Origin of the sequence: Mucilaginibacter flavidus (assembly GCF_024055575.1) — a bacterium.
GTDB classification, from domain to species: Bacteria; Bacteroidota; Bacteroidia; order Sphingobacteriales; family Sphingobacteriaceae; genus Mucilaginibacter; species Mucilaginibacter flavidus.
Window position 1 is genome coordinate 57,672 of sequence record NZ_JAMXOE010000012.1, and the last position, 57,671, is coordinate 115,342.

Annotated in this window: 49 protein-coding genes (2 of these 49 cut by a window edge); 19 read left to right on the plus strand and 30 right to left on the minus strand. The window is 42.9% G+C overall.

Translation table 11 applies throughout. The features are described from left to right. From NAF19_RS17520 to NAF19_RS17570, 11 genes are all read right to left on the minus strand, one after another. A protein-coding gene (locus NAF19_RS17520) for a TonB-dependent receptor (protein ID WP_252791545.1) crosses the window boundary here: on the minus strand, nt 1-1,789 show its 5' portion. Its footprint begins 572 nt before the window's first position; only the first 1,789 of its 2,361 coding nucleotides appear in the window; the start codon lies at nt 1,787-1,789; its stop codon lies off the left edge, out of view. A 114-nt stretch (nt 1,790-1,903) separates the two neighbouring features. After that, entirely contained in the window at nt 1,904-4,564 is a 2,661-nt protein-coding gene (locus NAF19_RS17525; protein WP_252791547.1) for a ThuA domain-containing protein, read from the minus strand. 275 nt (nt 4,565-4,839) lie between these two features. Next, nucleotides 4,840-5,289, minus strand: coding sequence for a MarR family winged helix-turn-helix transcriptional regulator (locus tag NAF19_RS17530; protein WP_252791548.1), 450 nt, complete (start codon nt 5,287-5,289; stop codon nt 4,840-4,842). Nucleotides 5,290-5,444: 155 nt separating this feature from the next. After that, nucleotides 5,445-5,603 carry a C1orf53 family protein gene (locus NAF19_RS17535; protein ID WP_252791550.1) on the minus strand — a complete coding sequence of 53 codons (159 nt, stop codon included), beginning with the start codon at nt 5,601-5,603 and terminating at the stop codon, nt 5,445-5,447. Nucleotide 5,604: 1 nt separating this feature from the next. Continuing rightward, nucleotides 5,605-6,543 (minus strand): MBL fold metallo-hydrolase, encoded by a 939-nt coding sequence (locus tag NAF19_RS17540; RefSeq protein WP_252791552.1) that lies wholly within the window; start codon nt 6,541-6,543, stop codon nt 5,605-5,607. Nucleotides 6,544-6,605: 62 nt separating this feature from the next. Continuing rightward, complete coding sequence (gene coaE, locus NAF19_RS17545; RefSeq protein WP_252791554.1) at nt 6,606-7,202, minus strand: dephospho-CoA kinase; 597 nt, start codon at nt 7,200-7,202, stop codon at nt 6,606-6,608. Further along, complete coding sequence (locus NAF19_RS17550) at nt 7,202-8,149, minus strand: CdaR family protein (protein ID WP_252791556.1); 948 nt, start codon at nt 8,147-8,149, stop codon at nt 7,202-7,204. The genes coaE and NAF19_RS17550 overlap by 1 nt, the downstream gene beginning before the upstream one ends. A 133-nt stretch (nt 8,150-8,282) precedes the next feature. After that, nucleotides 8,283-8,609 (minus strand): preprotein translocase subunit YajC, encoded by a 327-nt coding sequence (gene yajC, locus NAF19_RS17555; protein ID WP_252791558.1) that lies wholly within the window; start codon nt 8,607-8,609, stop codon nt 8,283-8,285. A 17-nt stretch (nt 8,610-8,626) separates the two neighbouring features. Further along, nucleotides 8,627-9,049 (minus strand): DUF1573 domain-containing protein, encoded by a 423-nt coding sequence (locus tag NAF19_RS17560; RefSeq protein ID WP_252791560.1) that lies wholly within the window; start codon nt 9,047-9,049, stop codon nt 8,627-8,629. A 13-nt stretch (nt 9,050-9,062) separates the two neighbouring features. Further along, nucleotides 9,063-10,013: a transcription antitermination factor NusB gene (gene nusB, locus NAF19_RS17565; protein ID WP_252791561.1), complete on the minus strand. Its 951-nt coding sequence runs from the start codon at nt 10,011-10,013 to the stop codon at nt 9,063-9,065. A 51-nt stretch (nt 10,014-10,064) separates the two neighbouring features. After that, nucleotides 10,065-11,150, minus strand: a complete 1,086-nt coding sequence (locus NAF19_RS17570; RefSeq protein WP_252791563.1) for a Glu/Leu/Phe/Val family dehydrogenase — start codon at nt 11,148-11,150, stop codon at nt 10,065-10,067. A 361-nt stretch (nt 11,151-11,511) separates the two neighbouring features. On the opposite strand from NAF19_RS17570, the gene NAF19_RS17575 reads away from it, so the two are divergent. After that, nucleotides 11,512-13,299: an ABC transporter ATP-binding protein gene (locus NAF19_RS17575; protein ID WP_252791565.1), complete on the plus strand. Its 1,788-nt coding sequence runs from the start codon at nt 11,512-11,514 to the stop codon at nt 13,297-13,299. 118 nt (nt 13,300-13,417) lie between these two features. After that, nucleotides 13,418-13,747 carry a DUF3276 family protein gene (locus NAF19_RS17580; protein WP_252791567.1) on the plus strand — a complete coding sequence of 110 codons (330 nt, stop codon included), beginning with the start codon at nt 13,418-13,420 and terminating at the stop codon, nt 13,745-13,747. Nucleotides 13,748-13,834: 87 nt separating this feature from the next. Here NAF19_RS17580 and NAF19_RS17585 read toward each other — a convergent pair whose 3' ends face one another. Further along, the gene (locus NAF19_RS17585) at nt 13,835-14,305 is read right to left on the minus strand and encodes a DUF5362 family protein (RefSeq protein WP_252791569.1); all 471 of its coding nucleotides are present in this window, start codon (nt 14,303-14,305) and stop codon (nt 13,835-13,837) included. A gap of 75 nt (nt 14,306-14,380) precedes the next feature. Then, a complete protein-coding gene (gene mgtE, locus NAF19_RS17590; RefSeq protein ID WP_252791571.1) occupies nt 14,381-15,772 on the minus strand; it encodes a magnesium transporter in 1,392 nt (463 codons plus the stop codon). A 212-nt stretch (nt 15,773-15,984) separates the two neighbouring features. On the opposite strand from mgtE, the gene ychF reads away from it, so the two are divergent. The 4 genes from ychF to NAF19_RS17610 all read left to right on the plus strand — a co-directional run bounded on the left by ychF (nt 15,985) and on the right by NAF19_RS17610 (nt 25,691). Beyond that, on the plus strand, nt 15,985-17,088 hold the full coding sequence (gene ychF, locus NAF19_RS17595) for a redox-regulated ATPase YchF (protein WP_252791573.1): 1,104 nt from the start codon (nt 15,985-15,987) through the stop codon (nt 17,086-17,088). 244 nt (nt 17,089-17,332) lie between these two features. Beyond that, nucleotides 17,333-19,990, plus strand: coding sequence for a glycoside hydrolase family 2 protein (locus NAF19_RS17600; protein WP_252791574.1), 2,658 nt, complete (start codon nt 17,333-17,335; stop codon nt 19,988-19,990). Between the two features lie 95 nt (nt 19,991-20,085). Further along, on the plus strand, nt 20,086-24,993 hold the full coding sequence (locus tag NAF19_RS17605; RefSeq protein WP_252791576.1) for a YCF48-related protein: 4,908 nt from the start codon (nt 20,086-20,088) through the stop codon (nt 24,991-24,993). Then, complete coding sequence (locus tag NAF19_RS17610) at nt 24,990-25,691, plus strand: fibronectin type III domain-containing protein (RefSeq protein ID WP_252791578.1); 702 nt, start codon at nt 24,990-24,992, stop codon at nt 25,689-25,691. The genes NAF19_RS17605 and NAF19_RS17610 overlap by 4 nt, the downstream gene beginning before the upstream one ends. Before the next feature lie 2 nt (nt 25,692-25,693). Here NAF19_RS17610 and NAF19_RS17615 read toward each other — a convergent pair whose 3' ends face one another. Both NAF19_RS17615 and NAF19_RS17620 read right to left on the minus strand, forming a co-directional pair. Then, nucleotides 25,694-26,080 (minus strand): RidA family protein, encoded by a 387-nt coding sequence (locus NAF19_RS17615; RefSeq protein ID WP_252791580.1) that lies wholly within the window; start codon nt 26,078-26,080, stop codon nt 25,694-25,696. A gap of 6 nt (nt 26,081-26,086) precedes the next feature. Further along, a complete protein-coding gene (locus tag NAF19_RS17620) occupies nt 26,087-26,659 on the minus strand; it encodes a phosphatase PAP2 family protein (protein ID WP_252791583.1) in 573 nt (190 codons plus the stop codon). A 125-nt stretch (nt 26,660-26,784) separates the two neighbouring features. Here NAF19_RS17620 and glmM point away from each other — a divergent pair, with 125 nt between their 5' ends. From glmM to NAF19_RS17645, 5 genes are all read left to right on the plus strand, one after another. Beyond that, nucleotides 26,785-28,173 (plus strand): phosphoglucosamine mutase, encoded by a 1,389-nt coding sequence (gene glmM / locus NAF19_RS17625; protein ID WP_252791585.1) that lies wholly within the window; start codon nt 26,785-26,787, stop codon nt 28,171-28,173. Nucleotides 28,174-28,289: 116 nt separating this feature from the next. Next, nucleotides 28,290-29,426 carry a cysteine desulfurase family protein gene (locus tag NAF19_RS17630; RefSeq protein WP_252791587.1) on the plus strand — a complete coding sequence of 379 codons (1,137 nt, stop codon included), beginning with the start codon at nt 28,290-28,292 and terminating at the stop codon, nt 29,424-29,426. Nucleotides 29,427-29,523: 97 nt separating this feature from the next. Then, nucleotides 29,524-29,823 carry a hypothetical protein gene (locus NAF19_RS17635; protein ID WP_252791589.1) on the plus strand — a complete coding sequence of 100 codons (300 nt, stop codon included), beginning with the start codon at nt 29,524-29,526 and terminating at the stop codon, nt 29,821-29,823. A gap of 95 nt (nt 29,824-29,918) precedes the next feature. Beyond that, nucleotides 29,919-30,155, plus strand: a complete 237-nt coding sequence (locus tag NAF19_RS17640) for a hypothetical protein (protein WP_252791591.1) — start codon at nt 29,919-29,921, stop codon at nt 30,153-30,155. Nucleotides 30,156-30,365: 210 nt separating this feature from the next. Then, on the plus strand, nt 30,366-33,629 hold the full coding sequence (locus NAF19_RS17645; protein WP_252791592.1) for a S41 family peptidase: 3,264 nt from the start codon (nt 30,366-30,368) through the stop codon (nt 33,627-33,629). 77 nt (nt 33,630-33,706) lie between these two features. On the opposite strand, the gene accD is transcribed toward NAF19_RS17645, so the two are convergent. Then, nucleotides 33,707-34,552 carry an acetyl-CoA carboxylase, carboxyltransferase subunit beta gene (gene accD / locus NAF19_RS17650; RefSeq protein ID WP_252791728.1) on the minus strand — a complete coding sequence of 282 codons (846 nt, stop codon included), beginning with the start codon at nt 34,550-34,552 and terminating at the stop codon, nt 33,707-33,709. Nucleotides 34,553-34,933: 381 nt separating this feature from the next. On the opposite strand from accD, the gene fbaA reads away from it, so the two are divergent. From fbaA to NAF19_RS17665, 3 genes are all read left to right on the plus strand, one after another. Then, nucleotides 34,934-36,013 carry a class II fructose-bisphosphate aldolase gene (fbaA, locus tag NAF19_RS17655; protein WP_252791594.1) on the plus strand — a complete coding sequence of 360 codons (1,080 nt, stop codon included), beginning with the start codon at nt 34,934-34,936 and terminating at the stop codon, nt 36,011-36,013. A gap of 141 nt (nt 36,014-36,154) precedes the next feature. Further along, complete coding sequence (locus NAF19_RS17660) at nt 36,155-36,652, plus strand: low affinity iron permease family protein (protein WP_252791596.1); 498 nt, start codon at nt 36,155-36,157, stop codon at nt 36,650-36,652. Further along, a complete protein-coding gene (locus NAF19_RS17665) occupies nt 36,618-37,046 on the plus strand; it encodes a GNAT family N-acetyltransferase (protein WP_252791601.1) in 429 nt (142 codons plus the stop codon). Before NAF19_RS17660 ends, NAF19_RS17665 begins: the two co-directional genes overlap by 35 nt. A gap of 10 nt (nt 37,047-37,056) precedes the next feature. On the opposite strand, the gene NAF19_RS17670 is transcribed toward NAF19_RS17665, so the two are convergent. The 6 genes from NAF19_RS17670 to NAF19_RS17695 all read right to left on the minus strand — a co-directional run bounded on the left by NAF19_RS17670 (nt 37,057) and on the right by NAF19_RS17695 (nt 44,410). Next, on the minus strand, nt 37,057-37,917 hold the full coding sequence (locus NAF19_RS17670) for a hydroxymethylglutaryl-CoA lyase (RefSeq protein ID WP_252791603.1): 861 nt from the start codon (nt 37,915-37,917) through the stop codon (nt 37,057-37,059). A gap of 2 nt (nt 37,918-37,919) precedes the next feature. Then, nucleotides 37,920-39,233, minus strand: a complete 1,314-nt coding sequence (locus tag NAF19_RS17675) for an NAD(P)/FAD-dependent oxidoreductase (RefSeq protein WP_252791605.1) — start codon at nt 39,231-39,233, stop codon at nt 37,920-37,922. 82 nt (nt 39,234-39,315) lie between these two features. Then, nucleotides 39,316-42,339 carry a protein translocase subunit SecDF gene (gene secDF / locus NAF19_RS17680; RefSeq protein ID WP_252791607.1) on the minus strand — a complete coding sequence of 1,008 codons (3,024 nt, stop codon included), beginning with the start codon at nt 42,337-42,339 and terminating at the stop codon, nt 39,316-39,318. Between the two features lie 274 nt (nt 42,340-42,613). Further along, nucleotides 42,614-43,096 (minus strand): dihydrofolate reductase, encoded by a 483-nt coding sequence (locus tag NAF19_RS17685; protein ID WP_252791608.1) that lies wholly within the window; start codon nt 43,094-43,096, stop codon nt 42,614-42,616. A gap of 61 nt (nt 43,097-43,157) precedes the next feature. Then, on the minus strand, nt 43,158-43,526 hold the full coding sequence (locus NAF19_RS17690; RefSeq protein ID WP_252791610.1) for a four helix bundle protein: 369 nt from the start codon (nt 43,524-43,526) through the stop codon (nt 43,158-43,160). Between the two features lie 62 nt (nt 43,527-43,588). Next, nucleotides 43,589-44,410: a thymidylate synthase gene (locus tag NAF19_RS17695; RefSeq protein ID WP_252791612.1), complete on the minus strand. Its 822-nt coding sequence runs from the start codon at nt 44,408-44,410 to the stop codon at nt 43,589-43,591. Nucleotides 44,411-44,939: 529 nt separating this feature from the next. On the opposite strand from NAF19_RS17695, the gene ispE reads away from it, so the two are divergent. Then, nucleotides 44,940-45,740 (plus strand): 4-(cytidine 5'-diphospho)-2-C-methyl-D-erythritol kinase, encoded by an 801-nt coding sequence (gene ispE, locus NAF19_RS17700; RefSeq protein ID WP_252791614.1) that lies wholly within the window; start codon nt 44,940-44,942, stop codon nt 45,738-45,740. 93 nt (nt 45,741-45,833) lie between these two features. Here ispE and NAF19_RS17705 read toward each other — a convergent pair whose 3' ends face one another. From NAF19_RS17705 to tgt, 5 genes are all read right to left on the minus strand, one after another. After that, nucleotides 45,834-46,721 carry an NAD(P)-dependent oxidoreductase gene (locus NAF19_RS17705; RefSeq protein ID WP_252791615.1) on the minus strand — a complete coding sequence of 296 codons (888 nt, stop codon included), beginning with the start codon at nt 46,719-46,721 and terminating at the stop codon, nt 45,834-45,836. Between the two features lie 3 nt (nt 46,722-46,724). After that, entirely contained in the window at nt 46,725-47,003 is a 279-nt protein-coding gene (locus NAF19_RS17710; RefSeq protein ID WP_252791617.1) for a hypothetical protein, read from the minus strand. 963 nt (nt 47,004-47,966) lie between these two features. Beyond that, the gene (locus NAF19_RS17715; protein WP_252791619.1) at nt 47,967-48,872 is read right to left on the minus strand and encodes a DMT family transporter; all 906 of its coding nucleotides are present in this window, start codon (nt 48,870-48,872) and stop codon (nt 47,967-47,969) included. Beyond that, nucleotides 48,872-49,978: an LptF/LptG family permease gene (locus NAF19_RS17720; RefSeq protein WP_252791622.1), complete on the minus strand. Its 1,107-nt coding sequence runs from the start codon at nt 49,976-49,978 to the stop codon at nt 48,872-48,874. The genes NAF19_RS17715 and NAF19_RS17720 overlap by 1 nt, the downstream gene beginning before the upstream one ends. Then, nucleotides 49,979-51,109 carry a tRNA guanosine(34) transglycosylase Tgt gene (tgt, locus tag NAF19_RS17725; RefSeq protein WP_252791624.1) on the minus strand — a complete coding sequence of 377 codons (1,131 nt, stop codon included), beginning with the start codon at nt 51,107-51,109 and terminating at the stop codon, nt 49,979-49,981. Between the two features lie 239 nt (nt 51,110-51,348). Here tgt and NAF19_RS17730 point away from each other — a divergent pair, with 239 nt between their 5' ends. From NAF19_RS17730 to rsmG, 3 genes are read left to right on the plus strand one after another with little or no spacing between them, the layout of a single operon-like run. Next, nucleotides 51,349-52,467 (plus strand): glycosyltransferase, encoded by a 1,119-nt coding sequence (locus NAF19_RS17730; protein WP_252791625.1) that lies wholly within the window; start codon nt 51,349-51,351, stop codon nt 52,465-52,467. Next, nucleotides 52,458-53,063 carry an RNA polymerase sigma factor gene (locus tag NAF19_RS17735; RefSeq protein WP_252791627.1) on the plus strand — a complete coding sequence of 202 codons (606 nt, stop codon included), beginning with the start codon at nt 52,458-52,460 and terminating at the stop codon, nt 53,061-53,063. Before NAF19_RS17730 ends, NAF19_RS17735 begins: the two co-directional genes overlap by 10 nt. Further along, nucleotides 53,053-53,679: a 16S rRNA (guanine(527)-N(7))-methyltransferase RsmG gene (gene rsmG, locus NAF19_RS17740; protein WP_252791629.1), complete on the plus strand. Its 627-nt coding sequence runs from the start codon at nt 53,053-53,055 to the stop codon at nt 53,677-53,679. The genes NAF19_RS17735 and rsmG overlap by 11 nt, the downstream gene beginning before the upstream one ends. 185 nt (nt 53,680-53,864) lie before the next feature. Here rsmG and NAF19_RS17745 read toward each other — a convergent pair whose 3' ends face one another. After that, complete coding sequence (locus tag NAF19_RS17745; RefSeq protein ID WP_252791631.1) at nt 53,865-55,424, minus strand: M56 family metallopeptidase; 1,560 nt, start codon at nt 55,422-55,424, stop codon at nt 53,865-53,867. Nucleotides 55,425-55,429: 5 nt separating this feature from the next. After that, the gene (locus tag NAF19_RS17750; RefSeq protein WP_252791633.1) at nt 55,430-55,798 is read right to left on the minus strand and encodes a BlaI/MecI/CopY family transcriptional regulator; all 369 of its coding nucleotides are present in this window, start codon (nt 55,796-55,798) and stop codon (nt 55,430-55,432) included. A gap of 156 nt (nt 55,799-55,954) precedes the next feature. On the opposite strand from NAF19_RS17750, the gene dprA reads away from it, so the two are divergent. Next, nucleotides 55,955-57,055, plus strand: coding sequence for a DNA-processing protein DprA (gene dprA / locus NAF19_RS17755; RefSeq protein ID WP_252791634.1), 1,101 nt, complete (start codon nt 55,955-55,957; stop codon nt 57,053-57,055). 173 nt (nt 57,056-57,228) lie between these two features. Here dprA and NAF19_RS17760 read toward each other — a convergent pair whose 3' ends face one another. Then, nucleotides 57,229-57,671, minus strand: partial view of a SixA phosphatase family protein gene (locus tag NAF19_RS17760; RefSeq protein ID WP_252791637.1) — the 3' portion only. 34 nt of this gene lie beyond the right edge of the window; 443 of the gene's 477 nt are visible here — the last part of the coding sequence; the start codon falls outside the window, past its right edge; the stop codon is at nt 57,229-57,231.

Below are 57,671 nucleotides of genomic sequence, written 5' to 3' on the forward strand. Positions count from 1 at the left end.
TTTTATTAAATAGCGTGTTTTTTGAACCGATTTCGTAATTATCACTGTATTCAGGTTTGTAGGCATAAAGCGGGGGCTGCGATGGATCGGAGCCTAATTGACTGATTCCACCTGCGCGAAAACCACGACTATAACTTGCAAACAGGTTGTTATTTTCAGATACATGGTAAGCCACGGTTAACTTCGGCGTAAATGCTTTGAAGTTTGCTTTTGATGAGGTATCCGCCTGGGTTACCATTACGTCGCCGCCATCAGGTTGGAATTCGCCTTTAACTTCTTCTTTTTTGTGCTCTAAATCATAACGCAAACCGGCTGTTATGTCCCATTGCGGATTGATAGTATAAACAACCTGTCCGAACGCAGCAAAGCCATAATTGTGTTCAATGTTGGTATTGATGCTGGTAAAATTAGGAAATGGGGCGCCTACAGCAGCAGCGTCTGCACCGAAATGGGTGCCTGTTTTGGTAGGGGCGCTTCGGTAAAATCCATAAAGGCCTGCGGTCCATTTTAAAGGCGACTGTGAAGATGCCGGCGAACTGAACCTGAATTCCTGCGTACCAACTTTTACAGTGTTCCATTCGCTGCCATAGTTGTTTATTAACGATACAGCATCAATAGGAGAGAAGTCGCCGTCGATAGGTGTGGTGTAGTACCGGTAGTTTTTCTGGTACGATGTTACCGATGTGAAATTAAAGCCGCTTCCTGCATAGTTTGCCGATAATGAAGCATTGAAAATGTTATCGATAATTTTTGTTGTGGCATTTTGGTCAACCTTAAACGGATTACTTATCGCATCGGCCGGGCTGCCAGCTAACGTGAACGGGCCGTTATTCCGGTTCTCGTAGTTCTTTACATTCAGCGTAAATGTCAGCTTTTCGTTAGCCAGGAACTTGAGGTAATAATTACCTAAAAAATAGTGTTGTTTATCAAATTTGGTGTTATTAAACTCGTTGGTGTAAAAACCGTTAAAGCCAGAATAAACACCGGCAACACCCAAAAATAACTTATCCTTTATCAGCGGCGTGCGTAAGCCCAGGCTGTAACGTTGTTCGCCGTAGTTGCCAAACTCTGCTTCGGCAAAGCCGCTGGTTTGGTTCGATGGCTTTTTTGTAATTACGTTAATAACGCCACCCAAAGCATTACGGCCATATAAAGTTCCCTGTGGGCCACGTAAAACCTCGATGCGTTCTACATCAAAAAGCTGCGGGATATAGGTATCCAGGCTAAACTGGTTTATGCCGTCGATATAAGTTACTACTGCAGGGTCGTATGAAGTGGTTGCGATACCGCGTAAACCGGTAACGTTGCGGTTGTCACCCGGACCGGCCGAGTACAGGTTAGGCACAATGCCGGTTATATCTTTCAGATTTTGCAGGTGATACGCCTGCACATCATTTGCCGAGAGGGTTGACACGCTTACCGGCACCTGCTGCAATTGTTCTTCACGCTTTTGGGCGGTGATAACTACTTCATCCAGCTGTTTACCGGCATCCTGTAGGTTTATGTTGAACAACTGGCCTTTACCGCTTACGCTAATAACCTGGCTGCGTTCGGCATAGGCTGTGCTAGTAATATGCAGTGTGTAAGTGCCCTGCGGAATGTTGTTAATAGTGAACTCGCCTTTAGCATTGCTAACCGTGCTGTAATTGGTGTTAAGTAATGCTACAGATGCACCGGCAACCGGCTGCGAATTGGCGTTGTTGATAACACCCGAAATAGAAGAAAGATTTTGTGCGATTGCCTGGCAATAAATAGCCAGCATAAAAAATAGGGGGAATAGTTTTTTCATCAGAAAATTAGTACAAATAGTGTAATGTGCGGCAAATTTAGCGACACTACGGTGGATAAATAAAAAAGCAGGATAATTATTACTAACTATCCTGCTTACGGTTTTTTGCTGGTTTTATTGCTTAAGCGATAAAATCCAGCTGATTATTTTTTGTGCGTCAGCTTGTTTAAGGGCAGGGTGGGCTGGCATCGATACGTCACCCCAAACTCCCGTACCACCTTCTCTTACTTTTTGGGTAAGGTGGGCCATTGAAGCTTTGTTATTTGGATATTTTTTTGCCACATCTGTAAATGCAGGGCCGATAGATTTTTCACTAACCTTATGGCAGGTTTTACAGTCAAGCGTAAGCATTAAAGCTTTGCCCGGGCTGTTTGCATTCAGATTGCCCAGGTTTGATACCATGCTGCCGGGCATAATGTTAACCTGTTTACTTTTTACAGTTGCGGCCTGGTCGTCGGCAACGTCAACAGTGGCATTGAAATTTCCCTTTTTTGTATATGTGTAAGTAAGTCTTGGTACGGCTGTCTTTTTAGTTACGCCATTACCCAAATCCCAGCTATAGCTCATTTTGTCGCCTTCCGGGTCTTTGGCTTTAACAGTAAACGTTACGGTTAACGGTAAAGCGCCAAAGGTTTTGCTGGCTGTAACACCGGCAATATCTGGCGCACGGTTACCACGCAGGTAATCAATCCTTGATAAACCGGCGTCGGCGTTTTTGGTGAACCAGCCGCTACCATATTCCAGCATATAAAACCTGCCATCCGGACCGGTTTCCATATCAATGGCCGAAGCGAATTTCAAGGTTGGCACAAATGGTTCCATTTTGTCGAAATCGCCGTTCGGCTGCAGAGTGATGGCTTTTATCCAGCCGCGTATCCAATCGTACATAATAACTTTGTTATTATAATAGTCGGGGAAGCGGGTTGCTTTTGGGTAAAATTCGTTATGATAAACAGGCCCCGCCATTGTGGTACGGCCGCCGGATCCTACTTCAGGGAAATCAGTTGAAGCTGCGTAAGGGTACCAGATCATTGCAGGTTGCGCAGGCGGCAGTTCGCGCAGGCCTGTGTTGTTTTTTGAGTCGTTTATCGGGTGTGCCGGGTCAAATGCCGCGCCTGATTTACCGGTAGCATAATCGTAAGCACGGTAAGGAATATTCGGACCTATGAAAAACGGCCAGCCGAAAAAGCCTGCCTGGCGTGCCTGGTTAAACTCATCGTAACCGCGGGGCCCTCTTGTATCAAGGCTGTCCTTGTTGGCATCCGGGCCAACTTCACCCCAGTATAACCAGTTTGTTTTTTTGTCAACCGCAATACGGTAAGGGTTCCTGTCGCCCATTACAAAAATTTCAGGGCGGGTATCCGGCGTTCCTGGTTTAAATAAATTTCCTTCGGGGATATCGTAAGTGCCATCAGGCTTCATTTTTATCCGCAGGATTTTACCGCGCAAATCGTTGGTATTGCCAGCCGAACGGCGCGAATCGTGGTTTTGTAATCCCGGACGGTCATCAAGCGGGGCAAAAGCATGCGTGTTATAAGGCGGCCTGCCGGGCTCATCAAACGGAGTTGAATTATCACCGGTAGAAAGAAACAGCATGTTATCCTGGCCAAAGGCAATTGAACCACCGGTGTGGCAGCAAATTTCGCGCTGCGAATAAAGCTGCAGTACTATTTTTTCTGTTTTATTGTCGATGGTGTCGTTTACAAAAGTAAATCGTGATAAACGGTTTACACTGGTATCAGTTGGGCTGTAGTAAATATAAACGTAATGATTATCCTTAAAATTGGGGTCGGCCTGTATACCTAAAACACCTTCTTCGGCATTAACGCCTTTGGTATGCGTTTTAAAGTATGCATTTAAAAAACCGGCCTGTTTAATTGTTTTCGTATCGTTTTTGTAAAGCATTATTTCGCCGCGGCGCTGCGTAATCAGCACATCAAGGTTCGGTAATACGGTAAGCTCGGTTGGCTCATAAAAGGTGCCGGTAATCAGCTGGGTCTTTACAAAGCGGTTATCCTCGGGTACACGCTCGGTAGTTACCTTACCATAGTTCAATTTCACATGGTCACCAATAGCATATTTTATACCGCCTAAAATATGTTTTAAGTAAAGCGGGTCGCCGTACGATTCGTCGGTATGGCCCAGTTCGGTGTACCAGGCACGGCCCCCTTCAAAACTATGGTACCATGCCATCGGATGGTTTGCGCCATTGATGCCGCCTTTGTAGCTGGTTTCATCAATGGTGATAAGCACATGCATATCTTTAATTAAATCCTTGTAGTTATACCATTCGTCTTTGCGTTTCCACTCGGCAGGTAAATGTTTGGTTGAGATGTGGGTACGGTCTAGAACGTGCAAAACGGCTTCCTGTTGCGCGGGGTGGCTTACAAAGTAACCACCTACCAAACGACCGTACCAGTGCCAATCGTACTCGGCATCAGCGGCAGCGTGGATACCTACATAACCACCGCCGGCTTGAATGTAACGTTCAAAATCATTACGCTCATTAGCAGTAAGCAGGGGTCCGGTTGTGCTTAAAAACACCACCGCGCTGTATTTTTTCAGGTTGCTTTCAACAAACTTTTTATCGTCGGACGTGGTGTCAACATCAAAGCCGTTTTCTTTACCCAGTTGCGTAATAGCGGCCACACCCAACGGGATTGACGCATGATGGAACCCGGCAGTTTTGGTGAATACCAGCACCCGGGGCTTTATGGGAGCAAAACCCAAAAACAAAAGTGGAACAAATAGAAGTAACGTAAATTTAAGGCGCATTGACTTTATTGTTTAATGATGAAAATATCCGGTAATTATTATTGGTTTTACGGCGCGTAATTTAGGCAAAAAACCATTTAAAAATGCGTAAAAAGCATAATTGATACTTAATTGTTACTTATACAGTTACTAGGGAGATTTTTTGAAAAAAATACAAAGAAACGACGTGTCTTGTTGACACATTGATACCACAGGTGCAGTAAATGGAGTGAAAAATACGATTATGTTAACGGTGAGGTTTTTTTACGCGATGTTGGCTACGCATATCAGGGAAATCATCCCCTCAGCTTATCCAGCAAATCGCTCAATTGGCCGGCTTCTTCTTCGGTAAGGTTATCTTTAAGGAAATCTTTTATTTTAAATTCTTCGTCCATTATGGCGAGCGTTTTAAGGCCTTGTTCACTTATGCGGATGTCGACTGCACGGCGGTCTTTGGTGTTGGTGCAGCGGGAAACAAGGCCTTTTTGCACTAGCCTGTCAACAATGCGCGATGCATCCGACATTTTATCAATCATCCTTTCCTTTAGCAGGTTTACCGTAGCTGGGTTTGGATATTGGCCCCGTAAAATGCGCAGGATATTGAATTGTTGAATGGTTATATTATTTTTTTCGAACAATGAACGGGTTTCGTTATTTACCCAATTATAAGTATATGAAAGATTAATAACCGCCTTGTGATAGTTATTTTCAAATTTGCTGCTTTGTATTTCGTCGTCTATGCGCATGGGGTTAATATTAATCAGAACCGAGGACCAAGAGCCAAGAATCAAGAGCCAAGAAAAATTAAGTGACGAAATTTTTCTGTTGTAACCCAATCTTAACTGAAGCCGGTCTTGATTCTTGGCTCTTGACTCTTTTTTCTCAACACAAATATCTTTAATTATTTCTTAACATTATTATCGTGCTTTGGTTTTCCGAAATCCCAGGGGCAGTTAAGGCACTTGTTTTTGCAGCAATAGCCGCGTTTAAGATGGTATTCTTTGGTGAAAACAAAATTGCCATCTTCATTTATATAATAATCAACGCCTTCTATCAGCATATCAATTTAAAATTTTTACAACGATATCATCGCCAAAATATTTTTCAAGGTGTTTGCCATTGCCGTGCAGTGTCCATATTTGTTTGGGGTCAACATTTTTAACCGCCTGCAAAATGTCGTTCCAATCCACATGATCCGATATAAACAATGTGTCCTGTTTATTTACCTGCAGATTTTTCCAGCCCGATGCAAACAAACGCTTCACGCCGGTAGCTCTTATATAACTGTCAAAGGTAAAGGGCGGAACGATGTAAACAAATTCTTCCTGGTTTTTCATCAGTTTGCGGCCGTAAATTTCGTGCTTCCCTAGAGTTATCCCCATTTTTTGATAGATGGCATTAATGGGCATGATCCGGTGGTGAACCAAAATCTTTTTTTGCGGTGCATGCTCACTTATCATGTTTATTAAACGCTGGCTTTTGCCGAGGCCGTAGGCGCCAAGTAAAATATTAAGTTGAATATCGTTCAGTTTTTTTATCTCCTCAACAGGGTCCGGATGCAAAATGGCAGGGTCGGCAAAGGTGCTCTCGGTAATCAGTACGTCGGCGTTAACCCATTCAATAGGTTCGCAGGTCGTGTCAGGTTGTACTTTGTAATCGCCGGTGTATAAATATTTAACGCCATGGTATTCCATTAAAACCTGCGCCGAGCCCAGCATGTGCCCCGCCGAAACGAAGGTTATCTGAACCTTGCCAACATTAAATGGGGCATGGTAATCTGCTATATTAAAAATCTTACCTGCATTTTTACCATAGCGCAGCTTCATAAACGCATGAGTCGCTTCGGTACAAAATATGTTGGTATTGCCGGGCAATGCGTGGTCGGCATGGGCGTGAGATATTACTGCATTTGTAACCGGTAATTGCGGGTCCAAATAAAAGTCACCGTATTTGCAATAGAGGCCGTTGGGATTGAAAATAAGAAAATCGTCTAATATCATTAGGTCATTGAGTCATTAGGTCATTGAGTCATTTTTTTGTATGTGGGTCTTAAGAGGTAAATTCAATGACCCAATGACAAAAATTTATGGTGCAATTCCAAAACCTGCGGTATTACCAGTTGTACATCGTCATTAACAATTATAAAATCGGCCAGGGTTGACTTTTTTTCTTCTGAAAACTGCTTTGATTCACGGCTTTCAATCTCTTCCCGGGTTAAGTGGTCGCGTTGCATTACCCTTTTTATACGGGTTTCAAAGGGAGCCCGGATGGTGATTGAATAATCGCACATTTTGTACGAGTCGCTTTCAAACAGTAATGCGGCCTCTTTTAAAACATAAGGTGCATCGGCTTTAACGTTTTTTACCCATTCGTCAAACGCCCTGAAAGTTGCCGGGTGCACCAGTGCATTTAGCTTGGCCAATTGCTCTGCATCGTTAAAAACAATACCTGCAATATGCTTGCGGTTCAAAGTGCCATCATCAAAATACGATGAATTGCCAAATGTTGATTTAATCCCGGCAATCAGTACCGGGTCGGAAACCATTACCGATTTTGCCGCGTCATCAGCATAAAAAACAGGAACGCCCAATACTTCAAACACCTTGCTTACAGTGGTTTTGCCGCTGCCTATATTACCGGTTAAGCCTACTTTAAGCATTATTTTTTAATAATAAAGTCGATGTTTTGGGGTTCAATCTTCACTATTTTGGTGAACGCAGGTGATTTGAAAATTACCACCGGCAAAGTCTTATAACCACGTTTGCGCCAAAGATCCAGGTCGGCTGTAGCCTCAAAAAAATCTTCGTCGGTTTGGGCGTATTTTGCCAATGAGGTGGTAAATGTAACCTTTACCTTTTGCGGAAAGACTTTTACATCGTCATAGTTACGGTTGTTAACCAGCTTAACGGGTATCTCCAGGGTTTTTTCGGTAAATTCATCAACAGGGATGTTTACCTGTGTGCTTTTGGGCACAACGCTTAAATTGCCCTCTTTTACCGGCTGTAGCGTTACACGTTTGCTCACCGTTTCGCTAACGCTGTCCATTTGCAGCGTATCTGTTTTCCAGGATGTAATGTTGTCAATAACATTGGCCGGGCCGTTAACAATAACATAGGCCGGGTTAAGGATAATATTGCCCGATTGAGCGAACTGGCGTTTATATTTTACCGCGCTCACCAATTCAATCGGTATCCTTTTTACTTTCCGGTTCGAAAAATCAAAGTAAAGCGTGTCGGGGCTAAAGCCGGTAATTTGCTGGCTAATTTCTTTTTTATCATTAATCAGGCCGAGCTGTGAGCTTAGTACCACGTAGCTTTTAGTTTCGAGGGTCCTCAGGTCAATGGTAATTGTGTTTGCTTCTTTATGCATTTTAGCAAACAGCATTTGCCAGCCACTCCCGTTAAGGGTGGCATTCACCGTGTCGGACTGCAGTGAATGGAAAGCCCGCCTTTGCGGCGTATTTTTAAAGTTTAAGATCTCTTTAACGGTATAACTATAGCTGTTTGACAATACAGTAAATACCCACGCCAAAATGGCCAGTACCAGGCATGTAAAAAATGCTGATGCCCGCCTTCGTTCTGTTGCAGATAATTTGATTATTGCCATTTTTAAAGAGAGGTTAAAGGTTAAAGGCGAAAGGTAAAAGGTGAGAACCATGCCTCGCCTTTTACCTTCCGCCCTTTATCTTTTTTAAATACGGGCTACTTTAACCTTTCGCCCTTTACCTTTTGCCTTTTATCTAAGCTTTCGTTACCACCGGCGGCGTATTCAATGCTTTAGACGCTTCTAAAGATATCGCCGACTTATCAAAACGGATTTTACCATTATCAACCTCTACTAAAAAGGTGGTTTCGTTAAGGTCAATAATTCTTCCGTGGATGCCGGCAGTAGTTACAACCTTGTCTCCTTTTTTCAGTTCGTTAACGTATTTTTTTTGGTCTTTTTGCTTTTTAACCTGTGGCCTGATCATAAAGAAATAAAACACTATGGCAATTAGTCCAAATACTACTAATTGCTGCACACCAAGGCCACCGCCTGCGGCTTGTAATAAAACAGTTGCTATCATTTTAAATTATATATTTATTAGTTAAGTGTTACCTCGCCAATTAAATGCACCCGCGTTTGGGCCGGGTTGGTATTGGCAGTAACTGTAATTTGCTTATCCTGCAAACCAAGTTTGCCGGCGCTGTCAAAAGTGACGTGTACATTGCCGCTTTCGCCCGGTTTAATAGGGGCTTTTGGCACTTCGGGTTTGGTACAGCCGCAAGTTGCAACCGCATCGGTAATAATCAATGGCGACTTACCTGTATTAGTGAATTTAAAATCGTAGGTAACTTTGTCGCCGCGTTTAATTTTGCCAAAATCCCGGGTGTCTTTTTCAAATTTCAATACCGGCGCGTCTGCAGCATTTGCAGTGGTGGTGTTTGCACTTGCCCCGGTTTGGTTCGAGTTGCAGGCAGTTAACAACATTCCTGCCGCTATTAAGCTTAAAAACAGTTTTTTCATTATTTTAATGATATTATTCCTCAATTAAACCCCTGCCGATTTTCTTCACTTTGTTTTGTGCTTTAAGGTCGGCTAAAATTTTGTCTAATATACCGTTAATAAACGAATTACTCTTTGGCGTACTAAACTCTTTCGAAATCTCCAGGTACTCGTTTATAGTAACTTTTACAGGTATTGACGAGAAGTTGGCAAACTCGGCAATTGCCATTTTCATCAACAATGTATCCATCATGGCAATACGGTCGGGCTCCCAGTTCTGGGTTTTGCCGGTTATCAGCGCCTGGTATTCATCGTTATGGCGTATGCTTTCTTCAAACAGGTTTACAATAAATTCGCGGTCTTCATCCCAGTTTCCTGTTACTTCGGCCAGCTTGTTTTCCTGTGGATTGTCAAATGAGAAGTTTTTAAATGTTTTTGCAATCAGCGCCTGCAGTACATCCTTATCAACCGGCCAGTATAAAAACTTATCTTCAAAAACCTGCTCGGCTAATGGCGATTTTAAAATCACTTTTTTGAAAATGAATTTAATAATGTCTTTATCAGTTTGTATGGTATCGCCGGTTTTTTTCAGGTATTCCTGGTAGTCTTCCGATTTTTTAAGAAGGATAAATAGCGACTTTACCAGCTCGGGCTCAAAATCCCATGCCACTTTATATTTTTTCAGGCCGGCTAAATATTCTTTGTTTTGATGTAACGAGAGAATAAACCTGTTGCTTAATATTTTAAGATTAGCATTCAGGTCGTCGGCTGTGGGTAAGTGCTTGGTTGCCCTTTCTTCGGCATCATTTTCAGCATAGCTCGTCACTTCTGATATTAATGACAACATCCAGATATACATTTCATATACCTTGTCAATTGTTATCAATAAATTTTTTTCATGCTGCTTGATGTCGCCGCTGTTTGATTGGTGATAAGCGTATAACGACTGAAGAACTTTTACCCTGAGGTGTCTGCGGTTTAACATTTTTATAAGAACGAATTTGTTTCGGCAAAAATAAAGGAATTCTGTTGAATTTTAATAGGTTGATTTCACTTTTTTTATATCTGCAATGCGTTTTTCAGCAATTTTGTTTGCCGCCTCTATGGTAGAAATACTTTCGGCTTTCGAAAGTTTTAAAACATTGCGCGTAGCTTCATAAATATTTTCGGTAAGCTGCATGGTCCTTTTCTTGCTAAAGCCCATCAGTTCCGAGTAACAGTTGATAATTCCGCCTGCATTTATCACATAGTCAGGCGCAAATAAAATGCCTTTGTCAAGCAGCATTTGCCCATGGATGCTTTCATCTTGCAGCTGGTTATTGGCCGAGCCGGCGACAATGGCGCATTTTAGTTTTTCGATGGTTTCGGTATTAATGGTTGCCCCCAGTGCACACGGTGCGTAAATATCGGCGTCGATATCGAAAATCTTATGATTTGAAACAGCCTCGGCATTATATTTTTTTGACACCTGGCCCAGGCGCTCCTCGTTAATATCGCTGATGAAAACCTTGGCGTTTTCGTCGCGCAGCAGCTTTACCAGGTTTTCGCCTACCTGACCAATTCCCTGCACAATTACCGATTTACCGGTTAATGTATCAACCCCATAAAGTTCCTTTACGCATGCCTTTATTCCCATAAAAACGCCAAGCGCAGTAATAGGGGATGGGTCGCCGCTGCCGCCAATGGTTTCTGGTACACCCATAACGTGTTGCGTTTCCATACGGATGTACTCCATATCGCGCGGGTTGGTGCCCACATCTTCAGCTGTAATAAATTCGCCGTTGAGGTTTTTTATAAAACGGCCAAATTTGCGCAACAGGGCCTCAGATTTATCTTTTCTTGAATCACCTATAATAACGGCTTTACCACCACCCAGGTTAAGACCAGCAATAGCAGATTTGTAGGTCATACTTTTTGACAGGCGCAACACATCATACAAAGCATCAGCTTCGGTTTTGTAGGCCCACATGCGCGTTCCGCCCAGGGCAGGACCCAGCGTGGTATCATGAATGGCGATGATTGCTTTTAAGCCGGTATCCGGGTCGCTGCAAAAAACAACTTTCTTGTGCCCGTAAGCCTCGAGCTGGCTAAAAATTGATTCACTGGGGTTTGAATTTGGCATCAGTAGCGACAAAGTAAATTATTTTTGTTAGGGCTCCGGACAAAAGTAGAGGTTTTTTTTATAGACGCAAATTTTTTGTTGGGGAGGAGACGGGAAAGTCTGAAGTCGGAAGTCTGAAGTCTGAAGTCGGAAGTCCGGAAGTCTGAAGTCTGAAGTCGGAAGTCGGAAGTCTGAAAGTCCGGAAAGTCTGAAAAGTCGGGAAAGGCGGAAAGTTGCTTAATTCTGAGTTTGATGCATATAGTTTGGACAGATTGTAATCTTTCCGGCTTTACCTGCCAGCGTATTGAATATTTAAATCCAATATCCTACTTTTGGTCTTTTCCGACTTTTCGGACTTTCCGGACTTTCGGACTTTCTTCTTATGAAAGACCTCGCATACCTCAATAAATTCTTCGTTAAATACCGCTGGCACCTTATCCCGGGCGTGCTGTTTGTTATCATTTCAAACATTTTTGGCATCCTACCGGCAAAAGTTATTGCCCAGGCTCTTGATTTGGTTACAGAGAATATTGCCATGTACCGCCTGTTTTCCGGTTTTAACCGGCAGGGGCTTATTTACCAGATTTTTGGCTCCAGCTTATTGCTGTTTGGCGCGCTGGTACTGGTTTTAGCACTATTACGGGGGCTGTTCCTGTTTTTTATGCGGCAAACCATTATCCTGATGTCGCGGCATATCGAGTTTGATCTTAAAAACGAGATCTATCACCACTACCAAAAACTATCACTTGCCTTTTACCGCCGCCATAACACAGGCGACCTGATGAACCGTGTAACTGAAGATGTAAGCCGTGTACGCATGTACCTTGGGCCGGGCATTATGTACACTATCAATACAGTGGTGCTGTTTATTATGGCTATATATGTAATGCTCACGGTGAATGTATCGCTGGCAATTTGGTCGGTGCTGCCATTGCCTATCCTGGCTGTTATAATATACTATGTAAACAATACCATTAACTACCGCAGCGAAAAAATACAACAGCGCTTATCAGCGCTTTCCAGTTTTGTGCAGGAGAATTTTTCGGGTATCAGGGTAATCAAATCATATGTGCGCGAAAGGAATGTGAAACAGAAGTTTGCAGCCGAGAGCGAGGACTACAAAACCCACTCAATGGAACTGGTTAAAGTACAGGCCATGTTTTACCCCGTTATGCTGCTGCTGGTGGGGCTAAGCAATGTAATTACCATGTATGTGGGCGGCGTTGAAGTAATGAAGGGTAACATCACACCCGGTAATATTGCTGAGTTCATAGTATATCTTAATATGTTATCGTTCCCGGTTATTGCGCTGGGCTGGGTAACATCTTTGATTCAGCGGGCGGCCGCTTCGCAAAAAAGGATAAATGAGTTTTTGAGCCAGCAGTCCGAAATTATTTCGCCAAATGTTGCAAAAGTACCGGTAGCCGGGCATATTGCTTTTAATAATGTATCGTTCGTTTATCCTGATACAGGCATACAGGCGCTGAAAAATGTGTCGTTTGCGGCTAACCCCGGCGAGATGATCGCTATTATTGGCCGTACGGGTTCGGGTAAGTCAACCATAGCCAATTTGATAATGCGGATGTATGATACCACCGGCGGTGAGATTTTGATTGACCGGCAGCCAATAACCGGCCTCAATTTGGAAGGCTACCGTTCGCAAATTGGCTTTGTGCCGCAGGAAGTATTCCTGTTTTCAGACACCATAGCCAACAACATTGCCTTTAGTGCCGATGTACTTGAGATGGACAAGGTAAGCCAGGCCGCAAAAGACGCTGCAGTGTATGCAAACATAATGGAATTGGAGGATGGCTTTGAAACGTTGATAGGGGAGCGGGGAGTAACACTTTCGGGCGGGCAAAAGCAGCGGGTATCAATTGCAAGGGCGATAGTTAAGCACCCGCAAATACTTATTTTTGATGATTGCCTGTCGGCGGTTGATACCCGGACCGAGGAAGAAATATTGAGCAATTTGGGCCGGAATATGCTGGGAAAAACCAGCATCATAATTGCCCACCGGATATCGACCATAAAAAATGCAGATAAAATTTTGGTGATGGATAACGGCGAAATAATTGAACAGGGTACCCACAATTACCTGATGGAGCAGAAGGGTACTTATTTCGAGTTGTATGAAAAACAACTGCTTGAAGAAGAAGAAAGTGCCTGAAATGTGTTGAAAATTCGAATAATTTCAACAAAAGCTTAATAATGTTGGAATAAATACTTGCTCTTTGAAAAATTATTTATATTTATGCCAACCAAAACTAGTTACGACATTTAATATTATGGGAGATTTTGAAAACAGAGAGCGTGAAGAGGTTTATTCAAAGAAGGTAAGGGCGGGGAAGCGGACTTATTTTTTTGACGTAAAGGCGACCCGTTCAAACGATTATTATGTTACTATAACCGAAAGCAAAAAACGGTTAGAGGACGGCGTTTTTATCAAGCACAAGATTTTTTTATATAAAGAAGATTTTGAAAAATTTGCTGACGGCTTGAAGGATACCATTGAGTATATTAAAGCTAACCAGGAAGTAGTTGAAAAACGCTACGAATACAGCGAAGCCCAGGAAGTTGCTAAAACAGCCGATGAGGACTTCTCATTCGAGATATAAAGAGAAACAAACTAACTAAACTAACCATTTTTAAACCCCTGCCTGTTAAACAAGCAGGGGTTTTTTTAGAGGTATTTGTATAATGCGTTACCGGTGAGATACGGCAATGCCGATGATAATTCCAACCACAATTTCTAAAGCATAAAGGCAAAGTATAACTATTGTAACAATACCCCAAAGTTTAAAGAACGATTTTAGTTTCCCTAGAGCAGTTGTAACCTGTTCTGAGTCGCCAAAGCTGAGGCCTTTTTTAATTTTGGAACCAAACTGGTATAAATAGAGGGCGAAGAAAAAATAAAGGATATCAAACAGAATAAAAACTGCTGTAACGACACCCCCTACGGCGGCTGGCATTGCTGCGTATATCGGCGATATCTGGGCCATCATGGTCATTAGTGTCCCTACAAAAAGCGATAGGATAAGAAACAGGCCACACATTACAAAGCCTATGATTCCTAAAAAATTGGCCCATTTGCCCGATTCGCGGAGGTAAGTTTGCGCTTCAGGTGTTAAAACCAGCCCCGCGCCCGGGTCCACAAAATTTTCCGTTGTTTGCATTTATTGAATTGTTTTAGAGTTTTAGATTACACTAAAGTTAAAAACTATCAATAACTAAACAACACGCGTCGAAAATTATTTGTGATGCGCTATGTGATGTATTAATATGTCGTGCATTATCAACGAAGCAATAGAAAAATAGATAATAAGCCCGGTAACGTCAACCAGGGTGGCCACAAATGGGGCCGACGACGTTGCAGGGTCGAGTTTTAAACGCTTCATCAATATTGGCAGCATTGAGCCAGCCAGCGAACCCCAAAGTACTATACCAACTAGCGAAATACCGACAGTGAACGCAATTAACAATGAGTGTGGCCCGTAAATTTTGCTGAATGAGGCCCATACTTCAATACGTAAAAAGCCTATAGTGCCCAGTATGGCGCCCAGCATGAGGCCCGAAAGTATTTCGCGGCGCATTACCCGCCACCAGTCTGCTATAGTTACCTCGCCAAGGGCCATGGCCTGTATAATAAGTGTCGATGCCTGCGAACCACTGTTTCCACCGCTCGACATAATGAGCGGGATAAAAAATGTAAGTTGAATTACTACTGCAATCTCATCGTTGAAATACTGCATAGCGGTCGAGGTAAGCATCTCGCTTAAAAAAAGAATGATCAGCCAGCCTACCCGTTTTTTTACCAGTCTGAACAGGTTAATGTCCAGGTAAGGTTCATCTAAAGCCTCGGTACCACCAATTTTCTGAATATCTTCGGTATATTCTTCATTGGCTATCCACAAAATATCATCAACCGTTACAATTCCTAACAATATATTTTGCGAGTCGACCACCGGTAAAGCCGTACGGTTATTCATCCTGAACACATTAATGGCATCTTCCTGCGGATCGCTTGCGCTTAATGATATCAGGCGGCCGTCCATCAGATCGGTAATTTTGGTTTCAGGTTTTACCAGCAATATTTCGCGTATCCTTATATCGTCCAGCAAAACCCCGCCTTTATCAATCACATAAATAACATCAATCGTTTCTGAGTTTTTACCATAGCGCCTGATGTGCGATAGTACACGTTCCACATCCCATTCTTTTTTTACGGCGATATAGTCAGGCGTCATCAACCTGCCTACAGAATCTTCCTCGTAGCCTAAAAGCGATAACGCTTCCTTGCGGTCGGCAGGAGATAAATGCAGGATAAGCTTTTGAACGGCATCGCCATGCAGTTCGGCGAAGAGTGAAGTACGGTCATCCGGCGGGAGCTCATTTATTAGCCCGGCTACTCTTTCGCCCGAAAGTTTTTTGATAATACGCTCCTGTGTGGGGAAATCGAGGATACGGAAAACATTTACTGCGCGGTTTAGCGACAGCGTTTCAATAAACAAGGGGCCATTTTCGGGAAGTTCACCTATCAGCTCTTCAACATCTGATATATTCAGGCTGTTCAAATATTCCTGTAGCTGGGCTTTGTCCTCATTTTCCAACAATACATTTATTTGGTCAACCATCTCTTCCATAAAAAAGCCTCCTTTTACATATTTATTTTTGCCTCATTTTGTGCCGCCGCAAAAGTCGTTTATTTTTTCAAAAACCGGGCAATTTTTTCTGTTATCTTTGCAGCTTTTTAGTGAGGGGTTGATTAAGTTGATTAGGTTGATTGAGTTTGTTTTCGCCCTCGTCAATTCTTAACTCAATCAACCACTCACCTAATCAACTTAATCAACTAATAATGGGACTTCAATGTGGTATAGTAGGTTTACCAAACGTGGGTAAATCAACTCTTTTTAATTGTTTGTCGAATGCTAAAGCGCAGGCGGCCAACTTTCCTTTTTGCACTATCGAGCCGAATGTGGGCGTAATAACCGTGCCGGATGAGCGCCTTACCAAGCTTACCGAAATAGTTAATCCTAAAAATGTGGTGCCAAATGTTATCGAGATTGTTGATATAGCAGGTCTTGTTAAAGGCGCCAGCAAAGGCGAAGGTTTGGGCAACCAGTTTTTGGCCAATATACGCTCAACCAATGCCATCATTCACGTTTTACGTTGCTTTGATAATGATAATGTGATTCACGTTGATGGTTCTGTCGACCCTATCCGCGATAAAGAGATTATCGATACCGAACTGCAGCTGAAAGATTTGGATTCAATAGAAAAGAAAATCCAGAAGGTTGAAAAAATGGCCAAAACCGGCGGCGACAAAGAAGCGAAAAAGACCTTTGATGTGCTGACTGTTTACAAAAACCATTTGTTGTCAGGCAAATCTGCCCGCACGGCTCCTGTTGCCGAAGAAGACAAAGAATATATTGAAGATATATGGCTGTTAACTGCCAAACCGGTAATGTATGTTTGCAACGTTGACGAAGCTTCAGTTAATACCGGTAATGCTTATGTTGAACGTGTTAAAGCAGCTGTTAAGGAAGAAAATGCCGAGGTGCTGATCATATCGGCACAAATTGAATCAGAAATTTCGCAGCTGGAAACTTACGAAGAGCGCCAGATGTTTTTGGATGATTTGGGTTTAACCGAATCGGGTGTAAACAAACTGATAAAGGCTGCCTATAAATTGCTTAACCTGGCAACTTACTTCACCGCTGGTGTTCAGGAAGTACGCGCCTGGACAATTACTAAAGGCTTTACTGCCCCGCAGGCAGCAGGCGTAATCCATACCGATTTTGAAAAAGGCTTTATCCGCGCCGAGGTAATTAAATTTGAAGACTTTGTGAAATTCAACGGTGTTGAGGCTACCATCAAAGAAAATGGCAAGATGGGTATTGAGGGCAAAACCTACATTGTGCAGGATGGAGATATCATGCACTTTAGGTTTAATGTGTAAACCTGTTTAATAATAATTCTTTGTCATTCTGAGCGATAGCGAAGAACTATCTCTTGAGCATAGCGAAAAATCTTATACTTGCGATAGGTATCAAAGCGACAAGTCGCGCGAATATCTATCAAGCGTGAATGTCGCGCGTTGAAGATTTTTCGCTATCGCTCAGAATGACAAATTGATTATTTCCGTGCGTCAATTTTAACCCATCACCATATTTTTTTTACCTTTACGGCCATTAAAACTACCTATGGCCGCTTTTAAATTCTCCGTAAAAAACGTTTCTGTTTTTATCCTCTTATTCTTCCCGTTTTTACTGGCATCTGCACAAACCAGTTTCGAGCTAAACCAGGGCTGGAAATGCCAAAAAATCAGCGATGTAAAAGCTGATGGACTGAAAATTTCAAATACTGATTACCAAATTGACAACTGGCTGCCTGCCACAGTACCCGGCACTGTATTAACTACGCTGTTGAATAATAAACTGGTGCCCGATCCTTTTTGGGGGATGAACAACGCCCGCATAAAAGATATTTTTGATACCGATCGCGATTATTACACCTATTGGTTTGTTAAAGATTTTACGCAGACTGCGGCAAATGGCAATAACCAGGTTTATCTGAATTTAAGGGGCGTTAATTATAGCTGCGAGGTTTATTTAAACGGTAAAAAAGTAAATAGGCAAACACACTTCGGTATGTTTTTGCGGCAGACTTATAATATAACAGGGTTAATAAACAAAACGGGCAGAAACCGCCTGGCAGTATTGGTTTATCCGCCAGACCCGGTTGGCAACGCCAATGGCGGCCAGGGTGGCGACGGGCAGATCGCCAAAAATGTGGGACTGCAATACACAGCCGGCTGGGATTGGATACAACCCATGCACGACCGCAACACCGGCATCTGGGATAAAGTGACCATTGAAACCACCGGGGCTGTAAGAATTACCGATCCGCATGTAATAACCGTTGTGCCGGGGGTAAGGCAGGTTGAGGGTAAACAGCAGCCTGCAATAATTAAATCATCGGCAACTTTAACCAACCCAACCAGTAAAGCGGTAAGTGGTGTGCTGCAATTTAATATTGACGGGCAGCGGGTGGTGAAAAATGTAGTTGTAAAACCCAATTCGTCAATAGACGTTAACCTGGGCGATTTGGTTTTAAACAATCCTAAGTTATGGTGGCCAAATGGCTATGGGAAACAAAGCCTGTATAAAAGCTCCATCCAATTTAATATCGCCAACAAAGTTTCTGATAAAACAGAGGTAAACGTTGGGGTAAGGGAAATACAGACAAGCTGGAACGAACAAACCAAAAGCCGCCAGGTATTGGTTAACGGCCAAAAAATATTTATAAAAGGTGGTAACTGGATCATATCCGATGCCATGCTGCGCTTTTCGGATGCGCGGTATAATGCTGAGGTGCGTTTTCACCGCGATATGAACCTTAACCTTATCCGTGTTTGGGGTGGGGCCTTGGTTGAGCGGCCGGAATTTTACAACGCCTGCGACGAGTCTGGCCTGCTGGTTTTTCAGGATTTTTGGATATCGGGCGATGCCAATGGCCGCTGGATGGACCCAATGAAAAAAGACGACCAATGGGTTCGCCGCAAATACCCGGATGACCATAAACTGTATGTACAATCGCTTATTGACCAAATAAAGCTGGTGCGTAACCATCCGTCGTTGGCAATATGGTGCGGTGGTAACGAGATAACCCCGCCCGAAGATATACTGCTGGCAGTTCGCGATACCATTTTACCGAAATTAGATAACACCCGCTGGTTTGTTGAATATTCAAATTCTGATAAAATGTCGCTCAACACACTTGGCGGCAATGGCGATGGTCCGTATGGAATCCAGCCTGATTCGGCATTCTGGAAAGTCCACACGTTTCCGTTTAACTCCGAGATCGGCTCCGTGGGCATTAATGATTTTGAATCGTTAAAACGCTTTATACCTACCGGCAACCTGGTAGCGCCGGAGTTTAATGCTGACAATAAGAAAAAATCAAAAGTCGATTCTGTTTGGGATTACCATAAGTATATTGGCTACGATGCATCTATCGAGCCTTATGGCAAGGCTACCGATGCCAAAGATTTTGCAGCGAAGGCACAGCTGGTTAACTATAACCAGTACCGCGCGCTGATGGAAGGTTTCAGCAACCGGATGTGGGATTGGTATACAGGTGTAATCATCTGGAAAACTCAAAACCCATGGACTGCTATGCGCGGGCAGATGTACGACTACTATCTCGATCCCAATGCCTGCCTCTATGGCCTCCACAGCGGCAGCGAACCACTGCACGTAATGTATAACCCGCTTGATGGCATGGTTACCATCGTAAACAATACCTTCACCACCCGCCGCGATTTAATGCTATCAGTTAAAACCTATGATATACAAGGCAAAGAACGCCTGCTTACCCAGGTTTTTGAAGAAATACAGCCGCAATCCGTTAAAGGTTTTATCCCGATGAAAGAGGGCATCGATAATCTCGCCAAAAAAGAAGGCGTTTTTCTTTCGCTGCGTTTAACTGATGTAAACAAAAATATTGTAAGCGATAACCTGTACTGGTTGCCCGATGAAAAAGGCGTTTACTCCGGTCTTAAAAAGATGGCGGCATCGCAATTGGAAACCGTTGCCAGGCAAATTGCGCCAGGAACAGTAGAAGTTACCCTGAGCAACCCTTCGAATGCACCGGTAGCATTTTTTAACCGCCTCTCATTAGTCGATGCGCAAAGTGGCAACCGCCTGTTGCCGGTGTTTTATAGCGATAACTATGTGTCGGTATTGCCCGGTGAGCACAAAACTATTACTATAAATTATGATGCCGGTAAATTTAAAAATGTGCCTATTGTTAGTGTAGGCGGGTGGAATTTGAAAGAGCAAATCATAGCTACAAAATAGAACTAAACGGTATTTTAAGGTGAAAAATCTTTGCGCTCTGATTAAATTTTTATTTACATTAGAACGCAGGATATATAAACCTTGTCACAATAATAATGTTCAGGAAAATAGTTATTATTTCACTAATTATCAGCTTGTTAACTGGTTTTTCAGCTAGTTCCCAAACGCTGGTAAAAAAGTTTATTTCAATAGGGGCATCGGCTAATTTGAACGGCAATGTGCTTTTTGCGGCTGATGATGGCGTACATGGTATTGAACTATGGAAAACTGATGGTACCGGTGGTGGCAGCGCTATGGTGAAAGATATTAATCCAGGTCGGAGTGCATCAAACGTCGCCTCATTATTTGCTTTTAATAATAAAGTTTATTTTTCGGCTACTGACGGTATCCACGGTGTTGAGTTATGGCAGAGCGACGGCACGGCCAGCGGTACTATAATGATAAAAGACATAAACCCCTCGTTAAGAGCCGGCAGTCAGCCTGAAGCATTTTTCATTTTTAAGGGATCGCTATATTTTACTGCATCAGAAAACGACAGTTCAAATAATGGTATTTGGAAAACAGATGGTACCACAGCAGGCACAGTTAAGGTGTACAGCAATAATGCCTATATCTCGCAACTTATAATTGTCGGGAATTACACATACTTTAGTCAAAATTATAAGTTATGGCGAACAGATGGTAGCCAGGGAAATGCTCATCAAATTAATGTAGATGAATATTACCGGGTTGATAAACTGTTAAATGCCGGGAATAAACTTTACTTTGTTACCAGTAACGATCTTAACGATAACGATCCCCGCGTGTATGTTATCGACCCGGTTGATAATAAGCCTGTTTTGCTTCATTCTTTTACGTCACCAATGTACGGCAGCTCTCACGTTGATGATTTTACTGCCGCTGGCTCTAAACTTTATTTTACAGGTAATCAAACAGTCAATTTTCAGACAGATAAAAATCAGCTTTGGGTAAGCGATGGCACGGCTGCCGGTACGGTAGCTTTAAAATCATTCGACCAGGATCACTCCACAAATTATAACTTTATAACCTTTAATAATAAACTCTATTTTTTCGACGCCAACGAGCATAAATTGTGGACAAGTGATGGTACGGAAGCGGGTACTGTGAAAGTATCCGAGGCGATATCTGAAAATTCCATTTCCCCTATTATATCAGGCGGGAAAATGTATTTTATCAGCAGTGAACAAATCTGGCAATTCGATGGAACGAATGCACAAATTGCCGTGCAGCAGCCAAAAAGCCCGAAAACTATATTTGATGCCAATGGTGGTCTTTATTTTACCGTGTTTGATTCGATTGCAAATACTTACGACTTATGGAGCAGCGTATCCACACCGCAAATATCGGTTTCCATAAACCACAATGCCGCGCCTAACGGAGGAAACGTCGACTTTACTTCGCAGGCGAATAGTACCGTTGTTGAATTGGTGGCTATAACTAACAACGGGCAAAAGGACTTGATTTTTGGCGATATCAGCGTGTCCGGAGGATCTTTTTATGTTAATGGCCAGCCATCGCAAACATTAGCGGCAGGGGCATCTGCAAATTTTAACCTTATATACTCCCCGGGTAAAGAAGGGCAAACCGCCGGCACACTAGTAATAAAAAGTAATGATAACAACGGACAAAATAATTTCATTACAAATTTGAAAGGAACTGCAGCGGGTAATACCACAGGGGATTTTTTACCCCCGGACGGACTATTCAAGTCAATAACATTTGCCGACAATAATCCCAAATTTTCGTTAAGCAACACTTCAATAGACGGAAGCTCGGCACTTAACACAACCGTGGGCACATTCAATTTAAACGGCGGGACTTCCGGGTATCAGTTTCAACTTGTTAGTGGAGCTGGCAGTGATGATAATAAAAGTTTTAAGATAGAAGCAGGATCACTTAAAACTGCATCTACCTTTAATTTTGCATCTCAAAATACATTTTCTATACGTATAAAGGCTGTAAGCGCTACAGCATCGGTTGAAAAAAACTTTGTCATAAAATTAACCAATGCATCCTTCAACCCCGCTGCGGCCGTTTGCACCCCAACATTCAATGATCTTGGCAATAACATCGCCGATGCTGTATACGCAGGGGCGCGTATAGTAGCTGTTACGGATGCCGGCAAAATTTTAACCTCTGACGATAACGGAAATACATGGAAGATTATTAACACTGGTACATATACAGCTGCGAAATTTGTAAAATTTCCGGATCCTAAAACAGGCTATATTTTAGGCACAAATAACAATGCCATGATGAAAACCGATGATGGCGGCAATACCTGGTTTTCTATTACTTCGCCGGCTGCTGCGTATCCAGGGTTAAACAATATGTATTTCCATTCAGCAAATGTGGGATATACATTCGGCAGTACAGGTATTTTTAAAACCTTAGATGGTGGCAAAAGCTGGTCGAAATCGGCTTACAATCCTACTGGCGAGTTATATTCAGCATGGTTTTTAGATGAAAATAATGGATTTATTTGTGGAGCAGCACACACGCTTATTCATACAACAGATGGCGGCAATACCTGGCAAAATATTCCACTGGATTTTCTGGAGTCCACCAGGAGATTAACAGATATAACTTTCGTAAACGCCACAATCGGGTATATAATAGACAATCATGGCGAGCTTCTAGAGACGACAAACGGCGGCCAATCGTGGAATATAGCCAGTAATATTGGCATACCTGTATCGTTTTTTCGGTTATACTTTGTGAATACAACTACCGGGTATTGTTTTGGCGGGCTTTCGTCACAGGTAATTTATAAAACAACAGATGGCGGCCTAACATGGAACAATGAAAACATAGTTGTGGCCGGATCGGCGGGTGGCATTGCGATTAACAAAACGGGAGATAAGTTCTGCGCTGTGGGTAGCAATAATACCATATACCTGAAAAGTGGAAGCGGACCATGGACGCAACGATCAAATCTGGCACCGCAAGGCACCGTTGATGGCAATCTTTTCGCGTCGGGTGCGGGGTATGTCTTTGCCTACCAGAGCTTAAAAACAATAGATGGCGGCATTACATGGAAGGATATGAATATACCTTTTTATCCGGACCAGGTTGTAGCCGGCCAGTTTATAACTGTTGATGTAGGCTATTATGCAAGTGGCAATAATCTTTTTAAAACTGTAAACGGTGGCCAAACCTGGGTTAAAAGCAACACCGACAGCAACAATCCAATTAGGAGAATATATATTTTTGATTCCCAGGAAGGGTTTTACTATACTGATTATGATTCCTTCAGGACAACAGACGGAGGTGTTACATGGGAAAAAATCTCTCTCCCATCTATGAACGGATATCGATCGGCAATAAGTTTTGCCGATGCAAGCACTGGTTTCACCGCCAGCGGCTATCTTTTTAAAAGTAATGATAGAGGTACCACGTGGACTAAGCAAACGGTGGGCGAAGGTGAATATATTACGGTAGTTAATTTTGCCAATGCGCAGGTTGGGCTTGCTGCCTGTGCAAATGGCCTCATTTTCCGCACGACTGATGGTGGTAACACCTGGACGAAGATTCTTACGCAATTTTCACAACCTGTTTCGGCCCTGAAATTTGCAAACAATAACACTGCCTACTTAATGATTGGAGGCGAATTTTACCAAACAAAGGACGGCGGCATAACCTGGCAACTGATAGTGCAATTTACCAGGACCCCATCTTTTTTTTCTGTAAACGATGGAGTGTTATTTACGAGTAATTATTCGATTGATTTATTCGCTAAGTTCAGTGATGCCGATTCTGCGCCTGCAAGTGCAGGTTATATAACCGGTGATACCACCGTGGTGGCCTCGGCAAAAAACACGTATTCGATACCACCTATCGATAATACCTATTATAGATGGACGACATCCGGCGCCGCTGATATTGACTACCAGAATAATACTGCGCTTATATCCTGGAAAACAGCAGGTAAATATACACTAAAGGTAACCCCTTACAACGGCTGCGCTGATGGCGGGGCGCGAACGATAAACATCGATGTTTTAGCGGTACCAGATCCTGTAGTTACGGGCCCGGACACGGTGAATGAGCATGCGATAGATGCACTTTATTCTACACTAGTTCAACCTAATACGACCTACACATGGTCAGGTACAAATGCCACGTCGGTTACCCCCTTAGATAACCAGGTAACTGTAAACTGGGGAGACCCTGGCCCGGGTAAAATTACGGTTACAGAAGTCAATTCAACATTAAATATTAAGAAATCTGCAACTCTAAACGTAGCGATTATAAAAGGCAGTTTTACTTTACCTGAAAATAATTTCACCGTTAAAATAAATGGCGTTACTTGTAAAGGCAGCAACAATGGAATAATAACCATTAAGGCGCAACAGGCGCTTAATTACACAGTAGCTGTAACGGGCCCGTCTGGATTCAATAAAAATTATTCATTTACCGATAGCCTTAAGGTTGATAACCTGGTGCCGGGGACATATAATGCCTGTATTGGCATAAAGGACAGTGTAAACTTTCAGCGCTGTTATACCGCCGAAGTTACCGAGCCGAAAGACCTGGCTTTATACAGCACTATAAATGCCGATAATAAGACGCTTACTTTAAATCTTTCGGGTGCAGATAGTTATTTTATTGAACTGAATGGCAATAAGTACCAAACAAACAACACGCAGCTAAACTTGCCATTGGCTGACGGAGCCAATAAATTAAAGGTTTACTCTGACAGGCTTTGCCAGGGCGTTATAGAAAAATATATCAATCTTAATAAGATCACGTTATTCCCCGACCCATTTGTTGATAGTTTTAGTATCAACCTTGGTAGCAGCCCCGAAACAACGGTAGGGGTTGAAATAGCAAACGCGCTGGGCAGGTCACTCTATAAAAAACAATTGGTTAACAACAACGGGCAAATCAGCATTGATGCAACGGGCTTCGATAAAGGAATTTATCTTTTAAAACTGACACTCGGTCAAACATCAACCGTATTTAAAATCGCAAAAAAATGAGATCGTTACTCTATTCAATGATATTTGTAGTGATTATATCCGGCTGTGGCAGCCATAAGTCAGGCGATCCAAAGCCGTTAGCGCAACCCCCTGTCGCTGCATTATTGGTTTTCCCTGAACTGAATGCGCTCTGCATATCGGGTACCATAACGTCATCGACTGAAAGTTCAGTGCAACTGAAGTGGAACCCATCAGCCAATACAGACAGCTACGATGTGAGTATCAAAAACCTGCTTACACAATCAACTGAAACGCATAACACCACTCAAACCCAGCTAAACGTTAGCCTTTTACAAAATACGCCTTATTCGTGGCAAGTAATATCAAAATCAAACGCTAACAGTTCTACTGCAACAAGCGATTCGTGGAAATTTTACAATTCGGGTCAGGGTGTGGTGTCATATGCGCCTTTCCCGGCAGATGGTTTAACACCTGCCCTGGGTCAATTTGTGACAGTGTCGGCCAGTGGCCAAATATCATTGAGCTGGCATGGCAGCGATGCTGATAATGATATTGTTAATTACGATATCTATTTTGGAACGGATCCGAATCCGCCAGTAATTAAACAAGGTAGTTCAACAACGAGTCTGGATGGGGTTGCGGCAGCCTCTAAAACAAAATATTACTGGAAAGTCGTAACTTTTGACAGCCACGGCAATTCGTCAACTTCGGATATAGTTCAATTTAGCACCAATTGATTTTATTTAGCCGCCATCGCCTCAACTTCCAGCTTCCATTTTGGTTCGAGGAGTTGGCAACAGATAACGGTTGATGCCGGTTTATTGTCGCCCATATATTTCATCCGCAATTGTACATTGACCTCATCGTACGATGGGTCGGCCAAATAAGTGCGGATGGAAACAACGTTTTCATAGCCCATTCCTGCTGATTTTAATATAGTGCCAATATACTGCCAGATAATTTCGCCCTGTTCTTCAAAACTATCGGGCATGGTTTGCCCGTCGGCCAAATAACCATTTAGCCCGCTTATTATCAGTAGGCTCGAATCGCCTTTTACTTCAACGGCGTGGCTATAGCTTCTGTATGGCGGAAATACGCCTTCGGGATTGTGTTTTATAACGGGCATGTTACTCTATTTTAAATCAAATGTGGGTTGCATTTTCTTAAACAACAACGAAAACAACCATCCCACTAAAATTCCATACAAGGCACCACAAATAACATCTATTGGAAAATGCACCCCGACATACACCTGCGCAAAACAAATGGTGCCGGCCCATAATATCGCCCAAAGCCATATCCAGCGCCATTTTTTGTGAAACAACATAATGAGGAAAAAGGCCATAGCAAAGTGGTCGGTAGCGTGTGTTGAGGGGAAGCTGTAGCCGGTGCCGCAGCTTACGCGGACGATATCAGTTTTCGACACCACAACATCGCGGCAGGGGCGGTCGCGCTTAACTAATTGTTTTACTATGCTTGCGCTGGTAAAATCAGCAAACCCGGCCGAAAGGGCTAACAGGATGATGATGATCAATCCTTGTTTCTTATACTTATAAATACAAAAGCCGATGATAAACAGGTATAGCGGTATCCAGAATTTTGGGTTGCGCAAAAAGGGCATGATCCAGTCGAAAAACGGGTTCGCAAGGTCGTGGTTGATGAAATAAAAAAGATGCCGGTCGAGCTGAATAAGGAAATCGGGCATTGATTATTTATGGTTATATGATTAACGCGGTAAATATAATTAAATAGCCGGGGCTTAAAACTATGCGATTTTTATTATTGCTTTGGTTAAATATCTTATTTTTGCGCCACAATAATATTTACGCTTTGACATTAATAAAATCAATTTCGGGAATAAGAGGCACCATAGGCGGTGCGGTGGGCGAGGGTTTAACCCCGTTAGATATTGTAAAATTTACAGCTGCTTACGGCAGCTGGGCCGTTAGCAAAAGCGGTATCAAAAAAATTGTTATCGGCCGCGATGCACGTATATCCGGCAGCATGGTGAACAGCCTGGTGATTGGTACGCTGCAAGGTTTGGGGATCGATGTGGTTGATATCGGCCTTTCGACAACCCCAACGGTGGAAGTTGCGGTACCCGATGAAAAAGCTGCCGGCGGCATAATTTTAACCGCCAGCCATAACCCCAAACAATGGAACGCACTTAAATTGCTGAATGCCGATGGCGAATTCATTAGTGATGCCGATGGCAAAGAGGTGCTCGAAATTGCCGAAAATAGCGATTTTAAGTTTGCTGATGTAAACGATTTGGGCAAGCTTACCCTTGATGACAGCTACCTGCAAAAACATATTGATAAAGTATTGGCTTTGCCGTTGGTTGATGTTGAAGCCATTACCAAAGCCAATTTTAAAATAGCTATTGATTGCGTTAACTCAACCGGGGGAATATTTGTACCTGCTTTATTGAGGGCACTTGGCGTAAAAACAATTTTCGAATTGTACTGCGAACCCGATGGTAATTTTCCACACAACCCGGAACCGCTGCCCGAAAACTTGGTAGCGCTGTCAAAAGAAGTGTTGAACAAACGTGCCGATTTGGGTATAGCAGTCGACCCCGACGTTGACCGCCTGTGCTTTGTAAGCGAGGACGGTAATGTTTTTGGCGAGGAATATACACTGGTGGCTGTTGCCGATTATGTATTGAAAAACAAAAAAGGCAATACAGTATCAAACCTGTCATCGACCCGTGCACTGCGTGATGTTACTGAAAACGCCGGCGGCGAATACCATGCAGCTGCAGTAGGAGAGGTGAACGTGGTGAATAAAATGAAAGAAGTTAACGCGGTTATTGGCGGCGAAGGCAACGGCGGGGTAATTTACCCGGATTTGCACTACGGAAGGGATGCTTTAGTTGGCATAGCTTTATTTTTAACCCACCTGGCTAAATTTGGCAAATCGGTATCGCAACTGCGCAGTACTTATCCCGGTTATTATATCTCGAAAAATAAAATTACCCTTACACCAGGGATGGATATTGATGGACTGTTGTTAAAGGTTGAAGAAAAATACAAAAAACAACCTCACAGCACAATTGATGGACTGAAAATAGAATTTGACAAAGAATGGGTACATTTGCGCAAATCAAACACCGAGCCTATTATCCGCATTTATTCGGAAGCAGATTCCGAAACGGTGGCTAATAACATAGCCAATAAAATAATAGCCGATATAAATGAGATTTTGAAACTGAGTTAAGTTAGTCCGAAAGTCGGAAAAGTCCGGAAGTCCGAAAGAAGACAGATAATAGTTTAAGCGGATTAGTGAGGGGACAAATCACTAATTCACTAAATCATCAATTCACTAATTGCTACATGCGCGTTTATTTAGATAATGCTGCCACTACGCCGCTTGATCCTGAAGTATTAAAAGAAATGTATAAAGTTATGGAGAATACCTATGGTAATCCATCCTCCATACACGCACACGGCCGCGAGGCGCGTACTTTGATTGAACGATCGCGCAAAACAATTGCAAATTTGCTGCATACCTCGCCTGCGGAGATATTTTTCACGTCAAGTGGTACCGAAGCCGATAATACGGCCATACGCTGCGGTATAAACGACCATAACATCAAACACGCAATTACCACCCGTTTGGAGCATCATGCTGTATTACACACCATGGAAGCGCTTGAAAAGGCGGGTACAATAAAATTGAGCTTTGTTGATGTAGATAGTAAGGGTAGCGTTGATTACGACCACCTGGAAACATTGCTGAAGACTAACGAACGCAGCTTTGTATCGCTGATGCACGCAAACAACGAGATCGGTACACTATCAGACATGGAGCGCATAGGCGACCTTTGCGAGGTTTACAATGCCATATATCACTGCGATACCGTGCAAACCATGGGGCACTATGTGCATGACCTAAGTAAGCTTAAGGCCCATTTTGTGGTTTGTGCCGGGCATAAGCTGCACGGCCCGAAGGGCGTTGGCTTTTTGCATGTAAACCATCGCATTAAAATAAAACCTTTAATATACGGCGGTGCGCAGGAACGCAACATGCGCGGCGGTACCGAAAATATATACGGCATTGTAGGGCTTGCCAAAGCCCTGGAAATTGCCTACGCCGAAATGGAAGAGCACCAGCAGCATGTACAAGGTTTAAAAACCTACATGATGAACCAGCTGACAGAAAGCATCGCCGGCATAAGCTTTAATGGCGAAACCGACCCTGCTAAAAGCTTATACACGGTATTGAACGTACAGTTTCCCGAAATGGAAATGGGGGACATGTTGTTGTTTAATCTGGACATTGCGGGCATCTCGGCGTCGGGCGGCAGCGCCTGCAGCTCGGGCAGCGATATTGGCTCACACGTGCTTACTGCTATCGGTGCAAGCCCGTCAAGGCCGTCTGTAAGGTTCTCATTCTCAAAATACAGCACTAAGGACGAGGTTGATTTTACGGTAGCCAAAGTTCGCGAGCTGTGTTTGGTTAACGCTTGATTTTTCTGTTGATTTTTCGTTCAGGGTATTTAATTTGATATTTTATAAATCGTTATGGCATAGTTGTTGATTTATTTAATTACAAATTAAAACTACCATGAATTCAGATAATAAAAATTATGGAAAAGAGCAGGAACGCCCGGGTCAAGGTAACCCGAACGAAATTCCTGAAAAAAGAGAATCAGAAAACGAGCAATCCGGCTACTTGCCACAAGTAGAGCAGGAACAGCAACAAGATGGCGGTGATGCTTCGTACAGCGAACAAAATGACGTTACCCCTCCAAATCATAAAGAATTCCCTTCAGTAGGCAATGCTACAACAGATTTTAAGCCGAGCAACCACGGCCGTACAACCGGTAGGATGGTAGGCCACGAACCGGGTACAGAAGGGATATAAATCTCCCAATTTCTAACAACAAAATCAGTATTTACAAGAAAAAGGTTATCGGTATTGATAGCCTTTTTGTTGTTAAACCAATAAAAATAAAAGTTATGATAACAGATAATCAGGATCCGAAAACCAGGGAACAGGAAGAAGCCGATATGGATAATCCTACAAAACCTTTTGCGAATGCAAACGGTGAATACGCTGCCGAAATAAACAAAGGCAACCCCGATGCAAAAACCTATAAGGGCGAAGGCGGCGATGAGCCGGAAGGCCCAAATTGGGGTTTAGACAGCAAAGATGCTGATGGCGATACCAGCCAGAATGCCGGTGTTTTTAAATAGAAAAGCCAATCATTAATCGTGTCATCACAAGGCGCGACGTAGCAACTGTAGACGGTACAGGGTAGATAGTTATCCGCACCATTTACCGATTGCAGTTGCTTTTATTTTGCCACTTTAATTGGCATAAGGTCGCTCTTGCAATTTGTCTGTTAAATTGTATATCTTCATGGTGTAAACTGCATTCACAGTTTACGTTAAAGCCTTGCCATCATGAAGTCTCTCAATTTTCTCTTCAAAGTAGCTCTGTCTGCATTTTTAACTATTCCTTTTACTGCCTGGGCCATTGATACCAGGGACACCCGAATGCTCACGCAGCCGGCCATTAGCGGTAATCACGTTGCCTTTGTTTATGCAGAGGACCTTTGGATAGCCAATACCGACGGTTCACAGCCAAAACGGCTTACTGTTGATGAGGGCGTTGAGTCGAGCCCGTATTTTTCGCCTGACGGCAAGTGGATCGCCTTTAGTGCGCAATACGATGGCAATACCGATGTTTTTATTATCCCGGCAGAGGGCGGTGTTCCAAAGCGCCTTACCTGGCACCCGGGGCCCGATCAGGTACGCGGTTTTACGCCTGATGGGAAATCGGTACTTTTTGCATCCCAGCGTTCAACTTTTACAAACCGGTATGCCCAGCTCTACACAGTGCCGGTAAGCGGTGGCGCCGAAACCAAGCTCGAAATTCCCAACGCTTATCATGCAACCTTCTCGCCCGATGGTAAATGGATGGCCTATACGCCAATCCCTGATCTTTTTAAACAATGGAAGCACTACCGTGGGGGAGCAATAACAAATATTATGCTTTTTTCATTTGCCGATAAATCGGTAGTAAAAATACCACAGCCCGTAGGTGGTTGTAATGATACCCAGCCTGTCTGGCTGGGCGGTAAGATATATTTTAGAAGCGACCGGAATGGCGAATTCAATCTCTTTAGCTATGATATTGCTTCAAAGGAAATCAAGCAACTAACTTCTTATACCGATTTTCCGATACTGTATGCCAGTGGCGGTGATGGGAAGTTGATATTTGAACAGTCCGGATATTTGCACGTCTTTGATCCGGCGAATGGAAAAGCCGGCAAATTAACCATAGGCATAGCTGCCGACCTGCTGGAACTAAGGCAACGTTATGTTAAAAATGCCGGTTATATCCGCTCCGCCGATCTTTCTCCGTCGGGCTCGCGCGTGGCTTTTGATTACAGGGGCGACATTATTACTGTGCCTGCGGACAAAGGCGATTATCATAATCTGACTCAAACCACGGGTGCGCATGAAAAATTTCCGGCCTGGTCGCCTGATGGAAAATCTATCGCGTATTTTTCAGATGCTATGGGCGAATACCAATTGTATATCAGGCAACAGGACGGCAAAGCCGAACCGCGCGTAATTAAATTGGATGGCGCCGGGTTTTACTCAAGTATTAAGTGGTCGCCTGACAGTAAAAAGCTGAACTTTACCGACAACAGCCGAAGCCTGTATTTGCTGGATGTGGCATCCGGCGCCATTATCAAAGTTGATTCTGATGAATTATATACGCCGGGTCCATTTCGTGATATGTCAGCAAACTGGTCGCCCGATAGCAAATGGATCGCTTATGATAAAATTACCGCCACACAATTTAAACGATCATATATTTACTCCCTGGCACAACAAAAATCCTTCCCGGTTACAGACGGTTTAAGCGATGCTTCAGAACCTACGTTCGACAGGGCGGGCAAATTCCTTTACTTTTTTTCATCAACAGACGCCGGGCCGGTGATCAACTGGTTCGATCAGTCAAATATAGATTTTCATAAAACTGCTTCTATTTACCTGGTTACGCTGCAAAAAGAAACTGTTTCGCCCTTTGCGAAGGAGAATGACGAAGAAACAGCAAAGGCTGAGGACAAAAAAGAAACAAAACCGGATGATAAAAACACTAAGCCCGCTACTGAGAACAAAGACATCAGGATTGACTGGGAGGGCCTTCAAAACAGGATCGTTGATCTCCCGGTTAAGGCCGGCAATTATTCGCAGCTATCTGTTGATAATAGTGGTAATGTATTGTATGTGAGCTACCCGGATGACGGGGCGGGCACCCTGCATAAATTTGATTTCAAGAAGCGTAGTGATAGCGAGGTTTTGGAACTAAATGGGTATGGGCTAAGCGCCGATGGAAAAAAAATGCTCTATAGTAAGGACAATACCTATTTTGTAGCTGCCGCCGGTGAAAAGCCTGAGCCCGGAAAGGGGATGGTTAACATGAGCGATGTGCAGGTAAAAATAGACCCTCCAGCCGAATGGGCAAACATGTTTGATGAAGCCTGGCGCGTTAACCGCGATTATTTTTACGATCCCGGGATGCATGGCGTCAACTGGCTGGCCATCAAAAAGAAATATGCGGTTTTTTTACCCGATCTGTCCTGTCGTAGCGACTTGAATAGTGTGTTTCAGTGGATGTTTAGCGAACTGTCTGTGGGGCACCACTTTATAACAAATGGCGGCGACCGGATGTTCACGTCAAAGCCTGTAAGCGGCGGTTTGCTTGGCGCGGATTATATCGTTATGAATGATAAATACCAGTTTAAAAAGATTTACGGCGGCCTTAACTGGAACCCTAATATGCGCTCGCCGCTTACCGAGCCGGGCGTAAATATAAAAGCAGGTGAATACTTATTAGCGGTAAATGGGGTAGAGGTTAAGGGAACTGAAAATATTTACAGCTATTTTGAAAATACTGCCGGCAAGATAGTAGAGCTGACTGTGGGGCCTAATCCCAATAATTCAGCATCGCGGGTAGTTAAAGTAGTGCCGGTTGATAACGAATATGCACTTCGCAACCGCGACTGGGTAGAAGGTAACCTGCGTAAAGTTACCGAAGCAACCAACGGACAGGTAGCCTATGTTTATGTGCCTAACACCGCGAATGAGGGACATGATTATTTTAAACGGTATTTTTATCCGCAGGCAAACCGCAAAGCCATTATTGTTGATGAACGCTTTAACGGCGGCGGCAGCCTGGCCGATTATTACATTAACCTGTTATTAAACCCCTACCAGGCTAACTGGCACATGCGGTATGGTTTGGATCTGAAATCGCCTACGGCATCCATACAAGGGCCAAAAGTGATGATAACCGACGAAACAGCCGGCTCGGGTGGTGATATGCTGCCGTGGATGTTCCGCAAGTTTAAGGTAGGTACGCTGGTTGGCAAACGTACCTGGGGCGGTCTTGTCGGTATTTTGGGTTTTCCTGAATTTATTGACGGAGGCACTGTTACTGCGCCTAACGTAGGTATATGGACCAAGGACGGTTTTATAGTTGAAAACGTTGGCGTCGCCCCTGACATCGAAGTGGAGCAAACTCCGGCTGATGTTATTGCAGGCAGAGACCCGCAATTAGAAAAAGCTATTGAGGTTGCGTTAAAACAACTGAAAGACAACCCGCAGGTTGACCCGGTGAGACCACCATTCCCGGTAAAAATTAAAAATTAAAATCGGCGTTGTGTCAAAACAAAACAGGCCCCAACTAACATCGGGGCCTGTTTTATTATATGTTGAAAGCTTTTAGCTCAATTGCTCATCATCTTCATAAACGAAGACAACTTATCTTTCATTTCCCTGCGGTCGACAATAAAGTCAAGAAATCCGTGTTCCTGCACAAATTCAGCAGTCTGGAAACCTTTTGGCAAATCTTTTTTAATAGTTTCCTTTATTACGCGCGGACCGGCAAAGCCAATCAGTGAACCAGGTTCGGCAATGTTAATATCGCCCAGCATGGCGTACGATGCGGTAACACCGCCTGTAGTTGGGTCAGTTAACAAAGATATATAAGGGATTTTAGCCTGTGACAGTAACGCAAGCTTTGCAGATGTTTTAGCCATCTGCATTAGTGAAAATGCAGCTTCCATCATCCTTGCACCGCCCGATTTCGAAATCATCAGGAACGGAATTTTATGTTCGATGCTATAATCGATAGAGCGGGCAATTTTTTCACCTACAACCGAGCCCATCGAGCCACCTATGAAGTTAAAATCCATACAGGCAATAACCAGTGGCTGATCGCCCATTTTACCCATACCGGCACGTATGGCGTCTTTTAACCCCGTCTTAGCGCGGGTCTCTTTCAACCTGTCGGTATATTTTTTAGTGTCCTCGAAGTGCAGCGGGTCGCCCGATACCAGGTCGGGGAACAATTCAGTAAACTCGTTATTGTCAAAAAGTATGGAGAAGTATTCTTTTGAACCTATGCGCAGGTGATAACCGCAGTAGTGACAAACATATTGGTTTTCAACCTGTTCGGAGTAGTGGAGGGGCTTTTTACATTGGGGGCATTTGTTCCAGATTCCATCGGGGGTTTCCTTCTTTTCCTCAGTGGTCGTAATTATCCCTTTGATTTCACGTTTAAACCAGGCCATATCTATATCTAACTCTTTCAATTGACTGCAAAGTAACGAAATATTTTTTGAGATATGAGGGGTTAGATTTGAGATATGAGATTTGAGACGTGATATTTAAGATTAGCCAAAAAAACCTGTTAATACGCTGTTTTGGTTAATTGCTTGATAATTAAGAATTTGCCGATAATTTTTACCGAATTAGGTTAACACTGTTAACACCCTTTCGCAATCCTGTAATGGGCGGTCCCATTGCCAAAATCAAAATTTAATTAGCCTTTAAATAGCTGTTTTTGACAGATATATAATTAACAACTGTTTATTCAAAAAAATGCAAAATATTCCATTTGTTTTGTAGACTATTATCTAAAAGCCTAACTTCGAGGCCCAATTAAAAGTTAAATGGATTTAAAAAATTACAAGGGCGTATTGCACGGAGACCAGGTGCAGGAGCTATTTGAAGCCGCCAAAAAACACCAATTTGCGTTACCCGCTGTAAACGTAATCGGCACCAACACTATTAACGCTGTTATGGAAACAGCTAAAGCCGTAAACTCGCCGGTTATTATCCAGTTGTCGAACGGCGGGGCGCAGTTTTATGCGGGTAAATCGCTTGATAACTCGAAGTTGCAGGCCTGTATTCTCGGCGCTGTATCTGCTGCAAAGCACGTGCATTTATTAGCAGAGCATTACGGAATTGCTGTAATATTGCATACCGACCATGCCGCCATGAAATTTTTACCATGGATAGATGGATTGTTGGACCACGGCGAGAAGTTTTTTGCTGAGACCGGTACACCGCTTTTCTCATCGCACATGTTGGATTTATCTGAAGAACCTTTACACGAAAATATCGAGATATCTGCCAAATACCTTGCCCGCATGGCAAAAATGGGTATGACACTTGAGATTGAGCTTGGCGTAACCGGTGGGGAAGAAGACGGCGTTGACAACTCTGATGTTGACAGCTCACGTTTATATACCCAGCCTGAGGACGTTGCTTACTCTTACGAAGAACTATCGAAGGTTAGTCCGCGTTTTACCGTTGCAGCCGCTTTCGGTAACGTGCACGGCGTTTATAAACCAGGTAACGTTAAATTACAGCCGGTAATTTTGCACAACTCGCAGGAGTATGTTAAAAAACAATTCAATTTATCAGCAGAAAAACCTATCAACTTTGTATTCCATGGTGGTTCAGGCTCGAGCCAGGAAGAAATAAGGGAAGCAATTTCATACGGTGCCATTAAAATGAATATAGATACCGATATGCAATGGGCATATTGGGAAGGCATAAAAGACTACTACAAATCAAAAGAAGGATACCTGCAAAGCCAGATTGGCAGCCCGGATGGTGAAGATTCGCCAAACAAAAAATACTACGACCCGCGCGTATGGTTACGCAAAGGGGAAGAAAGCTTCGTTAAGAGGCTTACTGAGGCGTTCGGCGATTTGAATTGCGTCGACGTGAATAGCAAATTGTAAATACTTGTAGAGACGCGATACTTGCGTCTTTGAATACAATTACAAATAGAGACACAGATATTGTTTTTCTACTGTATAAAAAAGCGATAATGTCCACAAAACATTGTCGCTTTTTTTTGTTTTGTATCAAAACAGAACATCATGGCCAAAAAAAAGAATTTCTTCGAACGCTTTGCCAACTGGGCAACTAATGCCACCGGCAGTTCGGCTGCATTTATTATCGCGGCAAGCATTATATTAATATGGATTATTACCGGCCCGGTATTTCAGTATTCAAATACCTGGCAGTTGATAATTAATACCGGTACCACAATTATTACCTTTTTAATGGTGTTTTTAATTCAGAAATCACAGAACAAAGACTCAAAAGCCATACACCTTAAATTAAATGAACTGATAGCCTCGCACCAGGGTACAAGTAATCGTATGGTAAATATTGAAGACCTTAACGAAATTGAATTGGACCAATTGCATAAATTTTATGTACGATTAGCTACATTAGCAGAAAAAGAAAGTGACCTTACCTGCACGCATTCAATTGATGCGGCTGAAGAAAACAATAGTAATAAGCTGAATAGTGTTAAGCAACGAAAATCGTACAAAAATGCAGGCAACCATAACAGCAAGCAAAGTAACTGACCCGAAAGACCTTGAAATAGTATTTGCCATTCGCCGCGAGGTGTTTGTTGGCGAACAAAACTGCCCGCCCGAACTGGAGTGGGAATTTGAAGATGAATCCACTCATTTTTTAGCAAAAGTAAATGGCGAACCTGCCGGCGCATCCCGCTGGCGTAAAACCGATAAAGGCTATAAGCTGGAACGCTTTGCAGTGCTCCAAAAATTCCGAGGCTTCGGGGTAGGGCAGGAACTTGTTAAAACAGTTTTGGCTGATTTGCCCGCAGATGCTACCTATATTTACCTGCACGCCCAAATACAAGCGGTAAGCTTATATGAAAAATTTGGTTTTGAAAAGATAGGGCCGGAGTTCGAAGAAGCGGGGATAAGGCATTATAAGATGGTGAGGAAACACTAAACCTCTTTTGTTAAATAAAAATGTTTCCCGCATATTCCATCGCCTCCCTGAATTTACCCATATCGAGCCCTGTAGGCTCATTTTGCGCCTGGAGGTAGCCAATTAAGTTTTCGGTAGCAATGTTACCTGTGAGGTCATCTGCGGCCATGGGGCAGCCGCCGTAGCCTTTTATCGTGGTGTCAAACATTCTACAACCGGCTTTATATGCCGCAGTAATTTTCTCCGACCAAGTATTTGGTGTTGAATGCAGGTGCAGGCCAAACGTTATGTTGATAAACCTCTCACTTAAGGCCTTAAATACCGTTGAAATCTGTTCTGATGAAGCGATGCCAATTGTATCAGCTATATAAATATCAAAAATCCCAGCCGATATAATATTGTCCACTTCTGCCACCAAAAGGTCGATATTCCACGGATCCCCGTACGGATTTCCGAACCCCATTGACATATAAGCACGAACCTTTTTGTTATTTCTTTCGCACAAATCGTAAATGTTTTCCAAAGTTTCGAAAGATTTTGCTATTCCCGAATTTGTGTTTCTTTGTTGAAATGTTTCGGAAATTGAATAGGGAAAGCCCAGGTAGGTAATTTCAGGATGCTTTACTGCATCTTCGGCACCCCTGTAATTGGCTATAATGGCTAATAGCTTTGACCTGTTGGTGCTTAAATCAAGTTTAGCTAACAATTCTGCTGTATCGCGCATTTGCGGTATGGCTTTTGGCGATACGAAGCTGCCGAAGTCAATTGTATCAAACCCAACCTGGAGCAGTAAGTTAATATAGGTTGCTTTTTTATCGGTTGGGATAAAGTCATGCAGGCCCTGCATAGCGTCACGAGGACATTCGGTTATTTTTACGGGGGAATTTGTCAAGGTTAGTCAGGTTTTGATACTTGTTTGTGTTTATTGGCCAGCGACTCTCCCCTGAACTGGCGGATAATCAGCCTGCTGCCGCCGTTAAAGCTAATGTAGCTGCCAATCCAGTTAACAAATACAATTACTTTATTGCGGAAGCCTAACAGCGAAATCAAATGTACAAACATCCAAACCAACCAGGCAAAAAATCCCTGGAATTTTATCTTGCCTAAATCGGCTACTGCTTTGTTGCGGCCAATGGTAGCCAGCGAGCCTTTGTCGTTATACTTAAAAGTTTCGGTTGGCTCGCCGTTAATGGTTTGCATAATCGTTTTGGCAACAAACTTACCCATTTGAATAGCCACCTGCGCTACACCGGGATGGCCTTTCGGCGTATCGTCTGTTATCATGGCAGCTACATCGCCTATAGCAAAAATGTTTTGCGTGCCGGCTACGCGGCAGCTGCTATCCACTCTGATCCTGTTTCCCCGTTCTATAATGTCTTTATTAATGCCCGCCGGTACCTCGCCCATAACCCCGGCCGACCATATTACATTTTTGGTTCGAATGGTTTTGCCTCCTTCAAATTTTATCTCGTCGCCGTCGTAGCTTTCAACTTTTACATTCAGCAGCACTTCAACCCCCATGTGAGTTAAGAACTGGCGCGCTTTTTTTGATGCTTCATCCGAAAAAGGGCCGAGGACCTTTGGCATAAAATCGACGAGATAAACCTTCATGTCCTCTTTTTTCAATTCGGGATAATCTTTACAAAGGATATGGTTGCGTATTTCGGCCAGTGCGCCGGCAAGCTCAACGCCGGTAGGACCGGCGCCCACCAATACAAAGGTCAAAAGCGGCTCCTTTTCAGTCTTTGTGGCCAGCAAAGTGCCTTCTTCCAGGTTTTGCAATATCAGGTAGCGAAGGTTCAACGCTTCGGGTATTGATTTCATTGGCATCGCAAACTTTTCGATATCCTTATTACCGAAAAAGTTGGTGGTTGAGCCGGTAGCTATTACCAGGTAATCGTAGTCAATTTCGCCAATAGAAGTTTCAATAGTATTTTTTTCGGGATTTACTTTCGATACCTCGGCTATACTAAAACGAAAGTTTTTTTGCCCGGAGAAATTTTTGCGCAACGAAAAAGCAATTGATTCAGCCTCTAAACTACCGGTCGCCACCTGGTACAGCAGCGGTTGAAAGGTGTGGTAATTATGCTTATCCAGCATTAATACTTCCACCGGTTTATCTTCAAGATTACCGGCAACCTGCAAGCCGCCAAAACCGCCGCCTACAATTACTACTTTCGGAAATTTTGCTTTATCCTTTGTGTCCATAACGAAACTGCTTTTAACTTTTAATGAAACAAAAAAGGCCCCAAATGTTCTTTGGGGCCTTTTGAATATTTGTGAATTTTACTTATCTCAGATCTTTCTTCCCAAAGTCGATGATTACCGGTGTTGCCACGCAGATTGACGAGTAGGTACCAAAACATACCCCGATCAACAATGCGAACGAGAACCCGCGGATAACATCGCCACCGAAGATGAACAACACCAGCAATATCATTATTACTGTTAAAGCGGTGATAATTGTACGGCTTAACGTATTGTTAATCGCATCATTAATAACTGCTTTAGGGTCATCAGTTTTTGCATGGTGCAGGCTCAGGAACTCGCGGATACGGTCAAATACCACTACCGTATCGTTGATTGAGTAACCGATTACTGTTAATATCGCCGCTATAAACGACTGGTCGATATCGAGTGAGAACGGCAACACATCCTTAAATAACGAGAAGAAAGCCAATACCATCAACGCATCGTGAGCGGTTGCAACCATCGCACCCAAACTAAATTGCCATTTGCGGAAACGGATGAGTATGTAGGTTGAGATAATGATAATGGCGAAAATTACCGTTAATAACGCCGATTTCTTCAAACCATTCGCTATGGTTGGGTCAACTTTTTGACTGCCACCAATATTAGCTGCTGTTATCTTTGTTTTGGGGTTTGTGCCAAGTGCTTTTATAAGGGCAGCCTGTACTTTTTGGTCGGTACCGCGTGCCGTGTCATTAATCAAATATTTGGTGGTTATACTTAACCGGTCGGTTCCAAAGGTTTTTACCTCGTTACCTTCCCCTAAATATTTGTCAACTATATGCCTTACGTCTTCTGTAGAAACGTTCGGGCTATTGAACTTCACCTGGTAATTATGGCCGCCCACAAAATCAACGCCGTAATTAAATCCCTGTGTCGCCATTGAAATTAAACCGGCAACAATAAATATACCCGAGAAGATATAGAATTTGAATCGGTTTTTAACAAAAGCATAGTTTGCGTTTTTAAAAGTATGCGAGCTCCATGGATTCGAGAATTTGATATCCCATCCTTTTTCAAGCATCCACTCAAATATTAATCTTGATATCAACAGTGAACAGAATAATGAAGTTATGATACCTATCATTAAAGTGATGGCAAAACCCTGGATAGGGCCGGTACCGAACACATATAATATTGCACCTGTTAAGAAGGTACTGATGTTTGAATCGAGAATGGATGATAATGCGTGTTTAAAACCATCTGCAACGGCAATTCGTAACGATTTACCAAGAGCCAATTCTTCACGCACACGTTCGTAAATCAGTACGTTTGCATCCACCGATATGCCCAGGATCAACACTATACCTGCTACACCCGGCATGGTCAGCACCGCACCGATACTGGTCAGCACACCCATCAGGAAGAATATATTGATGATAACCGCAACTACTGCAACCGTTCCTGCACGGTTATAATAAGCAATCATAAACACCAGCACCACCAGCAAACCTACAAGGCTCGATATTAAACCCGCGTTGATGGCTTCCTGACCTAAAGATGGACCTACGACAGTTCTGGCAACAATGTGCGCAGGTGCAGGTAAGCGACCGGCTTTTAACACGTTAGCCAAATCTTTTGCTTCGTCGATAGTAAAGCTACCTGAGATTGTAGAAACGCCGCCAGGTATAGGGTTGTCTACACGTGGTGCTGAATAAACGTTGTCGTCAAGCACGATGGCTATGGACTGGTGGTTTTGCGGATCGGCACAAGCTTCGGTAGTTATCTGGCTCCATTTTTGGGCACCATCCGAGTTCATTACCATTACCACTTCATTACTTCCTTTTTGGTCAACGTCGTAACGTGCATCGTTAATAACATCGCCCGCAAGCGCAGGGCTGTTTCCGGCGCCTACTAACCTTATAGCAAATAGTTCGAATGTTTTTGTTTTATCCAATGGTTTTACCGACCAAAGAAGCCTCATAGACTGAGGGATGGCAGCCTTAACCTCAGGAATGCGCAGGTACCTGTTAACCGCTGCAGTGTCCTTTAACTCAGCACGGCCCACTACAGGCCCGGGGGCATATTGAATCTGCCCGTTTTGCCCCTGGTAAACCAGTGGCTTTAACACGGCAAAAAGAGGATCGGCGTTTTGCGTGTTTTTAGCCAGCGCCGAAGTATCGCCCTTAGCATTGCTTTTTTGAACTTTGTTCAGCAATGATAGCGAACCTTTGTTTTTTGCAGTATCCGTTTTTGCGGCAGTAGCAGGTGCTTTGCTATTCGCAGCAATCGGGTTAGCAGGTTTAACTTCGGCCGGTTTGGCGGCAGTTTTCGAGGTATCTTTCTTTTCGGCTTTTAGTTTTGCAGCGATAATGCCGTTTATGTTGTTAATTACCGGGAACACCTGGCTGTTGCTATAAGTTTGGTAAAACTCAAGCTTTGCAGTACCCGATAATAATTTACTTACACGTTCAGGGTCTTTAATGCCCGGGAGTTCAATTAAAATACGGTCAGAGTTTTTTGGGCGCTGTATGTTTGCATTGGCCACGCCAAACGCGTCGATACGTGTATTAAGGATGGTATACGATTGAGTTATCGCCGTGCTGGCCTGTTCATGCAGGTAGCTCTCAACTTCGCTATTGGTGGCGTTAAACTTAATGTGGTCCTGGTTATCCTTGGTTGCAAATATTGCTGCCAGCTTTCCGCTCGGGTTAAGCTTTTCGTATTCGTTAACAAACAAGGTAATGTAATCCTGCTGGCTGTTTACCTGGTCGGCAGTGGCGGCGGCCAAAGCCTGGTTAAACACAACATCTTTGTTATCGTTCGATAATTTCTTAACAAGGTCGATCAGCGAAATTTGCATAGTTACGCTCATACCGCCCTCGAGGTCCAAACCTAAGGCAATCTTCCTTTGTTTTACATACTGATAATCGTGTTTGAATAACGGATATACCGGCTGTGTAGCAATTGAATCCAGATAAAACGTTCTCTTTGTTGAATCGCCCTTTGAAAATACCTCCGCGTCCTGCTCAACTTTGTGAGCAACCCATGTAAATGAAAGCTGGTATATACATACGACAGCCAGCACTATGGCGAAAAATTTAACAACCCCTTTACCTTGCATTGTGAATTAAAATATGTAATTAATTAGTTTATAAGCATTTTAAATAAGACGGCAAATCTAATAAAATTTCCTAAGCATGGAATTTTTAATTTAAAAGAGTAGGTGGGGAATGGAGATTAGCGCCTTGAGATTAGAAATTAGGTTTTTTATCGATTGATAATGAGTGTTTTAACGAAATTAAAATTGTTTATTTTTTTAGAACAAAATGGCTGCTTTCTTGTTTTTTTTGCCCTGGCGATCGTTAAACTACTCTCTGATCACCAGTCTCTAATCACTAAACGTGCTCGTAGGTGATGAACGAATATGGCAATGAATTTTTCTCATCAGGCTGATGGTCTTCGCGCGAAACTTGCAGCCAATCTGTCTTTTTAATTTCAGGAAAAAAGCTGTCTCCCTCGAATTGTTTATGCACAACGGTCAGGTAAATACGGTCAGTTAAATGCAGGGACTGTTTGTAGATCTCGGCGCCGCCAACGATAAATACCTCCCGCTCGGTCCTGCATAGTTCGAGGGCTGCTTTTATTGAGTTTACAACTTCGCAGCCTTCAATTTGGATATCCTGGCGTGTTATAATAATGTTACGGCGGTTTGGCAGCGGCTTACCAACCGACTCATAAGTTTTACGGCCCATTATAACGGTATGGCCGCTGGTTATTGCCTTAAAGTGTTTTAAGTCGTTGGGGAGGTACCATAATAATTTATTGTCTTTCCCGATGGCGCGGTTTTCGGATATGGCTACTACTATGGATATGGTCATTGGGTCGTTGGGTCATTAAGTCATTAAGTCATTGGGTCATTAAGTCATTTTATGATGACAGTTAATCACTTTTACCTTTCCCAATGAATTTGATGTAAATATTGAGTTTTAAATGTATGGTTTCTAATTGCTGAAGTAATAACTGGTAATTCTCGTCGTCCAACAAATCTCTCGTTTTTGCTTTTTTTAACCAGCCTTTTGTTTCTATAATAGATCCCCGGCTAAAATAACAGAAGTTTTTGTTTTCTTTATAATGAAACCTTCCAAATCCTTCGGCAATATTGGCACTTATAGAATCAGCGGAACGTACTATTTGTTTTCCAACAGTGTCTTTTGCAAAGAATTCCCATTTTGTGGCGATAAACCAAATTTTGTCTGAAAAGGCTTCAGCTAAATTATAAACTTCAATGTCTTCAATTCTATTACTCATTTATTTGTGATAATGCAACTAGCAAACCATACCAATGACCTAATGAAATAATGACCCAATGATTAAACGGCAACAGCACCTTTAATGTGTGGCCATGGGTCATAGTTCAATAATTCAAAATCCTCGAATTTAAATTGAAAAATGTCCTTCACATCAGGATTGATTTTCATTGTAGGCAACGGCCTTGGCTCGCGCCTTAATTGCAGCTGTGTTTGTTCGAGGTGGTTATTGTATAAGTGGGCATCACCAAAGGTGTGTATAAAATCGCCATACTCAAGGTCGCATACCTGGGCCATCATCATGGTTAGCAACGCGTATGATGCAATATTGAATGGCACGCCCAAAAATATATCTGCGCTCCTTTGATACAGTTGGCACGACAACTTGCCGCGTTTTTCCCCCTTCAGGGGGTTAGGGGGCTCTACATAAAACTGGAACAAACTGTGGCAAGGTGGCAGCGCCATCTGGTTAACGTCGGCCACATTCCAGGCCGATACCATCATGCGGCGCGAATCCGGGTTATTTTTTATCTGGTTTACAACTTGTGTAATCTGGTCTATATGCCCGCCGTCCGGTTTTGGCCAGTTGCGCCATTGGTAGCCATAAACAGGACCGAGGTTACCTTCGGCATCCGCCCATTCGTCCCAAATCTTTACACCGTTATCTTTTAGGTACTTGATGTTGGTGTCGCCGCTTAAAAACCATATCAGCTCGTGGATGATTGATTTCAGGTGCAGTTTTTTGGTAGTCACCATCGGGAAGCCCTCCTGCAGGTTAAAACGCATCTGGTAGCCAAATACGCTTAAGGTACCAGTGCCTGTGCGGTCGTGCTTTTGCGCGCCGGTTTCCATCACATGCCTCATCAGGTCGAGATACTGTTTCATGTTTTGAGTTGGTTAAGTTGATTGGGTTGGATCAAGTGGATTAAGTTTCGAAAGACTCTCAAAACATTATCACCCTATCAACAGAAATAAGTGCAAATAAAATTAAACTAAGTTGGTAAACCTACTGATGTGCAAAAATACAGCATTGTTAATCATTCTTATCAACGTAACATCATAACTTTGCAAAGCCTTGAACCTGCTGTGGTAACGCACCAGGTTGCGGGGCGTTGGCTGTGGGGACACAGGCAACGGGGGGTGAGATCTTTTTTAACTTAACGTGAATTTGATATAAGGGGGGAGCACTCGATTATCATCTACTTACATTTATTTAATCATTGGAATGAAATTAAACTGTCTGATAATGAGTGTGTTTCATAGCGTTCCGGGTGTTCCGTGTGCAAAATGGAACGCTTCGCCGGCTGTTCGTAGTGATGTAGCCATTTGCCTATGTCGAACTTACCTTTAACTTAATAAACTCAATCAACCCAGTCCAACTTAATCAACCATTCACTATTCTCTACTCACCACTATGCTCATTTTCCCCAACGCAAAAATCAACATCGGCCTCAACATACTCAACAGGAGGGATGATGGCTATCATAACCTTGAAACTATTTTTTACCCTGTCAACATAAAAGATGCACTTGAAATTGTGGTGGCCGACGAATTGAGTTTCGAATCATCCGGTTTGGAGATACCGGGCAGGGTGGAGGACAACCTTTGCATCAAGGGCTATCACTTACTGAAAAAAGATTTCTACCTGCCACCGGTAAAAATTCATTTGCACAAACATATCCCGATTGGCGCGGGGCTGGGAGGCGGCTCGGCAGATGCTGCGTTTTTTATCAGGCTGATAAACCAGAATTTTAATTTAGGGATGACAGATGAGCAAATGATCGGCTATGCCCGCAAACTTGGCGCCGACTGTGCCTTCTTTATCAAAAACAAACCTGTGTTTGCTTTTGAGATCGGGGATGAGTTTGAACCAGTCCGGCTCGACCTTTCCAAATACCAGGTTGTATTGGTGATGCCGCCTGTACATGTATCGACGGCGGAGGCCTATCGGGGCGTAAAACCCGCGCCGGTAAAAGATTCGCTGATGGATTTAATTTACGAACCCATTGCTGACTGGAAAAAATATATTAAAAATGATTTCGAAGCATCGGTGTTTAAAAACCACCCGGAAATAAGAGGGGTAAAGGCCGCTCTGTATGAAGCCGGCGCCCTATACGCCAGTATGAGCGGGAGTGGTGCATCGGTTTTTGGAATATTTGAAACGATGCCGCATTTGAGCGCTCTGGAAATTGAGAACGAAATTTTTTATTGTTAATGTCTGAACCGGGATTAAACAGATTAACGGATTTTTTCGATTCGGACTGCTTTTAATTCGAATCCGGAAAATCCGCTTAATCCCGGTTCAGATTCACACTCCTGCATCCTCACTAACTCCCCGTCCCACGCCTTCGGCCCAATCATGCTCGCCCCAGCCTTTGGCTACGGCGCTTAATAAGCGGTTGTGGACGACGGAAACTATCGGCATGGGTGTTTCTGCTTGCTGCGATAATTTGGTGGCTATACGCGCGTCCTTATAGCCTAGCTTAGTTTTGAAGCCTACGGGTTGGTAATGCTTGCCGGCAATCTGTTTGCCGTAGTTTTGAAATATGGGTGCGTTGAAAATTGTTGACCCGAAGAACTCTGCCACCTTTGTCCGGTCGAGCCCGTTTTTTTCGGCGAGGGTATAAGCCTCGGCCATCATCTCCATCGATGCCATTATCATAAAGTTCCCTGCCACCTTCACAACGTTGGCAGCGCCGGCATCTTCGCCAAAATCAAATATGCCCTGGCCCAGCGCTTCCAGTATTGGCTTCGCAATTTCTTTTGATTGATGGTTGCCCGATGTGCATATCCAAAGCTTCTTCGCCGCGGCCGCTTCTGGTCTGCCAAAAACAGGGGCGGCGAGGTAGTGGCTGCCGGCATCTTCGTGTGCTTTTGAAAGCTGTTGGGCAGTGTCCGGAGCGATGGTGCTCATGGAAATATGAAGGGTATTTTTGGCCAATTTTTTCAGGATACCATCGTCGCCCAAAATCGCGTCTTTCAGCACCTCGTCGTCTGATAGCATGGAGATGATTACAGACACGCCTTCGGCTGCTTCGGCAGGCGTTTTACATTTAGTGATGGCCGATGGTTCAAGCTCATCTGCCTTTGCAATTGTACGGTTATAAATCTGCAGGTGATAGCCTGCACTTATCAAATTTTTTGCCATCGGCGTACCCATGTGCCCCAGGCCGATGAATCCTATTTTGTTATTCATATTTTAGTTGATGTAATCCTTGTCGTCGTCGCTTAGTGTACCAGGTGCTGATTTGTCTGAGTTGTTGTCTGTGTAATCGCCACCAAGTTTTTTAACCCGTTTTGGCCGGCCAACCAGTACGCCTAATATAAAAGCAATGATTGCAACTATTAACAACATGATCAGCCTGGATATGCGAAAAGTGGCCCATAAAAAATTGAAGAAGTCCTCTTTGCTATTTTGCGTTATGACTATGGTTAGCAGAATAGTAATTACAATAATGACAATGGTTTTTATTCTCATGGTGATTTAGTTTAACATTTAATACAATATCCTGTTTTTTTTAATGGAATAAAAATCGCTCAATGTTTTTCATTTAATAAAATTAGAGTGAGGGCGAGTTGCGGGAATTTAAATGACCATTTTTAGAGTATTACAAATTGTGGTCGCCACTGCATGTGGCTTCAAAAAATGACCTCCCGTTTTTGATAGATATATTCTACCCGAGACTCTCATCGATAAACGAACTGCCAGGGAAGATTTTCCTGGCTTTAAATGTCGTTTCCTGGCTTGCTACTTTATCCTCCCAAATTTTAAGACGACAAAACTCCTGACAACAGGTCGAAAATATCAGTGGATTTTTTCGGTGCTAATTTTAGTTTGGTATACATCTCCGCGAAATCTTGATTTCCCTAAAAACCTTATTTGGCAATCTCGGTACACTTAGTCTTAACTTAATTTTTATAGCGGGTATTCTGACTAAAACTTTAATTAATCATATTTATATATTTGATTTATAGTAAAATAAATAGCGAAAATTTGATATGTATTTTTATATGCTAAAATAATTGGTAATTTGATTTTTAAAAGCTTTGTTTTATCGGAATAAATAGTTTTGATAATGGCCATAAATATTTTACTATAAAGTAATTATTATATTGTTTGAAATAGCTTAATAGCACTATTCTGAATATTAACATAGTTACTTACGAGCGCTGGTTCAGCCAAAATATGGTAAGGGTATCTTTCTTTTCGATACACTTATAAAAATTGTTAAATTTGCCTGTAGCGCTGCGAAAACTTTTAAATGGTATGCCGGGGGCTGTGAAAAAGATAACGGCTTAGATGGCCTTAAATGGCGCGGGGCGTTTATAGCATTTTCTCCCCCACCCTGAGATAAGGATGGTAGTCGTCCAAAATAATTGACGCAGGGAGTATGGAATGATACGAATATCAGCGCCTAGGAATTGCAATAAATAGGGGTAATCACGCCTGATTTTTTCGCCGGGCTAATTGCTTTTGGGCCACAGGGTACAGGAAGATTGTGGATAGCAACAGCACTGCGCCGACCCAAAAGCCTAGGGTCATTTTGTTCATGTCCTTGAAAAAAACAAATGACATAACGATGCCATATACGGGCTCAAGGTTGGTAATTAGCGCTACCCTGAATGCCGAAAGTTCGCGCATTACAGACACACCGGCCACGTAGGCAAGCGACGTACAAATGGTGCCAAGGATGAAAAGATAACCGATATCGGCCCCGCGCAGTGCCATCGATTGGTTGAAGCCGCCGGTAAATAAAAGGTAAATTGATATCCAGACAAAGGCTCCCGAAAGCTCGTAAAATGCTATTACCGGCGCTTCGAACTTTTTTACCTGGCGCGAATTGATGATTGAAAAAAGGCTGGCAAATACTGCGCTAAGTAGCCCTGCTTCTATACCCTTAGTGTATCTGCTTTCAAATTTAAAGATGGTGGCTATTCCCAATATTATTAAAATACCAGCCAGTATTTCCAACTTCGAAATCTTCTTTTTATTAATTAGCGGTTCAAAAATTGCGGTGAATAAAGTGATCGAAGAAAGGCAAACCAGGGTGACCGGAACGGTAGATAATTTAATAGAAGCGAAGAATAATATCCAGTGTCCGCCTACTAAAGCGCCCGTAAATATCAGCTTAAAAAAGCTGCGCATATCTAACTTTAGCGCTGTCTTATTGAACTTAAAATATAGGAATAATGACAGGGATGCAATGAGTACGCGGTACCAAACCAGGCTTACTGCAGATACCGAAATAAGTGCGCCGAGTATGCCGGTAAAGCCCCAGATGAAAACAGTAAAATGAAGGATAAGCAGGTTTTTATTTAACCCCGGCGAGGCATTTTTCGGGTCCATTATTTGGGCGCTTTTGACAGCAAATATAACCCAACTAATCCGAATATTCCATTAGGTATAAACACCGCTATAATGGATGGCATGTTTCCTTTTACCGCAAAAACAAATGCAAACCTATCGACGACGATGTAGGCAAAACAAAGGAAAATACCTATCCCCAGGGGCAACCCAATGCCGCCGCGAACCTTACGTGAGGATATAGAAACACCAATAAGCGTGAGCACATATGATGATAATGGGTACACAAAACGCTGGTCGAACACATAGGTCATTTCCTTTAATGCACCGGTTCCGCGAAGCTTTTCCTTTATAATGTTTTTGCTCAGCTCGCCTGTCGCCATGGCTGTGTAGCCGTTGTCGTAGGTGATAAAATCAACCGGCCGCATATCTAATAGGGTGTCTTTCGATCGCCCGGTGCTATCCACATATTTTTCTTTCAGCCCGTTTATATACCTTACGGTATAGCTTTTAATGGTCCACACCCGCTTTAACGAGTCGTACACAATAGTGTTGGCCAGCAATTTTTCCCTTAGCTGGTCACCATCAAACTTCTCTAAAATAAACTGGTAGCCGGTACGTATGGAATTATCAAACGACTGTACGTAGGCAAAAGTGTGTTTATCCAGCTGTATGTGTACCTCGCTTTTCGCCGGGTCGTCGCCGTTAAATCGGTTGGCATTTTCGAAGGATATCTTCAGGTTATTGGTATACGGAATAAGGTAAAGGTTGGCAAAAAGCGACACCAAAAAAATCAGCGTGGCGCAAATAAAATAAGGCCTTAAAAAGCGGTTGAAACTAGCCTTGCCGCTTAATATCGGCACAATTTCCGTTTGGTTGGCCATTTTGGCCGTAAAGTATATTACCGCCAAAAAGTTAATAAGCGGCGATAGCAGGTTCATATAAAAAGGTATAAAACCTGCGTAGTATTTAAATACAATCTCGTTTAAAGTATTGTGGTTTTTAAGGAAATTATCAATGTGTTCTGATATATCAAAAATAACTGTAATCACCACAAAAATGCCCAGCGTAAACGCAAACGTGCCCAGGTATTTTTTAATAATATACCTGTCGATTGTTTTTAAATACCTGTATAAAATGGCTTTCATTTATAATCGTTGCGCTAAGCGGTTTACCATTGCATTTTTCCAGCTATAAAACTCGCCGGCAATTATTTTATTGCGGGCTTCGGTAACCAACCACAAATAAAAGTGCAGGTTATGCAAAGTAGCTATCTGTGCGCCCAGCATTTCGCCTGAATGTATCAGGTGCCTAAGGTAAGCTTTTGTATAGGCAGTATCGGCAAATAAATCGCTATCCTGTTCAATAGGCGAAAAATCGTTCTTCCACTTCTCGTTCTTGATGTTAATAATGCCATTTTTTGTAAACAGCATGCCGTTGCGTGCGTTACGGGTGGGCATTACGCAATCAAACATATCAATCCCGAGGGCAATGTTCTCCAAAATATTAACAGGGGTGCCTACGCCCATAAGGTACCGTGGCTTTTGTTCGGGTAATATATTGCATACAACTTCCGTCATCGCGTACATTTCTTCGGCCGGCTCACCAACCGAAAGGCCGCCGATGGCATTTCCTTCCCGTTCAAATGATGCAATAACTTCTGCTGATTTTACCCGCAGATCCTTGTAAACAGAGCCTTGTACAATAGGAAAAAGTGTCTGGCTATAACCGTATTTTGGCTCCGTACTATCGAACCGGTCGCAGCAGCGTTTCAGCCAGCGGTGAGTCATATCGATGGAGCGGCGGGCATAGCCATATTCGCATGGGTAAGGGGTACACTCGTCAAACGCCATTATTATATCGGCACCGATAGTGCGCTGGGTATCCATCACATTTTCGGGTGTAAACAAATGTTTTGAGCCATCGATATGGGAACGGAACGTAACGCCTTCTTCCTTTATTTTGCGTACCTCGGTTAAAGAATACACCTGGTAACCGCCGCTGTCAGTTAAGATAGGACCGTCCCAACCGTTAAATTTATGCAGGCCGCCGGCAGCTTCAATGGTGTTTAATCCCGGGCGTAAATATAAATGGTATGTGTTACCCAGTATTATCTGCGCCTTAATATCGTTTTTAAGTTCGTGCTGGTGTACCGCCTTAACGGTCCCGGCAGTACCAACGGGCATAAATATAGGGGTCTGTATAGTGCCATGGTCGGTGGTTATTTCACCTGCCCGTGCTTTCGAAAGCGGATCCTTTGCTGTTAAGTTGAATTTCATTATAAGGACGCAAAATTAACATAATAATTATGTTGTAAGGTTGGAATGTTGTAAAGTTGAAACGTTATTGGCATAACGAATACCTTTTCGATTTATTTAACATTACAACCTTTCAATGTTGCAACATTTCAACCACTTCCTTAATGGCAATTGGTTTGATTTATTTAACATTACAACATTTCAACCTTACAACATTCCAACAATTTTTGCGACCTTTGCACATTATTTTTGACACCGGTTTGGAAACATATTTACATTACGCGTTATTTATTTCACTACAGTTTTGCTTCCTTATTCAGCTATATTTTTTAATTGCCAACCAAAGCAAACTTAACAAGTTTAAGCCGGTTGAGTCGCTTCCCGAGGTGTTGATCCCTGTGTCAGTAATTATAAGTGCCCGCAACGAGGCCAATAACCTGCGCGAAAACCTGCCTTCGATACTGGAGCAAAATTATCCGGATTTTGAGGTAGTTGTTATAAACGATTGCTCATATGATGCGTCGGGCGATGTGCTAGATGAGATGAAAGAGAAGTACCCGCGCCTTAAAGTGGTTACCATAACCGAGCACGACAGGTTTAAAACCGGCAAAAAATTCGCATTGACCCTGGGTATAAAAGCTGCAAAAAACGAATACCTGCTGTTTACCGATGCCGATTGCGTACCTGCTTCGGATAACTGGATAACCTATATGGCCGCCAATTTTACCAAGCCTGCTCAGATTGTTTTGGGCTATTCGCCATATAAAAAAACGCGCAATTTCTTAAACCCGTTTATCCGTTTTGAGACGATAAAAACTGCTATTAACTACCTGTCGGCTGCGGTTAGGGGTGACGCTTATATGGGTATAGGGCGTAACCTGGCTTATACTAAAACCTTGTTTTTTGGGGCCAAAGGTTTTGCTGCACACATGCACGTAATATCGGGCGATGACGATTTGTTTGTAAATCAAAACGCAACTGCCGATAATACAGCCATCGAAATGAACCCCGACTCGTTTGTTTATACCGACGCTAAGACCACTTTGAATTCGTTGTTTCGTCAAAAAAAGCGCCATTTTGGGGTGGGTAAATTGTATAAGGCGAGGCATCGCCGCATACTGAGTATCGATGCAGCGAGCGGCTTCCTATTCTATATTTTATTAACATTATGCTTAGTTTTCAACTTTGAACCCCTGTTAGCCGCAGGTTTGTTTATGTTTAGGTTGATTTTTCAATTAATCATATATAATAAGCTATTTAAGCGATTAGATGGCAAGGGCTTGTTATGGTACCTGCCCTTTTTTGATGCGATTTATTATATTTACTTAAATACTTTTGGGTTAATTGGCACTTTTATAAAAACCACTCAATGGAAATAAATTCGAATTTTACCGAGAACGCAAAGAACGATTTTCACCTTGTTGTAAGGGCACGACAGGGCGACCAGAAGGCTTATGCCGATTTGATGCACAGGTATAAGGATTCTATTTATTTTATGGTGCTTAAGATGGTTAACAACAAAGAGGACGCTATGGACCTTACCGTTGAAACCTTTGCCAAAGCGTTTGAGAAACTGGAAAAGTATCAGCCCGACTACGCCTTTAGTACCTGGCTTTTCCGCGTTGCCACCAATAACTGTATCGATTTTATCCGGAAAAAGAAGTTGAACACCATGTCGATCCACGGCATGATGGACGAGGACGGCGAAGAAAAACAACTGCAGATTAAGGCGGATGTGCTGAACCCTGAAGAAGTTTCAATAAAAAAACAACAAACCCAGGAGCTTAAATTACTTATTGAAAGCCTGCCACCGCGTTACCGCAACCTAATTACGCTGCGCTACTTTGATGAGTTATCCTACGAAGAAATTGCCCAACAGCTCGACCTGCCTTTAGGTACAGTTAAGGCCCAGCTTTTCAGGGCCAGATACCTACTTGGTAATATAATTAACCGGTTTAACAGGGATGATATCTGATTACCTGCTAAAATATTTCCCCAATCTTACGGCGCAGCAGCAAGAGCAGTTTAACCGCCTGCCCGAATTGTACACCTTTTGGAACAACCAGATAAACGTAATATCGCGCAAGGATATTGACATGCTGGGTGAGCGCCATGTTTTACACTCGCTGGGCATAGCCAAAGTAATGGCGTTTTTACCCGGCGAAAACGTACTTGATGTGGGCACAGGCGGTGGTTTTCCAGGTATTCCTTTAGCTATTCTTTTCCCCGAGACACAGTTCCACCTTGTCGATTCTATTGGCAAAAAAATAAAGGTGGTGCAGGAAGTCGAAAAAGCGCTTGGTCTTAAAAATGTAAAAGCCAGCCACCAGCGCGCCGAACAGGTTGATGAAAAGTTTGATTTTGTAGTGTCGCGTGCGGTTACACAACTGAAGGATTTTTATCCATGGGTGCGTGGTAAGTTTAACAAGCAATCAAAAAATAAGCTGCCGAACGGCATTCTTTATTTAAAAGGAGGGGATTTGGCGCAGGAAATTAAAGAATCTGGGCTAAAGGTTACCCAATACCATCTTAAGGATTATTTCGCCGAGGAGTTTTTTGAAACTAAGCAGGTTATCTACGTTAAAGCATAACCGTTGACTTCGCTGATTCGTTAAGACGCGCGATAGTTATCATTTTTCATTACAGTGTACAAATCGGTGTAATCATTGAGTTTCAATCGGTGTAACCTGTCATATACGACAAATTGCCGAAACGGTTTTTGGCCGGTCAGCAATTTAATTTATTGATTATTACTATTTAATTGTTTGACAAATTGTTATTTTTTTGGTGGATAGGTTGTTACTACCACTTCGTTAAGCATATATGTGGTTTTAGGATCATCGCTCTTAGGAAATTTAGGTGCAGCAAACCTACCTTTGGGAGTGTTGCCAACATACTTTCCTCCGTCATCCATTATTGCGAATGACACAGATATAGCATAATGGATTATAGATTTTTGTTCTGGAAATTTACCATCGTAGTTTCTTAGTACCCGTAAAACTTCCCCATCCATCTCGTCATTAAGTCCGCGGCTAATCTGTAAATCCTCTATTTTACCATTTGTTACATTGAAAGTTGCGATCACTCTGCCTGAAATTAGGTTATCCCGGCCTTTTGTAGGGTATCTTACGTATTTTTGAATGTATTTGTAGAATGCTTCAAAAGGATCTGCGGGCGGTGGTGGTGGCGGTAAAAGCGTAACATCAATGATCTTAACGGGCTTATTCGCTGCTACCTCTTTTAACACCAATGGCTTCGCTTGCGACAGCTTCGTATTGGTCATTGTTATAACTGTATCGCCTTTGGCTGGTTTTGATGGTGGCGGCGGCAGTAAAAGCTTAATATCGGTTATTTTCACCGGTTTGTTTGTATTGGTTTGTTTCAGCTTTAAAGGTTTCGCGTCTGCAAGTTTTACAGTAGTGATTTTTACTGCGGTATCAGTTATTGTTTTTTGCGGCGCAATATCCACCAGGCCATAGGTTTTACTGAACCCTAAGGTTGATACACACAGCAAGCCGGCGCATACCGGCAGGGCCGCGAGGTACTTTAGCCTTGCTAAATTCCCCGAACGTTTTTGGTTTAACATAATGATCCTCTTTTTTAGTAAGTTATAATTGAAAAATGAATTCGAAATTGACGATCCGCTTAAGCCATAAGCATTGCTCACCAAAAACGAGGAGTAGGCAAGGGTATCGCTCTCATAAGCGGCGGTTTGCTCATCGGCAATATACTCATGCACGGTTTTAAGGCTACGCTGCAGCAGGTAAATGAAAGGATTAAACCAGTTGACGATCTTCACCAGTTCCAAAAACACGATATCAAGGGAGTGTTTTTGATCGATATGAATTAGCTCATGCCGTATCATGATATCAGCGCCGGATACATTGGTGCCGATAAATACATAGTTGAAAAAGGAAAATGCTGTATTTGCATCCTCAACTTTAATAAGCTTATACTTATTACGCAGCAGGCTTTTTTGTGTTCGTGTTAATTTTAAAAGTTGAGAAATTTTTAAAGCAAACAGGGTAAGCATTACCACTGCACCGGTTACGTATCCAATTACAAGTACGTTTTGCCAGGTAAAATACGCTGTAGTCGCAACGTTTTCATGGAGGTGCTGATTGTAAATTATTGTGGTAACTACCTGCCCGCCATCTTCGTATGATTTTAACCAGCCCACTTGCACCAGCGGGATAATGTATGATAAAACAGGCGTGCACAACAAGTAAACCCGGTTCAACTTGTAATAAGTTTCTTTATCGAGCAGTAAAAAATACAGCGCGTAAAATACCCCCAGGTAAATATTCGCTTCCAACAGATAATGCAGCCAATTCATGATTTTTAGTTTTTTAGGTTGTCAATCAGTTTGGTAAGCTCATCGAGCTCCTTTACGTCCAGGTTTTTTTCGTCGACAATAAATGACACCAGGCTTTTGTAGGAATTGCTGAAATAGTTTTTCATCATCTTATCAAAAGTGAATTTTTTGTAAACATCTTCGCTGACGGCCGGGAAGTAAACATGTGAGTTGCCGTAGGCTTTATGGTCGATAAATCCTTTGCCTTCCAAAACCCTCACCACTGTCGACACAGTGTTATAGGCTGGTTTTGGTTCCGGCATTTCTTCAATAATGTCTTTCACAATGGCCTCTTTTAGCTGCCACAGTATTTGCATCACCTGCTCTTCGGCTTTTGTAAGTTCTTTAATGTTCATAGTAAACTATTTTTATAGTTAAGTAAAGATAGAACTATTTTTATAGTTTGCAAACTATTTTTGTAGTTTTTTATTTTTTGCTAAAATTGTTAGGATTTTTATATTTTAGGGCGATAAAGCCGCGCAGTGAAATAACACACAGCAAGGCGTCAGATTATGTCATTACTTCACCAGGTTGCCTTAACATTTGTAAAAAACATCGGCCCAACATTGGCCAAATCATTAACCGCACATTTTGGTGGGGCCGAACAAATATTTAAAGCACCCAAAGGCAAATTGTTGAAGGTACCAGGGATAGGAGAGAAGACGGTTGGCCAGCTTGACTTTGACGTTGCGCTGAAGAAGGCTGAGCAGGAACTGAAATTTATTGAAAGAAACGGAATCGACGTTATATTTTATACCGATATCAGGTATCCCAAACGCTTAAAAAATTGCAACGATTCGCCTGTATTACTGTACTCAAAAGGCAATGCAGATTTAAATGCCGAACATGTAGTAAGTATTGTCGGTACACGTAACGCAACCGAATACGGTAAACAGCTATGCCGGCAATTGGTTGAGGAACTGCAGCAGCAAAACGTTTTGGTAGTTAGCGGCTTAGCGCTCGGCATTGATGTGGCTGCGCATAAAGAGTGCTTAAAACATAACGTACCCACTGTAGGCGTAGTTGGTCATGGACTGGATAGAATGTACCCCAGCCAGAACCGGGCCACTGCCGATAAAATGTTGGAAAACGGCGGCTTGTTGTCCGAATACCCTTCAGGCACCATACCTGATCGTGAGAATTTTCCGCAGCGTAACCGTATAGTGGCAGGCATGGCTGATGCCACCATAGTAGTTGAAGCCGGGATAAAAGGTGGTGCATTGATTACTGCCGAAATTGCCAACTCCTATAACCGCGATGTATTCGCCTTCCCGGGCAGATTGGGCGATGAATATTCTGAAGGCTGCAATTTTTTAATCCGCAACAACAAGGCACAGCTACTTACCTGCGCCGCTGATTTAGCTTTCAGCCTGGGCTGGGAGCAAGGTGAAACAGCGAAAGCTACGATCGACCAATTTATTTTGCCATTTGATCTTACACAGGATGAAAGCCTGATAATTAATCTTTTACGTGAAAACAAAACTCCGCTTGCTATTGACGACTTATCAATAAAAACCAACATGCCAACCAGCAAACTGGCCATGAATTTATTGAATATGGAAATGCAGGGTTATATAAGAGGCTTGCCGGGGAAGATGTATTGCCTTTCGTGAATAGGTTAGGTCATTAGGTCATTGGGTCATTGGGTCATTGGGTCATTGGGTCATTGGGTCATTGGGTCATTGAAATTTTGAGAGTGTAAGGTAGTCAGAATTTGATATTTTTCGTTGGGAATGCTGACGAACAATTCGTTAATGACTCAATGACATAGTGACTAAATGATTTTTCACCCGTTCGGCCAGCTAAAATAAGCAAGCGTACCCAGGCCTTTGCTAATTGATGCCCAATCATCTATTTCAAAATCAATTACTGCAACCGCGCTGGTGTGAACCTCCATGGCAGCGCCGGTTAAATATTGCAGTATGTAAGCTATGCCCGGATTATGACCAACAAGGGCTACAAAGTTGTATTGGCCTGGCAGATCGTTAATTATTTTTAAAAGGGTTTTTTCGCTCGCTTCAAAAATTGACTTGTTGGTGGTGGGAGCAGGTAAACCTAAGTGGTCGGCAAATATTTCAGCCGTCGTAAGGGTGCGCAATGCGGGGCTGGCTACAATATATTCAGGTACTATTAATTTCTCTTTCAAACGATCAGCCATAAAACCCGCGTCCTGCATGCCGATGTATTTTAAAGGCCTGTCAAAATCCTTGCCCCCGGTATCCTTTTCGG

Bases quoted from the DNA above. Each gene is read 5' to 3' on its own strand.
- rsmG (WP_252791629.1), top strand. From the start codon at position 53,053: ATGATATCTGATTACCTGCTAAAATATTTCCCCAATCTTACGGCGCAG.
- NAF19_RS17695 (WP_252791612.1), bottom strand. From the start codon at position 44,410: ATGAAACAGTATCTCGACCTGATGAGGCATGTGATGGAAACCGGCGCG.
- mgtE (WP_252791571.1), bottom strand. From the start codon at position 15,772: ATGGAAGAGATGGTTGACCAAATAAATGTATTGTTGGAAAATGAGGAC.
- ychF (WP_252791573.1), top strand. From the start codon at position 15,985: ATGGGACTTCAATGTGGTATAGTAGGTTTACCAAACGTGGGTAAATCA.
- NAF19_RS17665 (WP_252791601.1), top strand. From the start codon at position 36,618: ATGCAGGCAACCATAACAGCAAGCAAAGTAACTGACCCGAAAGACCTT.
- NAF19_RS17660 (WP_252791596.1), top strand. From the start codon at position 36,155: ATGGCCAAAAAAAAGAATTTCTTCGAACGCTTTGCCAACTGGGCAACT.
- NAF19_RS17620 (WP_252791583.1), bottom strand. From the start codon at position 26,659: ATGCCCGATTTCCTTATTCAGCTCGACCGGCATCTTTTTTATTTCATC.
- ispE (WP_252791614.1), top strand. From the start codon at position 44,940: ATGCTCATTTTCCCCAACGCAAAAATCAACATCGGCCTCAACATACTC.
- NAF19_RS17690 (WP_252791610.1), bottom strand. From the start codon at position 43,526: ATGAGTAATAGAATTGAAGACATTGAAGTTTATAATTTAGCTGAAGCC.
- dprA (WP_252791634.1), top strand. From the start codon at position 55,955: ATGTCATTACTTCACCAGGTTGCCTTAACATTTGTAAAAAACATCGGC.
- NAF19_RS17705 (WP_252791615.1), bottom strand. From the start codon at position 46,721: ATGAATAACAAAATAGGATTCATCGGCCTGGGGCACATGGGTACGCCG.
- NAF19_RS17640 (WP_252791591.1), top strand. From the start codon at position 29,919: ATGATAACAGATAATCAGGATCCGAAAACCAGGGAACAGGAAGAAGCC.
- NAF19_RS17715 (WP_252791619.1), bottom strand. From the start codon at position 48,872: ATGGACCCGAAAAATGCCTCGCCGGGGTTAAATAAAAACCTGCTTATC.
- NAF19_RS17745 (WP_252791631.1), bottom strand. From the start codon at position 55,424: ATGAATTGGCTGCATTATCTGTTGGAAGCGAATATTTACCTGGGGGTA.
- NAF19_RS17630 (WP_252791587.1), top strand. From the start codon at position 28,290: ATGCGCGTTTATTTAGATAATGCTGCCACTACGCCGCTTGATCCTGAA.
- NAF19_RS17615 (WP_252791580.1), bottom strand. From the start codon at position 26,080: ATGCCCGTTATAAAACACAATCCCGAAGGCGTATTTCCGCCATACAGA.
- NAF19_RS17605 (WP_252791576.1), top strand. From the start codon at position 20,086: ATGTTCAGGAAAATAGTTATTATTTCACTAATTATCAGCTTGTTAACT.
- NAF19_RS17560 (WP_252791560.1), bottom strand. From the start codon at position 9,049: ATGAAAAAACTGTTTTTAAGCTTAATAGCGGCAGGAATGTTGTTAACT.
- nusB (WP_252791561.1), bottom strand. From the start codon at position 10,013: ATGTTAAACCGCAGACACCTCAGGGTAAAAGTTCTTCAGTCGTTATAC.
- NAF19_RS17750 (WP_252791633.1), bottom strand. From the start codon at position 55,798: ATGAACATTAAAGAACTTACAAAAGCCGAAGAGCAGGTGATGCAAATA.
- NAF19_RS17550 (WP_252791556.1), bottom strand. From the start codon at position 8,149: ATGGCAATAATCAAATTATCTGCAACAGAACGAAGGCGGGCATCAGCA.
- coaE (WP_252791554.1), bottom strand. From the start codon at position 7,202: ATGCTTAAAGTAGGCTTAACCGGTAATATAGGCAGCGGCAAAACCACT.
- NAF19_RS17610 (WP_252791578.1), top strand. From the start codon at position 24,990: ATGAGATCGTTACTCTATTCAATGATATTTGTAGTGATTATATCCGGC.
- tgt (WP_252791624.1), bottom strand. From the start codon at position 51,109: ATGAAATTCAACTTAACAGCAAAGGATCCGCTTTCGAAAGCACGGGCA.
- NAF19_RS17570 (WP_252791563.1), bottom strand. From the start codon at position 11,150: ATGCCAAATTCAAACCCCAGTGAATCAATTTTTAGCCAGCTCGAGGCT.
- NAF19_RS17710 (WP_252791617.1), bottom strand. From the start codon at position 47,003: ATGAGAATAAAAACCATTGTCATTATTGTAATTACTATTCTGCTAACC.
- NAF19_RS17735 (WP_252791627.1), top strand. From the start codon at position 52,458: ATGGAAATAAATTCGAATTTTACCGAGAACGCAAAGAACGATTTTCAC.
- NAF19_RS17645 (WP_252791592.1), top strand. From the start codon at position 30,366: ATGAAGTCTCTCAATTTTCTCTTCAAAGTAGCTCTGTCTGCATTTTTA.
- accD (WP_252791728.1), bottom strand. From the start codon at position 34,552: ATGGCCTGGTTTAAACGTGAAATCAAAGGGATAATTACGACCACTGAG.
- NAF19_RS17685 (WP_252791608.1), bottom strand. From the start codon at position 43,096: ATGACCATATCCATAGTAGTAGCCATATCCGAAAACCGCGCCATCGGG.
- NAF19_RS17535 (WP_252791550.1), bottom strand. From the start codon at position 5,603: ATGCTGATAGAAGGCGTTGATTATTATATAAATGAAGATGGCAATTTT.
- NAF19_RS17675 (WP_252791605.1), bottom strand. From the start codon at position 39,233: ATGGACACAAAGGATAAAGCAAAATTTCCGAAAGTAGTAATTGTAGGC.
- NAF19_RS17635 (WP_252791589.1), top strand. From the start codon at position 29,524: ATGAATTCAGATAATAAAAATTATGGAAAAGAGCAGGAACGCCCGGGT.
- NAF19_RS17525 (WP_252791547.1), bottom strand. From the start codon at position 4,564: ATGCGCCTTAAATTTACGTTACTTCTATTTGTTCCACTTTTGTTTTTG.
- NAF19_RS17540 (WP_252791552.1), bottom strand. From the start codon at position 6,543: ATGATATTAGACGATTTTCTTATTTTCAATCCCAACGGCCTCTATTGC.
- NAF19_RS17585 (WP_252791569.1), bottom strand. From the start codon at position 14,305: ATGCAAACAACGGAAAATTTTGTGGACCCGGGCGCGGGGCTGGTTTTA.
- NAF19_RS17580 (WP_252791567.1), top strand. From the start codon at position 13,418: ATGGGAGATTTTGAAAACAGAGAGCGTGAAGAGGTTTATTCAAAGAAG.
- NAF19_RS17530 (WP_252791548.1), bottom strand. From the start codon at position 5,289: ATGCGCATAGACGACGAAATACAAAGCAGCAAATTTGAAAATAACTAT.
- yajC (WP_252791558.1), bottom strand. From the start codon at position 8,609: ATGATAGCAACTGTTTTATTACAAGCCGCAGGCGGTGGCCTTGGTGTG.
- NAF19_RS17600 (WP_252791574.1), top strand. From the start codon at position 17,333: ATGGCCGCTTTTAAATTCTCCGTAAAAAACGTTTCTGTTTTTATCCTC.
- NAF19_RS17575 (WP_252791565.1), top strand. From the start codon at position 11,512: ATGAAAGACCTCGCATACCTCAATAAATTCTTCGTTAAATACCGCTGG.
- secDF (WP_252791607.1), bottom strand. From the start codon at position 42,339: ATGCAAGGTAAAGGGGTTGTTAAATTTTTCGCCATAGTGCTGGCTGTC.
- NAF19_RS17720 (WP_252791622.1), bottom strand. From the start codon at position 49,978: ATGAAAGCCATTTTATACAGGTATTTAAAAACAATCGACAGGTATATT.
- fbaA (WP_252791594.1), top strand. From the start codon at position 34,934: ATGGATTTAAAAAATTACAAGGGCGTATTGCACGGAGACCAGGTGCAG.